General features: G+C 71.5%; 39 protein-coding genes. 10 read left to right on the forward strand and 29 right to left on the reverse strand.

The window, feature by feature from the left end; all coding sequences use genetic code 11:
- Positions 1–119: 119 nt before the first annotated feature.
- From dapD to ABZ318_RS21985, 3 genes are read right to left on the reverse strand one after another with little or no spacing between them, the layout of a single operon-like run.
- Positions 120–1,103 (reverse strand): 2,3,4,5-tetrahydropyridine-2,6-dicarboxylate N-succinyltransferase, encoded by a 984-nt coding sequence (gene dapD / locus ABZ318_RS21975; protein ID WP_356904173.1) that lies wholly within the window; start codon positions 1,101–1,103, stop codon positions 120–122.
- A gap of 44 nt (positions 1,104–1,147) precedes the next feature.
- Positions 1,148–1,744, reverse strand: coding sequence for a TetR family transcriptional regulator (locus tag ABZ318_RS21980; protein ID WP_356904174.1), 597 nt, complete (start codon positions 1,742–1,744; stop codon positions 1,148–1,150).
- The gene (locus ABZ318_RS21985) at positions 1,744–2,064 is read right to left on the reverse strand and encodes a multidrug efflux SMR transporter (RefSeq protein ID WP_356904175.1); all 321 of its coding nucleotides are present in this window, start codon (positions 2,062–2,064) and stop codon (positions 1,744–1,746) included. The genes ABZ318_RS21980 and ABZ318_RS21985 overlap by 1 nt, the downstream gene beginning before the upstream one ends.
- A gap of 64 nt (positions 2,065–2,128) precedes the next feature.
- On the opposite strand from ABZ318_RS21985, the gene ABZ318_RS21990 reads away from it, so the two are divergent.
- A complete protein-coding gene (locus tag ABZ318_RS21990) occupies positions 2,129–3,178 on the forward strand; it encodes an oxidoreductase (protein ID WP_356904176.1) in 1,050 nt (349 codons plus the stop codon).
- A gap of 55 nt (positions 3,179–3,233) precedes the next feature.
- On the opposite strand, the gene ABZ318_RS21995 is transcribed toward ABZ318_RS21990, so the two are convergent.
- The 9 genes from ABZ318_RS21995 to ABZ318_RS22035 all read right to left on the reverse strand — a co-directional run bounded on the left by ABZ318_RS21995 (position 3,234) and on the right by ABZ318_RS22035 (position 10,691).
- Positions 3,234–3,572: a metal-sulfur cluster assembly factor gene (locus tag ABZ318_RS21995; protein ID WP_030205917.1), complete on the reverse strand. Its 339-nt coding sequence runs from the start codon at positions 3,570–3,572 to the stop codon at positions 3,234–3,236.
- Positions 3,569–4,030: a Fe-S cluster assembly sulfur transfer protein SufU gene (gene sufU / locus ABZ318_RS22000; RefSeq protein WP_356904177.1), complete on the reverse strand. Its 462-nt coding sequence runs from the start codon at positions 4,028–4,030 to the stop codon at positions 3,569–3,571. The genes ABZ318_RS21995 and sufU overlap by 4 nt, the downstream gene beginning before the upstream one ends.
- A gap of 10 nt (positions 4,031–4,040) precedes the next feature.
- A complete protein-coding gene (locus tag ABZ318_RS22005; RefSeq protein ID WP_190156987.1) occupies positions 4,041–5,309 on the reverse strand; it encodes a cysteine desulfurase in 1,269 nt (422 codons plus the stop codon).
- On the reverse strand, positions 5,306–6,070 hold the full coding sequence (gene sufC / locus ABZ318_RS22010; RefSeq protein ID WP_030692513.1) for a Fe-S cluster assembly ATPase SufC: 765 nt from the start codon (positions 6,068–6,070) through the stop codon (positions 5,306–5,308). Before sufC ends, ABZ318_RS22005 begins: the two co-directional genes overlap by 4 nt.
- A 7-nt stretch (positions 6,071–6,077) precedes the next feature.
- Positions 6,078–6,395 carry a bifunctional 3-phenylpropionate/cinnamic acid dioxygenase ferredoxin subunit gene (locus ABZ318_RS22015; RefSeq protein WP_030692512.1) on the reverse strand — a complete coding sequence of 106 codons (318 nt, stop codon included), beginning with the start codon at positions 6,393–6,395 and terminating at the stop codon, positions 6,078–6,080.
- On the reverse strand, positions 6,395–7,576 hold the full coding sequence (gene sufD / locus ABZ318_RS22020) for a Fe-S cluster assembly protein SufD (RefSeq protein WP_356904178.1): 1,182 nt from the start codon (positions 7,574–7,576) through the stop codon (positions 6,395–6,397). The genes ABZ318_RS22015 and sufD overlap by 1 nt, the downstream gene beginning before the upstream one ends.
- A gap of 67 nt (positions 7,577–7,643) precedes the next feature.
- Positions 7,644–9,059, reverse strand: coding sequence for a Fe-S cluster assembly protein SufB (sufB, locus tag ABZ318_RS22025; protein ID WP_352025133.1), 1,416 nt, complete (start codon positions 9,057–9,059; stop codon positions 7,644–7,646).
- On the reverse strand, positions 9,056–9,781 hold the full coding sequence (locus ABZ318_RS22030; RefSeq protein WP_356904179.1) for a metalloregulator ArsR/SmtB family transcription factor: 726 nt from the start codon (positions 9,779–9,781) through the stop codon (positions 9,056–9,058). The genes sufB and ABZ318_RS22030 overlap by 4 nt, the downstream gene beginning before the upstream one ends.
- Positions 9,782–9,884: 103 nt before the next feature.
- Positions 9,885–10,691, reverse strand: coding sequence for a DUF72 domain-containing protein (locus ABZ318_RS22035; protein WP_356904180.1), 807 nt, complete (start codon positions 10,689–10,691; stop codon positions 9,885–9,887).
- Positions 10,692–10,814: 123 nt separating this feature from the next.
- Between ABZ318_RS22035 and ABZ318_RS22040 the strand changes: the two genes are divergently transcribed.
- The 3 genes from ABZ318_RS22040 to ABZ318_RS22050 all read left to right on the forward strand — a co-directional run bounded on the left by ABZ318_RS22040 (position 10,815) and on the right by ABZ318_RS22050 (position 13,538).
- A complete protein-coding gene (locus tag ABZ318_RS22040; RefSeq protein WP_356904181.1) occupies positions 10,815–11,741 on the forward strand; it encodes an ABC transporter ATP-binding protein in 927 nt (308 codons plus the stop codon).
- Positions 11,738–12,502, forward strand: a complete 765-nt coding sequence (locus ABZ318_RS22045) for an ABC transporter permease (RefSeq protein WP_356904182.1) — start codon at positions 11,738–11,740, stop codon at positions 12,500–12,502. The genes ABZ318_RS22040 and ABZ318_RS22045 overlap by 4 nt, the downstream gene beginning before the upstream one ends.
- 73 nt (positions 12,503–12,575) lie before the next feature.
- Positions 12,576–13,538 carry a COX15/CtaA family protein gene (locus tag ABZ318_RS22050; protein ID WP_356904183.1) on the forward strand — a complete coding sequence of 321 codons (963 nt, stop codon included), beginning with the start codon at positions 12,576–12,578 and terminating at the stop codon, positions 13,536–13,538.
- Between the two features lie 4 nt (positions 13,539–13,542).
- Here ABZ318_RS22050 and ABZ318_RS22055 read toward each other — a convergent pair whose 3' ends face one another.
- From ABZ318_RS22055 to ABZ318_RS22065, 3 genes are all read right to left on the reverse strand, one after another.
- The gene (locus ABZ318_RS22055) at positions 13,543–14,628 is read right to left on the reverse strand and encodes an amidohydrolase (protein WP_356904184.1); all 1,086 of its coding nucleotides are present in this window, start codon (positions 14,626–14,628) and stop codon (positions 13,543–13,545) included.
- Positions 14,629–14,698: 70 nt separating this feature from the next.
- Positions 14,699–15,019, reverse strand: a complete 321-nt coding sequence (locus tag ABZ318_RS22060; protein ID WP_225800733.1) for a hypothetical protein — start codon at positions 15,017–15,019, stop codon at positions 14,699–14,701.
- Positions 15,020–15,125: 106 nt separating this feature from the next.
- On the reverse strand, positions 15,126–16,079 hold the full coding sequence (locus ABZ318_RS22065) for a heme o synthase (RefSeq protein WP_356904185.1): 954 nt from the start codon (positions 16,077–16,079) through the stop codon (positions 15,126–15,128).
- Between the two features lie 341 nt (positions 16,080–16,420).
- On the opposite strand from ABZ318_RS22065, the gene tkt reads away from it, so the two are divergent.
- From tkt to pgl, 5 genes are read left to right on the forward strand one after another with little or no spacing between them, the layout of a single operon-like run.
- Positions 16,421–18,508: a transketolase gene (gene tkt / locus ABZ318_RS22070; protein ID WP_356904186.1), complete on the forward strand. Its 2,088-nt coding sequence runs from the start codon at positions 16,421–16,423 to the stop codon at positions 18,506–18,508.
- Between the two features lie 37 nt (positions 18,509–18,545).
- On the forward strand, positions 18,546–19,664 hold the full coding sequence (gene tal, locus ABZ318_RS22075; protein ID WP_356904187.1) for a transaldolase: 1,119 nt from the start codon (positions 18,546–18,548) through the stop codon (positions 19,662–19,664).
- A gap of 5 nt (positions 19,665–19,669) precedes the next feature.
- The gene (zwf, locus tag ABZ318_RS22080; protein WP_356904188.1) at positions 19,670–21,202 is read left to right on the forward strand and encodes a glucose-6-phosphate dehydrogenase; all 1,533 of its coding nucleotides are present in this window, start codon (positions 19,670–19,672) and stop codon (positions 21,200–21,202) included.
- The gene (gene opcA, locus ABZ318_RS22085) at positions 21,199–22,269 is read left to right on the forward strand and encodes a glucose-6-phosphate dehydrogenase assembly protein OpcA (protein ID WP_356904189.1); all 1,071 of its coding nucleotides are present in this window, start codon (positions 21,199–21,201) and stop codon (positions 22,267–22,269) included. The genes zwf and opcA overlap by 4 nt, the downstream gene beginning before the upstream one ends.
- Complete coding sequence (gene pgl / locus ABZ318_RS22090) at positions 22,266–23,048, forward strand: 6-phosphogluconolactonase (RefSeq protein WP_356904190.1); 783 nt, start codon at positions 22,266–22,268, stop codon at positions 23,046–23,048. Before opcA ends, pgl begins: the two co-directional genes overlap by 4 nt.
- A 22-nt stretch (positions 23,049–23,070) precedes the next feature.
- Here pgl and ABZ318_RS22095 read toward each other — a convergent pair whose 3' ends face one another.
- The 14 genes from ABZ318_RS22095 to uvrC all read right to left on the reverse strand — a co-directional run bounded on the left by ABZ318_RS22095 (position 23,071) and on the right by uvrC (position 40,373).
- The gene (locus tag ABZ318_RS22095) at positions 23,071–24,582 is read right to left on the reverse strand and encodes a PH domain-containing protein (RefSeq protein ID WP_356904191.1); all 1,512 of its coding nucleotides are present in this window, start codon (positions 24,580–24,582) and stop codon (positions 23,071–23,073) included.
- Positions 24,579–25,079, reverse strand: coding sequence for a PH domain-containing protein (locus ABZ318_RS22100; RefSeq protein WP_356904192.1), 501 nt, complete (start codon positions 25,077–25,079; stop codon positions 24,579–24,581). Before ABZ318_RS22100 ends, ABZ318_RS22095 begins: the two co-directional genes overlap by 4 nt.
- Before the next feature lie 4 nt (positions 25,080–25,083).
- Positions 25,084–26,736 carry a glucose-6-phosphate isomerase gene (gene pgi, locus ABZ318_RS22105; protein ID WP_356904202.1) on the reverse strand — a complete coding sequence of 551 codons (1,653 nt, stop codon included), beginning with the start codon at positions 26,734–26,736 and terminating at the stop codon, positions 25,084–25,086.
- Between the two features lie 57 nt (positions 26,737–26,793).
- Positions 26,794–28,020, reverse strand: coding sequence for an MFS transporter (locus ABZ318_RS22110; RefSeq protein WP_356904193.1), 1,227 nt, complete (start codon positions 28,018–28,020; stop codon positions 26,794–26,796).
- 151 nt (positions 28,021–28,171) lie between these two features.
- The gene (locus ABZ318_RS22115; protein ID WP_078908267.1) at positions 28,172–28,507 is read right to left on the reverse strand and encodes an RNA polymerase-binding protein RbpA; all 336 of its coding nucleotides are present in this window, start codon (positions 28,505–28,507) and stop codon (positions 28,172–28,174) included.
- 77 nt (positions 28,508–28,584) lie between these two features.
- A complete protein-coding gene (gene secG / locus ABZ318_RS22120) occupies positions 28,585–28,815 on the reverse strand; it encodes a preprotein translocase subunit SecG (RefSeq protein ID WP_030692491.1) in 231 nt (76 codons plus the stop codon).
- Positions 28,816–28,912: 97 nt separating this feature from the next.
- Entirely contained in the window at positions 28,913–29,689 is a 777-nt protein-coding gene (tpiA, locus tag ABZ318_RS22125; RefSeq protein WP_356904194.1) for a triose-phosphate isomerase, read from the reverse strand.
- A 6-nt stretch (positions 29,690–29,695) separates the two neighbouring features.
- Positions 29,696–30,907 (reverse strand): phosphoglycerate kinase, encoded by a 1,212-nt coding sequence (locus ABZ318_RS22130; RefSeq protein WP_356904195.1) that lies wholly within the window; start codon positions 30,905–30,907, stop codon positions 29,696–29,698.
- 112 nt (positions 30,908–31,019) lie between these two features.
- Positions 31,020–32,030, reverse strand: a complete 1,011-nt coding sequence (gene gap / locus ABZ318_RS22135; RefSeq protein ID WP_356904196.1) for a type I glyceraldehyde-3-phosphate dehydrogenase — start codon at positions 32,028–32,030, stop codon at positions 31,020–31,022.
- Positions 32,031–32,248: 218 nt separating this feature from the next.
- A complete protein-coding gene (locus ABZ318_RS22140; protein WP_356904197.1) occupies positions 32,249–35,200 on the reverse strand; it encodes a M14 family zinc carboxypeptidase in 2,952 nt (983 codons plus the stop codon).
- A gap of 217 nt (positions 35,201–35,417) precedes the next feature.
- Positions 35,418–36,407, reverse strand: coding sequence for a DNA-binding protein WhiA (gene whiA, locus ABZ318_RS22145; RefSeq protein WP_030205188.1), 990 nt, complete (start codon positions 36,405–36,407; stop codon positions 35,418–35,420).
- Entirely contained in the window at positions 36,398–37,432 is a 1,035-nt protein-coding gene (gene yvcK / locus ABZ318_RS22150; protein ID WP_356904198.1) for a uridine diphosphate-N-acetylglucosamine-binding protein YvcK, read from the reverse strand. Before yvcK ends, whiA begins: the two co-directional genes overlap by 10 nt.
- Positions 37,429–38,391, reverse strand: a complete 963-nt coding sequence (rapZ, locus tag ABZ318_RS22155; protein WP_356904199.1) for an RNase adapter RapZ — start codon at positions 38,389–38,391, stop codon at positions 37,429–37,431. Before rapZ ends, yvcK begins: the two co-directional genes overlap by 4 nt.
- A complete protein-coding gene (gene uvrC / locus ABZ318_RS22160) occupies positions 38,388–40,373 on the reverse strand; it encodes an excinuclease ABC subunit UvrC (protein ID WP_356904200.1) in 1,986 nt (661 codons plus the stop codon). The genes rapZ and uvrC overlap by 4 nt, the downstream gene beginning before the upstream one ends.
- A 58-nt stretch (positions 40,374–40,431) precedes the next feature.
- Here uvrC and ABZ318_RS22165 point away from each other — a divergent pair, with 58 nt between their 5' ends.
- Positions 40,432–41,184 (forward strand): SDR family NAD(P)-dependent oxidoreductase, encoded by a 753-nt coding sequence (locus ABZ318_RS22165; protein WP_356904201.1) that lies wholly within the window; start codon positions 40,432–40,434, stop codon positions 41,182–41,184.
- The last annotated feature ends 203 nt before the right edge of the window (positions 41,185–41,387 follow it).

A 41,387-nucleotide genomic window follows, 5' to 3' on the forward strand; every position in this document is an offset into this window, starting at 1 on the left:
CCTTGATCGAACGATGTCCGAGCCAGCGAGACACCTCGTGAATGGACACTCCGTTGGTCAGGGCCACGGTGGCGGCCGTGTGAGGCCGGGGCGGGCGGTCGGCCCGTCCTGCCGGTGCCTCAGTTGTGGCTGTGCAGGATGTCGTTCAGTCCGCCCCAGACCGCGTTGTTCGGGCGGGCCTCGACGGCGCCGGTGACCGAGTTGCGGCGGAAGAGGATGTTGGAGGCGCCGGAGAGCTCGCGGGCCTTCACGATCTGGCCGTCGGGCATGGTGACCCGGGTGCCGGCGGTGACGTACAGACCGGCCTCGACGACGACCTCGTCGCCCAGCGCGATGCCGACGCCCGCCTCGGCGCCGATGAGGCAGCGCTCGCCGATCGAGATGACGACGTTGCCGCCGCCGGAGAGGGTGCCCATGGTGGAGGCGCCGCCGCCGATGTCGGAGCCGTTGCCGACGACGACGCCGGCGGAGATGCGGCCCTCGACCATGGAGGTGCCGAGGGTGCCGGCGTTGAAGTTGACGAAGCCCTCGTGCATGACGGTGGTGCCGGCGGCGAGGTGGGCGCCGAGGCGGACGCGGTCGGCGTCGGCGATGCGGACGCCGGCGGGCACGACGTAGTCGGTCATGCGCGGGAACTTGTCGATCGAGGTGACCGAAAGCTGCAGGCCCTCGGCGCGGGCGTTGAGCCGCACCTTCTCGATGTCGTCGACGGCGACCGGGCCGAGCGAGGTCCAGGCGACGTTGGCGAGCAGGCCGAAGACGCCGTCCAGGCTCTGGCCGTGCGGCTTGACCAGCCGGTGGCTGAGCAGGTGGAGGCGCAGGTAGGCGTCGTGGGCGTCGAGCGGCTTCTCGTCGAGCGAGGCGATGACAGTACGGACGGCGACCACCTCGACGCCCCGGCGGGCGTCCGGGCCGAGGGCCTTGGCGGCGCCCTCGCCGAGGGCGTCGACGGCCTCCTCGGGGGTGAGGCGCTCGGTGCCGGCCGGGCCGGCGGCCTCGGTCAGCTCGGGGGCGGGGAACCAGGTGTCGAGAACGGTGCCGTCGCCGGCGATGGTGGCGAGGCCGGCGGCGACGGCGCCGGTGGTGCGAGGAGCAGTGGTCATGACGGAAAACCTAACGGGCGGCCCCCTGCCCGGGCCAACCGGTCTCAGGTGTCGGTCGGGTCCGTGGGCGGTTCCGACGAGGTCCCGGCCTGCCGTTTCGGGTCTTCGTTCAGGATGCGGGCCAGCACCTCCCGGGCGTGCCCCTCGTCGTACGGGACGCCGGTGAGCAGCACCTGGAGGCTGATGCCGTCCATGAGGGCGACCAGGGCGCGGGCGGTGACGGGCCCGGTGCGCGGGGCGAGGGCGGCGACGGCCTCGCCGGCCCATTCGGCGGCGACGGGCCGCAGGGCGGGGCGGCGCAGGGCGGCGAGGTAGAGCTCGTACTCCAGCTCCACGCCGGTGGGTTCGGCGCCCAGCCACTCCCCCATGAGCGCGGCGAGGCCGGCGGCGAGGTCGGGCGCGTCGATCTCGGGGCCCCGCCGCAGCCGTGCCCCGAAGGTGCCGTCGACCCGGCGGAGCGCCGCGACGAGGAGTTCGTCGAGGGAGGCGAAGTGGTACGTGGTGGAGCCGAGCGGCACGTCGGCCTCGACGGCCACCGTGCGGTGGCTGAGGCCGCCGATCCCGGCGCGGCCGACGACGGCGAGGGCGGCGTCGACGATCCGCTCGCGGCGCTCGGGGTCGAACCGCCGGGCCCGGGCCATCAGTGCGCCCCGCCGAGGTTGAGCACGGCGACCCCGGCGACGATGAGGACGATGCCGGCGATCTTGGCGAGGCTCAGGGTCTCGCCGAGGAAGAGGATCCCTATGCCGGCGACGGCCGCGGTGCCCACCCCGGACCAGATCGCGTAGGCGGTGCCGACCTGGAGGGTCTTGAGGGCCTGGGCGAGCAGGGCGAAGGCGATGAGGTACCCGGCGCCGGTGATGACCGAGGGCCAGAGCTTGCTGAAACCCTCGCTGTACTTCATGGAGGTGGTGGCGATGATCTCGGCCGCGATGGCCCCGGCGAGCAGTCCGTAACCCATGCGTACGAGCGTACACAAGGGCTGCGTACGGGCGTACGCAACGGCTCCCGATACGGTGTGCCGCATGACCTATCCCCCAGGCCCGCCGGGTCCGCCCTACGGCTATGGCTATCCGCCGCCGCCTCCGCCTCCGAAGCCGGGTGTGATACCCCTGGCGCCGCTCGGCTTCGGCACGGTCCTGAGCGGCGCCTTCGCCACGTTCGGCCGCCACTGGAAGACGCTGCTCGGGGTGGCCGGAAGCGTCTACGGCGCCGCGCTGCTCGTCGTCGGCGTGGCGCTCGGCATCGCGTACGCGGCCGTCGGCGACCTCTTCCTCGCCGCGTTCGACCGGCCGGAGGGCCAGGATCCCCGGTGGGACGAGATCCAGCCGCTGATCGTCGCCTTCGTCTGCGTCTGGCTCGCCGCCATGCTCGCGATCGTCTGCGGCAACGCCGTGGTGGCGGCCGCCTGCCCGGCCGTGGTCCAGGAGGCGGTCCTCGGCCGGCCCACGACCTTCCGCACGATCTGGCGCCGGGCCTGGTCGCGGATGCCGGCCGTGCTCGGCACCGTGCTGCTGACCTCGGTGGCGCTGCTGCTCCCGGCCCTCCTCTTCGTCGTGGGCTTCGTGGCCCTGCTGGTGGGGCTGCTCGCGATCCGGACCGGCCCGCTGATCGCACCCTTCCTGGCTTTCGCCGGCGCGCTGCTCGTCTTCCCGCTGGCCCTGTGGATCTGGGTGAAGTTCAGCCTGGCACCGGCGGCGGCCGTGATGGAGGGCCAGGGCGCCCTCGCCTCGATGCGCCGTTCCTCGTCCCTGGTCCGGGGCTCCTGGTGGCGCTTGTTCGGCTGCCTGCTCGTCGCCGGCGTGATGGCCTCCGTGGCGAGCTGGCTGATCCAGCAGGTCTTCTCCCTGCTGGCCTCGGCCCCGCTGGCGGGCGTCGACTTCGGGAGCGAGGACGCCGGCGTCCTGATCGCCTCCTTCGCGCTCCTCTTCGTCTTCCTCGCCGTCGGAAGCCTGATCAGCCAGGCGGTCGTCTCGGTCTTCCCGCCCCTGGTCACCGCCCTGCTCTACGTGGACCAGCGCATCCGCAAGGAGAACCTGGCCCCGGAGCTCGCCCGGGCCGCCGGACTGCTCTAGACACGCGGAACGGCCGCGCCCCGAAGGGCGCGGCCGTTCTCCCGTACACCTGCGATCAGACGTTGAAGCCGAGCGCGCGCAGCTGCTCGCGGCCGTCGTCCGTGATCTTGTCCGGACCCCACGGGGGCATCCAGACCCAGTTGATCTTCAGCTCGCTGACGATGCCGTCCGTCGCGGACTTCGCCTGGTCCTCGATCACATCGGTCAGCGGACAGGCCGCCGACGTCAGGGTCATGTCCAGCGTCGCGACGTTCGAGTCGTCGATGTGGATGCCGTAGATCAGGCCCAGGTTGACGACGTCGATGCCCAGCTCGGGGTCGACGACGTCGTACAGGGCCTCACGGACCTCTTCCTCGGAGGCCGGCTTCATCGTGGCCTCGGCGTTCTCGGTCATGCCGACTTCCTCTCCGCGTCGCCCAGCGCCTGGGCGGTCGCGTCCTTCCACGCCATCCAGCTGAGCAGCGCGCACTTCACACGGGCCGGGTACTTGGAGACCCCGGCGAACGCGACCGCGTCCTCCAGGACCTCCTCCATCGCCTCGTCCGGCTCGATCTGGCCCTTGGACTGCATCAGCTCCAGGAAGGTGCCCTGGATCTTCTGCGCCTCGGCCAGCTCCTTGCCGACGAGCAGCTCGTTGAGGACGGAGGCCGAGGCCTGGCTGATGGAGCAGCCCTGGCCCTCGTACGACACGTCCTTGATGAGCGAGCCGTCGTACTTCACGCGGAGCGTGATCTCGTCGCCGCACGTCGGGTTGACGTGGTGCACCTCGGCGTCGCCGTCCCGAAGACCGCGCCCGTGGGGGTGCTTGTAGTGGTCCAGGATGACGTCCTGGTACATCGAATCCAGCTTCACGAGCCGTCCCCTAGCCGAAGAAGTTCCGTACGTGCTCCAGACCCGCGACCAGGGCGTCGACCTCGGCCGGGGTGGAGTACAGATAGAACGACGCTCGCGTGGTCGCAGGAATTCCGTACCGCAGGCAGACCGGCCGCGCGCAGTGGTGGCCGACCCGGACAGCGATGCCCTCTTCGTCGAGGACCTGGCCCACGTCGTGCGGGTGGATGTCGCCCAGCGTGAAGGAGATCGCCGCGCCGCGGTCCTCGGCCGTGGTGGGGCCGATGATCCGCAGGTCGGGAACCTCCTGGAGGCGCCGGACGGCGTATTCGGTGATCGCGTGCTCGTGGCGCGCGATGTTCTCCATGCCGATCGCCGACAGGTAGTCCACGGCCGCGCCGAGGCCGACGGCCTGGGCGATCGGGGGCGTACCCGCCTCGAACTTGTGCGGGGCCGGCGCGTACGTCGAGGAGTGCATCGAGACGGTCTCGATCATCTCGCCGCCGCCGAGGAAGGGCGGGAGGTCCTCCAGGAGCTCCTGCCGTCCCCACAGCACGCCGATGCCGGTCGGGCCGCACATCTTGTGGCCGGTGAAGGCCACGAAGTCGGCCTGGAGCGCCTGCACGTCCAGGACCATGTGCGGGGCCGCCTGGGAGGCGTCGATGCAGACGAGCGCACCGACCTCCTGGGCGCGGCGGATGATCGTCTCCACCGGGTTGACCGTGCCGAGCAGGTTCGAGACCAGCGTGAACGAGACGATCTTGGTCTTCTCGGTGATGACCTCCTCGATGTTCGAGAGGTCGAGACGGCCGTCGTCGGTGAGGCCGAACCACTTCAGCTTCGCGCCCGTGCGCTGCGAGAGCAGCTGCCACGGCACGATGTTGGAGTGGTGCTCCATCTCCGTGATGGCGATCTCGGTCTCGTGGTCCACGCGGTAGGGCTCGTCGGCCCAGCCCAGCATGTTGGCCACGAGGTTGAGCGACTCGGAGGCGTTCTTGGTGAAGATCACCTCGTCGCGGCTCGGCGCGTTGATGAAGGCCGCGACCTTGTCACGGGCGCCTTCGTACAGCGCCGTCGCCTCCTCGGCGACCGTGTAGACGCCACGGTGGACGTTGGCGTTGTGACGCTCGTAGTACTGGTTGAGCGCGTCGAGGACCTGCCGCGGCTTCTGCGAGGTCGCCGCGGAGTCGAGGTACACGATCTTCTTGCCGTCGTGGACCACGCGATCCAGGAGCGGGAAGTCCTTGCGGATCGCCTCGGTGTCGAGGAGGCCGGTCAGCCCCTGATGGGCGGAAGTCACGCGGATGCGCCACCCTTCACGTACTTGTCGTAGCCCTCGTTCTCCAGGACGTCGGCGAGCTCGGCGCCACCGGACTCGGCGATGCGGCCGTTCGCGAAGACGTGCACGAAGTCGGGCTTGATGTAGCGCAGGATGCGCGTGTAGTGGGTGATCAGCAGGGTGCCGACCTCACCGGTCTCGCGGACGCGGTTGACGCCCTCGGAGACGATGCGCAGGGCGTCGACGTCGAGGCCGGAGTCGGTCTCGTCGAGGATCGCGATCTTCGGCTTGAGGAGCTCCAGCTGGAGGATCTCGTGGCGCTTCTTCTCACCGCCGGAGAAGCCCTCGTTGACGTTGCGCTCGGCGAAGGCCGGGTCCATCTGGAGCTGCTCCATCGCGGACTTGACCTCCTTCACCCAGGTGCGCAGCTTGGGGGCCTCGCCGCGGACGGCGGTGGCGGAGGTGCGCAGGAAGTTGGAGACCGAGACGCCGGGGACCTCGACCGGGTACTGCATGGCGAGGAAGACGCCGGCGCGGGCGCGCTCGTCGACCGACATCTCCAGGACGTCCTCGCCGTCGAGGGTGACGGTGCCGCCGGTGACCGTGTACTTCGGGTGACCCGCGAGGGAGTACGCCAGGGTCGACTTGCCGGAGCCGTTGGGGCCCATGACGGCGTGGGTCTCGCCCTGCTTGATGGTCAGGTCGACGCCCTTGAGGATCTCGCGGGGGCCGTTCTCCGCCTCGACGGAGACGTGCAGGTCGTGGATTTCAAGCGTAGCCATGGGTGACTCAGGACTCCTGGGTGACGGAGACGAGCACATCGTCCCCTTCGATCTTTACGGGGTATACGGGGACGGGGCGCGTCGCGGGAAGGCCGGAGGGCTTGCCCGTGCGCAGGTCGAAGCTGGAGCCGTGCAGCCAGCACTCGATCGCGCAGTCCTCGACCTCGCCCTCCGAGAGGGAGACGTTCGCGTGCGAGCAGATGTCGTTGATCGCGTACACCTCGCCCTCGGTGTGCACGACCGACACCGGCGTGCCGTCGACCTCGACCCGCTTCGGGGTGTCGGCCTCCAGCTCGCTCAGCGCGCAGACTCGGACGAAGGCCATCAGACGGAGGCCTCCAGCTCGGCCTCGATCTTGGCGAGGAGTCGCTCCTGGACGTCCGGCAGACCGATCTGCTGGACGAGCTCCGCGAAGAAGCCGCGGACGACGAGGCGGCGGGCCTCGGCCTCCGGGATGCCGCGGGCCATCAGGTAGAAGAGCTGCTCGTCGTCGAAGCGGCCGGTGGCCGAGGCGTGACCGGCGCCGGCGATCTCGCCGGTCTCGATCTCCAGGTTCGGCACGGAGTCGACCCGGGCGCCGTCCGTGAGGACCAGGTTCCGGTTCAGCTCGTACGTGTCGGTGCCCTCGGCGGCGGCCTGGATGAGCACGTCGCCGATCCAGACGGCGTGCGCGTCCTGGCCCTGCAGCGCGCCCTTGTAGGCCACGTTGGACTTGCAGTGCGGGGTGTTGTGGTCGACCAGGAGGCGGTGCTCCTGGTGCTGGCCGGCGTCGGTGAAGTACAGGCCGAAGAGCTCGGCCTCGCCGCCGGGGGCCGCGTACGCCACGCGCGGGTGGATGCGGACGACGTCGCCGCCGAAGGTGACGACGACCGACTTGAAGGAGGCGTCGCGGCCGACCAGCGCGTTGTGCTGGGCGACGTGGACGGCCTTCTCGTCCCAGTCCTGGACGGAGACGACGGTCAGCTTGGCGCCGTCGCCGAGGACGTAGTCCACGTTGGCGGCGAGCACGGCGTCACCGGTGTGGTCGAGGACCACGACGGCCTCGGCGAAGGCGCCGAGCTCGATCACCTGGTGGCCGAAGGCGACGCCGCCCTGGCCGTGCACGGAGATGCGGATCGGCTCGGTGAGCACCGTCTCCTTGGCGACGGTGACGACCGAGGCCTTCTCGAAGGAGGAGTACGCCTGGGCGGCGACGCGGTCGACGGGCGTGCCGGCCTTGCCGAGGCGCTCGTCGTCGCGGCCGACGGTCTCCACGGTGACGCCCTCGGGGGCCTCGACCTCGACGCGGACGCCCTCGCCGGTGGCGACGGCGGTGCCGTCGTGGAGGCCGCGCAGTCGCGCCAGCGGGGTGAACCGCCACTCCTCCTCGCGGCCGTGCGGGACGGGGAAGTCCGCGACGTCGAAGGACGGGGGCGCGCTCATGCGCGTGGCGACGGTGGACTCGGCGGCCACCGCGATCGAGCCGGCGGTGGTGGAGCCCGCCGGGATGTTCTGAGCCTCAGCCATGGCTGTCGTGTTGCTCTCTTCCTACGTAACTACGCAAAGACCAGGGGGTACGGACGGCGGGGCGGCGTCAGCCGACCGCACCCTCCATCTGCAGCTCGATCAGCCGGTTGAGCTCCAGGGCGTACTCCATCGGGAGTTCCTTGGCGATGGGCTCGACGAAGCCGCGGACGATCATCGCCATGGCCTCGAACTCGGTGAGGCCGCGGCTCATCAGGTAGAAGAGCTGGTCCTCGGAGACCTTGGAGACGGTGGCCTCGTGGCCCATGGAGACGTCGTCCTCGCGCACGTCCACGTAGGGGTACGTGTCGGAGCGGGAGATCGTGTCGACGAGCAGCGCGTCGCACAGGACGTTGGACTTGGCGCCCGGGGCACCCTCGCCGATCTCGATGAGACCGCGGTAGGAGGTGCGGCCGCCGCCTCGCGCCACCGACTTGGAGACGATGTTGGAGGAGGTGTTCGGGGCCATGTGGACCATCTTGGCGCCGGCGTCCTGGTGCTGGCCCTCGCCCGCGAAGGCGATGGAGAGGGTCTCGCCCTTGGCGTGCTCGCCCATCAGGTAGACGGCCGGGTACTTCATGGTGACCTTGGAGCCGATGTTGCCGTCGACCCACTCCATGGTGGCGCCCTCGTAGGCGACGGCGCGCTTGGTCACCAGGTTGTAGACGTTGTTCGACCAGTTCTGGATGGTCGTGTAGCGGCAGCGGCCGCCCTTCTTCACGATGATCTCGACGACGGCGCTGTGCAGCGAGTCGGAGGAGTAGATCGGGGCGGTGCAGCCCTCGACGTAGTGGACGTAGGCGTCCTCGTCGACGATGATCAGCGTCCGCTCGAACTGGCCCATGTTCTCCGTGTTGATGCGGAAGTAGGCCTGGAGCGGGATCTCGACGTGCACGCCCTTCGGCACGTAGATGAACGAGCCGCCGGACCACACGGCCGTGTTCAGGGAGGCGAACTTGTTGTCGCCGACCGGGATGACGGTGCCGAAGTACTCCTTGAAGAGCTCCTCGTGCTCCTTCAGCGCGGTGTCGGTGTCGACGAAGATGACGCCCTGCTCCTCCAGGTCCTCGCGGATCTGGTGGTAGACGACCTCGGACTCGTACTGGGCGGCGACGCCGGCGACGAGGCGCTGCTTCTCCGCCTCCGGGATGCCGAGCTTGTCGTACGTGTTCTTGATGTCCTCCGGCAGGTCCTCCCAGGACTCGGCCTGCTTCTCGGTGGACCGCACGAAGTACTTGATGTTGTCGAAGTCGATGCCGGAGAGGTCGGAGCCCCAGGTCGGCATGGGCTTCTTGTCGAAGAGCCGCAGACCCTTGAGACGCAGCTTGAGCATCCACTCGGGCTCGTTCTTCTTCGAGGAGATGTCGCGGACGACGTCCTCGTTGAGACCGCGCTTGGCGGCGGCGCCGGCCGCGTCGGAGTCGGCCCAGCCGTACTCGTACCGACCCAGGCCCTCGAGCTCGGGGTGGCTGATCTCGGTGGTCATGCGGGGTTCCTCCCGGCCGTGCTTGCGGATGCTGATTCGGTGGTCTGTGGGGTGCCGTGCGGGATGAACGTGGTGCAGACGCCGTCACCATGCGCGATGGTGGCCAGACGCTGGACGTGCGTTCCCAGGAGGCGGGAGAAGAATTCCGTCTCCGCCTCACACAGCTGGGGGTACTGCTCGGCGACGTGGGCGACCGGGCAGTGGTGCTGGCAGAGCTGCTCGCCGACCGGCGCGTTCCGCGCAGTGGCAGCGTACCCGTCCGCCGTGAGGGCCTTGGCCAGTGCCTCGGTCCGCTGCGCGGGCTCGGCCGCCTCGACGGCCTCGCGGTACGCCCCGGCCTGGGCCTCGATCCGGTCGCGGGCGAAGGCGGCGACGGCCGCCTCTCCGCCGGCGTTGCGCTCGATCCAGCGGAGCGCCTCGACGGCGAGGGAGTCGTACGACTGGTCGAAGGCGTCCCGGCCGCAGTCGGTGAGCGCGAAGACCTTCGCGGGGCGGCCACGGGCCCTGGTCCCGTAGACGCGCTTCTCGCGGGCTTCGACGACGTTCTCGGCGACCAGCGAGTCGAGGTGGCGGCGGACGGCGGCCTGGGTGAGGCGGAGCCGTGCGGCCAGGTCGGCGACGGTCGAGGGCCCGTGGTCCAGGATCGACCGCGCGACCCGGTTGCGCGTGGAACGCTCTCGGGTCGCGAGTTCCTCCACCGGAGCCGCGCCAACGTTTTTCACAACGCCATTGTTGCGTAATTAATCGAGGAGTGACAAGCGGCGTCCGGGCCGGTGGTGGTGCGGTACGTCACTCAGGTAAGGCTTACCTGACCTGCGGAAACGATCATTGGTGGGATGAATCACCGGCCGCCCGACCAGGGCCTTCGGGCCCGCCCCGGGCCCCCGGCCGCGCCGCCGTCAGGCCACGCGGAGGCATCAGGCGCGCGAAGAACTCCGCGTCGCGGACGGCTGCGCCGCCGGGGTCGTTGTTGAAGAACGCGAACACGTCCGCGCCCTCCGGCCAGGCCGCCGCAATCCGGTCCGCCCAGGTCCCCAGCGCCCGGCGGCCGTAGCGGGGCCAGGGCCGGGCCCCGCCCTCGTGGAAGCGCACGTACCCCCAGTCCGCCGTCCGCCACAGCGGCGTCACCGGCCGCGAGCCCCGGTCCGCCCAGCACAGGGCGGCCCCGCGGTCCCTCAGAACCCCGGCGATCGACTCCGTCCACCACGAGTCGTGCCGCGGCTCGACCGCCACCCGCACCCCGGCCGGGAAACACGCGACCGCCTCGTCCAGCAGCCCCGCGTCCGCGCGCAGCGTCGGCGGCAGCTGGAGCAGGACGGGACCGAGCCGGTCCCCCAGTGCGTCCGCCCGCCCCATCAGCCGCTCCACGGGCTCCTCGGGGTCCTTCAGACGCTTGACGTGGGTGAGGAAGCGGCTCGCCTTCACCGCCATGACGAAGCCGGCGGGCGTCCGCTCCCGCCACGCGGCGAAGGTGTGGCGCTCGGGCAGCCGGTAGAAGGCGTTGTTGTTCTCCACGGCCGCGAACGAGCGCGCGTACTCCTCCAGCCAGAGCCGCTGCGGCAGGCCCTCGGGATAGAGCACGCCCCGCCAGTCCCGGTACTGCCAGCCGGACGTGCCGATGTACACGGGCATGTGCCGCCCCTTCCCCGTACGGGACGGCTCACCCGGGCCGGGAGGGCGCGTCCGGGTTCCGGCCGCGGCCGGAACCCGGGGGCGCGGCCCGCGCGCATCCGCCGGGTCCTTAGACTTCCGGACATGTCATACGAGTCCGTCGTCCAGGTCCGCGGCCTGGTCAAGCGGTACGGAAGCAAGACCGCCGTCGACGGCCTCGACCTCGACGTGCGGACCGGCACCGTCACCGCCGTCCTCGGCCCCAACGGGGCCGGCAAGACCACCACGATCGAGACCTGCGAGGGATACCGCCGCCCCGACGCCGGCACCGTCCGCGTCCTGGGCCTCGACCCGGTCGCCGACGCCGCCGCCCTGCGCCCCAGGATCGGCGTGATGCTCCAGTCCGGCGGCGTCTACTCCGGCGCCCGCGCCGACGAGATGCTCCGCCACATGGCGAAGCTCCACGCCCACCCGCTGGACGTCGACGCCCTGATCGAGCGCCTCGGCCTCGGCTCCTGCGGCCGTACGACCTACCGGCGGCTCTCCGGCGGCCAGCAGCAGCGCCTCGCGCTCGCCATGGCCGTCGTCGGCCGCCCCGAGCTCGTCTTCCTCGACGAGCCCACCGCCGGACTCGACCCGCAGGCCCGCCGCGCCACCTGGGAGCTGGTCCGCGAGCTGCGCGCCGACGGCGTGACCGTGGTCCTCACCACCCACTTCATGCAGGAGGCCGAGGAGCTCGCCGACGACGTCGCCATCGTCGACGCCGGCCGGGTCGCCGCCCAGGGCAGCCCCGAGGAGCTGTGCCGCGGCGGCGCCGAGAACACCCTGCGCTTCTCCGGTCGCCCCGGCCTCGACCTCGGCTCCCTGCTCAAGGCGCTCCCGGACGGCACGGCCGCCGCGGAAACGCTGCCCGGCACGTACCGGATCACCGGCGCCGTCGACCCCCAGCTGCTCGCCACCGTCACCACCTGGTGCGCCCAGCACGGGGTCATGCCCGACCGCATCTCGGTCGAGCGCCACACCCTCGAAGACGTCTTCCTGGAGCTGACCGGCAAGGAGCTGAGGTCGTGAGCACTGGTGCGTACACGCCGAAGCCGGGGGCCGCCCCCGTCGGGCGGATGATCGCCGCGCAGACCGCCCTGGAGACCAGGATGCTGCTGCGCAACGGCGAGCAGCTGCTCCTCACGGTGATCATCCCCTCGCTGCTCCTGGTGCTCTTCTCGACGGTCGACGTCGTCGACACGGGCTCCGGCAAGGCCGTCGACTTCCTCGCCCCCGGCGTCCTCGCGCTCGCCGTGATGTCCACCGCCTTCACCGGCCAGGCCATCGCCACCGGCTTCGAGCGGCGGTACGGGGTGCTCAAGCGGCTCGGCGCCTCACCGCTCCCCCGCTGGGCGCTCATGGCCGCCAAGACGCTCTCCGTCCTCGTGACCGAGGTCCTCCAGGTCGTCCTCCTGACCGCGATCGCCCTCGCGCTGGGCTGGTCGCCGCGGGGGAACCCCCTGTCCGTCCTGCTGCTCCTGGCCCTCGGCACGGCCGCCTTCTCCGGGCTCGGCCTGCTGATGGCCGGCACCCTGAAGGCCGAGGCCACGCTGGCCGCCGCCAACCTGGTCTTCCTGCTGCTCCTGGTGGGCGGCGGGGTCGTCGTCCCGCTGGAGAAGTTCGGCGCGGCGGGCGACGTGCTCGCGCTGCTCCCGATCTCCGCGCTCTCGGACGGGCTGCGCGACGTCCTCCAGAACGGGGCGTCGATGCCGTGGGGCGACGCGCTGATCCTGGCCGTCTGGGCGGTCCTGGGGCTCGGGGCGGCGGCGCGGTTCTTCCGCTGGGAGTAACCGTAAGGTTCCGTTCCGCCATATACGCCCCCCTCGTGAAAGCGCGCACAAGCGCCGCCCTACGATAGGGCCCGTGCAGACCCCCCTCGCCTACATCGCCCAGCGCTGGACCCCGTCCCCCCGGACGCTCCGGCGCGCCGCGCTCGCCGCCGTCGTGATGAGCGTGCTCATCATCGTCACGGGCGGCGCGGTCCGGCTGACCGGTTCCGGTCTCGGCTGCGACACCTGGCCGAAGTGCACGGACGACAGCCTCATCGTCACGCCCGAGCAGGGCTACCGGGGCGCGATCGAGTTCGGCAACCGGATGCTGACGTACGTCCTGTCGGCGGCGGTCGGCTGGGCGATCATCGCCGCCCGGTCCACCAAGCCGTGGCGGCGCGGGCTCACCCGGCTCGGCTGGGCCCAGTTCTGGATCGTGATGAGCAACGCCGTCATCGGCGGCATCACGGTGTGGATGGGCCTCAACCCGTGGACGGTGGCCGGCCACTTCCTCGCCGCGAACTCCCTGCTCACGGTCGCCGTCATCACCTGGCACCGCACCGGCGAGGGCGACACCGCCCCCCGGCCGCGCGTGCCGCGCCCGGTCCGGAAGCTGTCCTGGGCGATCACGATCGTCTCCGCGCTGCTGATCGTGCTCGGCACGACGGTGACCGGCGCCGGCAAGCACGCCGGCGACAGCAGCGACGTCCCGCGCATGCCGTGGGACTGGACGAACGCCGCCCACGTCCACGCGATCGCCGCCTGGGTCGTCTGCGCCCTCGCCCTCGCCATGTGGCTGGTCCTGCGCGTGGTGGACGCCCCCGACGACACCCGGGCCCGCGCCCGCGACCTGCTGATCGTGCTGCTGGGCCAGGGCGTGATCGGTTACGTCCAGTACTTCACGGGCGTCCCGGAGCTCCTGGTCGCCGCCCACATGCTCGGCTCGTCCCTGATGTGGATCGCCGTACTGCGCCTGGCCCTGAGCCTGCGCGAGCGCCCGCTCGTCCACCCCGGCATCCCCGCCCAGGCGGACCCGGAGCTGGCGACCACGGCCTGACGGTTCAGGTGAGGCGGTAGACGCGGCGGGCGTTGTCCGCCGCGATCATCTCGGCCACCCGCTGCGCGTCCGTACGGGACCAGGCACCGTCCATGACCCACTCGCCGAGCACCCGGGTGAGCGCCGAGCGGAACGCGCTCGCCGCGACCACGTGCAGCTCGGGCAGCCCCCGGGCACCGCTGGAGAACAGCAGCTTGCCGAACGGCGCCCGCTCCAGGACCTCGGCGAGGACGGCGGCCGCCCGGGCGCCCGTGTGGGCGAGTACGGGGCCGAGGTCGGCGTACACGTGCGGGTGAAGTCCGGTCAGGTACGCGGCCGCGCGGTGGTACGGGTAGCGGTGCAGCAGCACCAGGTCGGTGCCGAGCCCCGCGGTGGCGGCGGCGAAGCCCCTCAGGGCGGCCGGATCCTCCGTGTGCAGCTGGAGGGGGCGCCCGGCCGTGACCGCGATCCAGAGCAGATGGCGCAGCAGGACGGGGTCGTCGATCGGGCCGCCGGCCGCGCGGTCGGCCAGCCAGCGCCCGGCGGCCCCGCGCGCCTCTCCGGGGCCGGGGGGTTCGGGCAGGGCCGCGAGCCCGCCCCGTACCGCCGAAGCCGAACTGAACGCGACCGCGTCCGCGGCGGCCCCGTGGACGGCCTCGGCGAGGTTCGCGAGGAAGGCCTCGACGGTGTCCGAGGTGTCGGCGACCCGCTCGGCGAGGGGTTCGAGGCGGACGACCTCGTGGGCTTCGGCGGCGCCCGCGGCACTGAGCTCGGCGGGCGGCGTGAGATCGCCGGGGAGCCCGGTGTCGACCAGGTAGGCGGAGATCCCGGAGGCGCGTAGGAGCCTGCGGCCGGCCTCGGCGGCGCCGAGTTCCCGGCGGCGGGCGAGGTAGCGGGCGGGCGGGCAGTGCGGTTCCAGGCCGAGGAGCGGCGGGCACCAGCGGCGCACGGCGAAGCCGGTCTGGGTGTCGAAGAAGGTGGTGCCGGCTGCGGGCGGTACGACGGCTCCGCCCAGGTGGGCGCCGAGGTGGGCCTCGAAGGTGCCGAGGCCGAGCTCCGTGCGGAGCACCCCGTGGCAGTACTGGTCCACCAGGCGCGGCATGTCGATCATCTCGGGGGGCTCCCTGTGTGGACGTGTCTCCACACGTCCTAACGGGTGAGCCCCGCGCGAGGTTGCCGCCTCAGCTGTTGGAGGGTCCGCCGATCTGGATGCCGGCCATCCGGGTCCACTCGTACGGGCCCGTGGCGACCTTGGCGGCGAACTCGCCGTCGAACTCCTCGTGAAGGGTCAGACCGGCCTTCTCGGCGGCCTGCCGCGCGATCTCGTGCGTGCGCGCGACGAGGTCTCCCCAGCCGCCGTCGGCGCCGACCAGGACGATCCGGGTGCCCGCCTGGCCGATGTGCGCGAGGTGCCCCTCGCAGCCGCCGTGCGCCTTGGAGAAGGCCTGGATCTCCTTGGCGAGCCGGGCCGCCCTGCGCTCTTCCTGCTTCGTTTCTGCCATGACACGGATGCTACCGAGGGGTAGATCGACTGGCGACGGCCGGGCCGTGTGGGCTGTCCCACGTGACCCGGCCGTCTGCCGTACGTCCTCAGATGAGCGCGCCGTCTCAGCGCAGGAAGGGGTCCACCGCGACCGCCACGAAGAGCAGCGAGACGTAGGTGATGGACCAGTGGAAGAGGCGCATCTCCTTGAGCTTGGCGCCCGTCACCTCCGCCTTGGCGCGGTTGAGGAGCGCGTGCGCCTCCCAGAGCCACCAGCCGCCGGTGAGCAGCGCCACCGCGGTGTAGAACCAGCCCGTGTAGCCCAGCGGGGTGAGCAGCAGGGAGACGGCGACCATGACCCAGCTGTAGATCACGATCTGCTTGGCGACGACCTTGTTGGAGGCGAGGACCGGCAGCATCGGCACGCCCGCGCGCGCGTAGTCCTCCTTCACCTTCATCGACAGCGGCCAGTAGTGCGGCGGCGTCCAGAAGAAGATGACGAGGAAGAGGATGACCGCGGCCCACGACATCGAGTCGGTCACGGCCGACCAGCCGATGAGCACCGGCAGGCAGCCGGCGATGCCGCCCCAGACGATGTTCTGCGCGGTGCGCCGCTTCAGGATCATCGTGTAGACCACGACGTAGAAGAGGAGCGCGCCGAGCGAGAGCGCGGCGGACAGCCAGTTGACGAGCAGGCCGAACCAGAGCGTGGAGACCACGGCGAGGGTGAGCCCGAAGACCAGGCCCTCGCGCGGGGTGAGCACCCCGGTGACGAGCGGACGCTGGGACGTGCGGTCCATCAGTGCGTCGATGTCCCGGTCGATGTACATGTTCAGCGCGTTGGCGCCGCCCGCCGAGAGGTAGCCGCCGAAGCAGGTGGCGAGCACCAGCCAGAGGTTCGGCACACCCTGTTCGGCGAGGAACATCACCGGAACGGTCGTGATGAGCAGCAGTTCGATGATTCGCGGCTTGGTCAGCGCCACGAATGCCTTGACGCGGGCCCCGAACGGCCTATGGCCTCCCGGGCTGGGAGTCAAGACGACCCCTGCGGGTCGGGACTCGACGGCCGTCACGCACACCCCTGACAGAGAAATTCCCAGCAAGCCACCCGAGTGAAGACGGGGTAAAGCTTGCGCGTACCACGCCACTGTAGACGTTGCCCAGACGCCGATCTTCGCGGGGGTGGGGTCGTGTTGGCGGGGTACGTCCCAAGGGGTGGACACGGTTCGGGGCGGCTTCGGGCGCGCCCCGGGAGGCGAACTCGTACGACCACCGGCACTCTTGCTGTGTCCTTTCATTTCTCCGCTCATTTGAGGGGCATGGACACGAAAAGAGGGGCGTTCCGCGGGGGTAGGCTCGACAACGCCGGTACACCCTCAGTCACCGGCTCACGACATGTGGAGAGGAGCCCTGACCCAGGGTGAGCACTAAGCCGACCACCACAGACCTCGAGTGGACCGAATTGGACCAGCGGGCCGTCGACACCGCCCGCCTTCTGGCCGCGGACGCCGTACAGAAGGTCGGCAACGGCCATCCCGGTACGGCGATGAGCCTTGCACCGGCCGCGTACACCCTCTTCCAGAAGGTGATGCGGCACGACCCGGCCGACCCCGAGTGGGTCGGGCGTGACCGGTTCGTCCTCTCCGCCGGCCACTCGTCCCTGACCCTGTACACCCAGCTCTACCTGGGTGGCTTCGGTCTCGAACTGGACGACCTGAAGGCCTTCCGCACCTGGGGCTCGAAGACCCCGGGCCACCCGGAGTACGGCCACACCGCCGGCGTCGAGACGACCACGGGCCCGCTGGGCCAGGGCGTCGCCAACGCCGTGGGCATGGCGATGGCCGCCCGCTACGAGCGCGGCCTGTTCGACCCGGAGGCCGCCGACGGCACCTCGCCGTTCGACCACCGGATCTACGTGATCGCCGGTGACGGCTGCCTGCAGGAGGGCATCTCCGCGGAGGCGTCCTCGCTCGCCGGCCACCAGAAGCTCGGCAACCTGATCATGCTGTGGGACGACAACCACATCTCGATCGAGGGCGACACCGAGACCGCCGTGTCCGAGGACACGATGAAGCGGTACGAGGCGTACGGCTGGCACGTCCAGCGCGTCGAGCCCAAGGCCGACGGCGACCTGGACCCGGCCGCGCTGTACGCGGCGATCAAGGCCGCCGAGGCCGAGACCGAGCGCCCGTCGTTCATCGCGATGCGCTCGATCATCGCCTGGCCGGCGCCGAACGCGCAGAACACCGAGGCCGCGCACGGCTCGGCGCTCGGCGACGAGGAGATCGCGGCCACCAAGCGCGTCCTGGGCTTCGACCCGGAGCAGACCTTCGAGGTCTCCGACGAGGTCATCGCGCACACCCGCGCGCTCGGCGACCGCGGCCGCGAGGCCCGCGCCGCGTGGGAGAAGCAGCTCTCCGAGTGGCGTACGGCCAACCCGGAGCGTGCCGCCGAGTTCGACCGCATCCAGGCGAACGAGCTGCCGGCCGGCTGGGCCGAGAAGCTCCCGGTCTTCGAGACGGGCAAGGGTGTCGCCACCCGTGCCGCCTCGGGCCAGGTCCTCAAGGCGCTCGGCGCGGTCATCCCGGAGCTGTGGGGCGGCTCGGCCGACCTCGCCGGCTCGAACAACACGACGATCGACAAGACGTCGTCGTTCCTGCCGGAGGGCAACCCGCTGCCGGAGGCCGACAAGTACGGCCGCACGATCCACTTCGGCATCCGCGAGCACTCCATGGCCGCGGAGATGAACGGCATCGCGCTGCACGGCAACACGCGCGTCTACGGCGGCACCTTCCTGGTGTTCTCCGACTACATGCGCAACGCGGTGCGGCTTTCCGCGCTGATGCACCTGCCGGTGACGTACGTCTGGACCCACGACTCGATCGGTCTGGGCGAGGACGGCCCGACGCACCAGCCGGTGGAGCACCTGGCCTCGCTGCGCGCGATCCCGGGTCTGAACGTGGTCCGTCCGGCCGACGCCAACGAGACGGCGCTCGCCTGGCGCGAGATCATGCAGCGGCACACCAAGGTCTTCGGCAAGGGCGCCCCGCACGGTCTGGCGCTCACCCGCCAGGGCGTGCCGACGTACGCCCCGAACGAGGACACCGTCAAGGGCGGCTACGTGCTCTTCGACGCCGAAGGCGGCGAGGCGCAGGTCGTGCTGATCGGCACGGGCTCCGAGGTGCACCTGGCCGTCGAGGCCCGGGAGCAGCTCCAGGCCGCCGGCGTCCCGACCCGGGTGGTCTCGATGCCGTCCGTGGAGTGGTTCGAGGAGCAGGACCAGGCGTACAGGGACTCGGTCCTGCCGCCGTCGGTCAAGGCCCGGGTCGCGGTCGAGGCCGGCATCGGCCTCACGTGGCACAAGTACGTCGGTGACGCCGGCCGGATCGTCTCCCTGGAGCACTTCGGTGCCTCGGCGGACGCGAAGGTCCTCTTCCGCGAGTTCGGGTTCACGCCGGAGGCGATCGTCGCCGCCGCGCGGGAATCCCTGGCCGCCGCCGCGCGCTGACGTCCATACGTACGACTTAATTGGAGATGCAACTCCCATGACAGACGCTCTCAAGCGCCTCTCCGACGAAGGCGTCGCGATCTGGCTGGACGACCTCTCGCGCCAGCGGATCACGTCCGGCAACCTGGCCGAGCTGATCGACCAGAGCCACGTGGTCGGTGTCACCACGAACCCGTCCATCTTCCAGAAGGCCATCTCGGAGGGGCACGGCTACGACCAGCAGCTCGCCGACCTGGCCGCCCGCAAGGTGACCGTCGACGAGGCCATCCGCATGATCACGACGGCGGACGTCCGTGACGCCGCCGACATCCTGCGGCCGGTCTTCGACGCGACCGACGGCCAGGACGGCCGGGTCTCCATCGAGGTCGACCCCCGTCTCGCCCACGACACGGCCGCCACCATCGCCGAGGCCAAGCAGCTGGCCTGGCTGGTGGACCGTCCCAACACCCTGATCAAGATCCCGGCCACCAAGGCGGGTCTGCCGGCGATCACCGAGGTCATCGGCCTCGGCATCAGTGTCAACGTCACGCTGATCTTCTCGCTGGAGCGCTACCGCGAGGTCATGGACGCCTACCTGGCGGGCCTGGAGAAGGCCAAGGAGCGCGGCCTGGACCTCTCCAAGATCCACTCGGTGGCCTCCTTCTTCGTCTCCCGCGTGGACACGGAGATCGACAAGCGCCTGACCGCCCTCGGCACCGACGAGGCGAAGGCGCTCAAGGGCAAGGCCGCCCTGGCCAATGCCCGTCTGGCCTACGAGGCGTACGAGGAGGTCTTCTCCTCGGACCGCTGGGCCGCCCTCGACAAGGCGCAGGGCAACAAGCAGCGTCCGCTGTGGGCCTCGACCGGCGTCAAGGACCCGGCGTACAAGGACACCCTGTACGTCGTGGACCTGGTCGCCCCCGGCACGGTGAACACCATGCCGGAGGCCACCCTGGAGGCCACCGCCGACCACGGCGAGGTCACCGGTGACACCGTCCGCGGCACCTACGCGCAGTCCCGCGCCGAGCTGGAGGCCGTCGAGAAGCTGGGCATCAGCTACGACGACGTCGTCCAGCTCCTGGAGGACGAGGGCGTCGACAAGTTCGAGGCCGCCTGGAACGACCTGCTCAAGTCCACCGAGGCGGAGCTCCAGCGCCTCGCACCTTCGGAGGCGTAAGCACTTTGAGCGCAGTCCACGGAGCCAACCCGCTCCGTGACGCCGCAGACCGACGGCTCCCGCGCATCGCGGGGCCGTCGGGCCTGGTGATCTTCGGCGTCACGGGCGATTTGTCCCGTAAGAAGCTGATGCCCGCCGTCTACGACCTGGCCAACCGCGGCCTGCTGCCGCCGGGCTTCTCGCTCATCGGCTTCGCCCGCCGCGAGTGGGCGGACGAGGACTTCGCGCAGGAGGTCTACGAAGCCGTCAAGCAGCACGCGCGCACCCCCTTCCGCGAGGAGGTGTGGCAGCAGCTGATCCAGGGCATGCGGTTCGTCCAGGGCGACTTCGACGACGACACGGCCTTCGAGCAGCTCAAGTCGACGATCGAGGAGCTCGACAAGGCACAGGGCACGGGCGGCAACTTCGCCTTCTACCTGTCCGTGCCGCCGAAGTTCTTCCCGCTCGTCGTCCAGCAGCTCAAGAAGCACGGCCTGGCCGACCAGAAGGACGGCTCCTGGCGCCGCGCGGTCATCGAGAAGCCCTTCGGCCACGACCTGGTCTCCGCCAAGGAGCTCAACGAGGTCGTCCACGAGGTCTTCCCGCCCGAGGCGGTCTTCCGGATCGACCACTACCTCGGCAAGGAGACCGTCCAGAACATCCTGGCGCTCCGCTTCGCCAACACGCTCTTCGAGCCGATCTGGAACCGGTCGTACGTCGACCACGTGCAGATCACCATGGCCGAGGACATCGGCATCGGCGGCCGCGCCGGCTACTACGACGGCATCGGCGCCGCCCGTGACGTCATCCAGAACCACCTGCTCCAGCTGCTCGCGCTGACCGCGATGGAGGAGCCCGCCTCCTTCGACGCCGACGCGCTGGCCGCCGAGAAGACCAAGGTCCTCGGCGCGGTGAAGCTGCCCAGGGACCTGGGCGAGTCCACGGTCCGCGGCCAGTACGCGGCCGGGTGGCAGGGCGGCGCGAAGGCCGTCGGCTACCTCCAGGAAGACGGCATCGACCCCCAGTCGAAGACCGACACCTACGCGGCCATCAAGCTGGAGATCGACAACCGCCGCTGGGCGGGCGTCCCGTTCTACCTGCGGACCGGCAAGCGCCTGGGCCGCCGCGTCACCGAGATCGCGGTCGTCTTCCAGCGCGCCCCGCACTCCCCCTTCGACCACACCGCGACCGAGGAGCTCGGCCGCAACGCCATCGTGATCCGGGTCCAGCCGGACGAGGGCGTGACGGTGCGGTTCGGCTCCAAGGTGCCCGGCACCCAGATGGAGATCCGGGACGTGTCGATGGACTTCGCGTACGGCGAGTCCTTCACGGAGTCCAGCCCCGAGGCGTACGAGCGGCTCATCCTCGACGTCCTGCTCGGCGACTCCAACCTCTTCCCGCGGGTCGAGGAGGTCGAGCTGTCCTGGAAGATCCTCGACCCGATCGAGCAGTTCTGGGACACGCACGGCAAGCCCGCGCAGTACCAGTCCGGGACCTGGGGTCCGGTCGAGGCGGACGAGATGCTCGCACGAGACGGCAGGAGCTGGCGCCGGCCATGAAGACCGACCTGACGGACACCACGTCCTCCAAGATCAACAAGGCGCTGGTGCTCGGGCGGCGGGCGATCGGCACGCCGGCCGTCGGCATGGTGCTCACCCTCGTGATCGTCACCGACGAGGAGAACGCCTACGACGCGCTCAAGGCGGCCAACGAGGCGTCCCGCGAGCACCCCTCGCGGACCCTCGTCGTCATCAAGCGGGTCTCGCGCTCCCCGCGGGACCGCGCGCAGGCGCGGCTCGACGCCGAGGTCCGCCTCGGCGCCGACGCCAGCACCGGCGAGACGGTGGTGCTCCGGCTGTACGGCGAGGTCGTCGACCACGCCCAGTCGGTGGTGCTGCCGCTGCTCCTCCCCGACGCCCCCGTCGTCGTCTGGTGGCCGGTGAACGCGCCGTCCGACCCGGCGAACGACCCGCTGGGCGCGCTCGCCCAGCGCCGGGTGACCGACACGTACGCCGCCGAGCAGCCCATCCAGGAGCTGACCGCGCGCGCGGACGCGTACACCCCTGGCGACACGGACCTCTCGTGGACCCGGATCACGCCGTGGCGCTCGATGCTGGCCGCCGCGCTCGACCAGGTCGTGTGCGAGGTCACCTCGGCCGAGGTGGAGGGCGAGGAGTTCAACCCGAGCGTCGAGCTGCTCGCGATGTGGCTCGCGGACCGGCTGAAGGTGCCGGTCCGGCGCGCGAAGTCGGCCGGCCCCGGTCTCACCTCCGTACGGATGGAGACCAACGCCGGCCCGATCGTGCTCGACCGGCCGGACGGCTCGCTCGCCACGCTCTCCATAGAGGGGCAGCCGGACCGTGCGGTGGCGCTCAAGCGCCGCGAGACGGCCGAGCTGATCGCGGAGGAGCTGCGCCGGCTCGACCCGGACGACACCTACGCGACGGCGCTCAGGTTCGGTGTGGAGCGGCTCGACGAGGAGGCGGCGACCATCGCCCCCGAGACCGTCGTGGACACGGTCGTCGAGACGGTCGTGGAGCCCGCCGCGGAGACGGCCGCGGAAGCGGCTCCGGCCGCCAAGCCCGCCCCGAAGAAGGCCCCGGCCAAGAAGGCGGCGGCCAAGTGAGCACCCCCCAGCTGGTCGTCCACCGCGACAAGGAGCTGATGGCCGAGGCCGCCGCGGCCCGGCTGATCACGAAGATCGTGGACGCCCAGGCCTCCCGCGGCTCCGCCTCGATCGTGCTCACCGGCGGCCGCAACGGCAACGGCCTGCTCGCGGCGCTCGGTTCGGCGCCCGCGCGGGACGCGGTCGACTGGTCGCGGCTCGACCTGTGGTGGGGCGACGAGCGGTACCTGCCCGAGGGCGACCCCGAGCGGAACGTCACCCAGGCCCGGGCCGCGCTGCTCGACCGGGTGCCGCTCGACCCGGCACGGGTGCACGCCATGCCGGCCTCGGACGGACCGTACGGCGACGACGTCGACGCCGCCGCGGCGGCGTACGCGGAGGAGCTGGCCGCCGCCGCGGGTCCCGGTGACCACGGCGGGGTGCCGACCTTCGACGTGCTGATGCTGGGTGTCGGCCCGGACACGCACGTGGCCTCGCTCTTCCCGGAGCTGCCGGCGGTCCGCGAGACCGAGCGGACGGTTGTCGGGGTGCACGGCGCGCCGAAGCCGCCGCCGGTCCGGATCTCGCTGACCCTCCCGGCCATCCGGGCGGCGCACGAGGTCTGGCTGCTCGCGGCCGGAGAGGACAAGGCGAAGGCCGCAGCGATCGCGCTGTCGGGCGCGGGCGAGGTGCAGGCCCCGGCGGCCGGGGCCTACGGGCTCTCGCGCACGCTGTGGCTGCTCGACGCGGCGGCCGCGTCGGAGCTGCCGCGGAGCCTGTATCCGCCGGCCTCGGCCTGACTCCCCTGTACGGAGGCCCGGTTCACCTCTCGGTGGGCCGGGCCTCCGGCGTATCCAGGAACGGCGCGAGGAGCCCCGGTACGGCCTCGGCGGCGAAGGCGAGGCCCTGACCCTCGCCCGCGTCGCGCACCGCGTAGGCGCCCGCTCCGGCCGCCGTGGTGGCGGTGAGGGTCAGGAGTCCGGCCCGGCGCTGGAAGTACGACTGCCTGACGGTCCAGCCGATGACGCCGGAGCGCTGCAGGGCGACCGTGGTCCGCCGGACGGTGCCCGAACGGGCCACCAGGAAGCCGCCGCTGACGCCGTGTCCGAGGGCGCGGTACGCGTCGAGGGCGAGCAGCACGGCGACCGGCCCGAGGACGAGGGCCCAGCCGGCCGCCACGTACAGCAGGACCGGCGTGAGGAGCGGGCCGAGGGCGGCGAGGACCGCGACGGGGCCGAGGACGCTCCACGCGGCCCGGCGCAGCCGCCTGGCGCGGGCGGCCCGGGGGTGGGCGGCGAGGGGCGCCCCGGTCGGCGGCTCCGGCTCGCGCAGCACCAGGGCGGCGACCCGCTCGGCGCGCTCCCGGGGAGCGGCGGGCAGCAGGTTCTTCAGGTCGGCGTGCTTGTCCTCGTCGTCCTCGGCGAGGCCGGTGGCGACGGCGTCGACGCGGGCGGCGCCGAACAGCCGTACGCCGAGCGGCTCGACGAGCTCGATCCCGCGCAGCCGGCGCTCCTCCAGCGTGACGGACCGGGCGGTGAACAGTCCCCGGCGGACGCGGAGGGTGCCGCCGGGCTCGCGCTCCAGGCGGTAGTTCCACCACATCTCGATCCAGAGGCCGAGGGCGCCGACGGTCCCGGCGGCGGTGGCGAGCAGGACCAGGTCGACGATCGTCCAGGTCAGGGAGGTGCCCCGGAAGCGGTCCCCTATCCAGTCGATGACCTCCGTCCGGGCGCCGAACCAGTCGCTGACCTGGAGGACGGCGCCGGCCGCGGCGCCGCCGAGGGCGGGGGCGAGGAAGGAGACGGGGGCGTAGCGGATCCAGCGCGGGTCGAGGGCGGCCAGGACGCCGTCGTGGTCCGGCTCCCCGGCGACGGCGGTGCGGCCGAGGAGCTCCCGGCGGAGCCGCTCGCCCTCGGCGCGGGTGACCAGGTCGAGTTCGAGGGTGGACTCGCCGCCGACGGTGTTCTCGCCGGTGCCGATGCGGACCTTGACGAGGCCGAGGACGCGCTGGAGGGGGTTGGCGGTGAGGTCGACGCTGCGGATCCGCTCCCGGGCCAGGGAACGGCGCTTGAGCAGCAGGAGCCCGGTGTGGAGGTCGACCCTCTCGGGGCCGACGCGGTAGCGGGTGCGGCGCAGCCGGACCCGGTCGCCGACCGTCCCGACCAGGACGAGCAGGACGACGCCCGAGAGGACCCAGGCGAAGGCCTGCCCCAGGGACCCGCCGCTCGAGAGGCCCGCCACGGCCGGGAGGGCCGCGCCGCCGGCCACCCCGCAGAAGACGACGGCGTCGGCGAACAGGGTCCGCGGGTCGAGCCGCCGCCACTCCTCGGTCATGTGGCGTCCCCGGGGGTGGCCCGGGTGAGGGCGGTGAGCCGTTCGGCGAGCTCGGCGGCGAGCTCGTGGTCGAGGCCCCCGATGCGGATCGCCCCCTTGGAGGAGGCGGTGGTGACGGTGACGGTGGCGAGCCGGAAGGCCTGCTCCAGCGGGCCGCGCACGGTGTCGACCGTCTGGATCCGGGACATCGGGGCGATCCGCCACTCCTGCCACAGGGCGCCGGTGCGCACGTAGACGGCCTCGTCGGTGACCTCCCAGCGGTGCACCCGGAACCACCAGGCGGGGAGGAACGCGGTGCAGACCAGGCCCAGGGCCGCCGCGGCCCCGGCCGCGAGCAGCAGCCAGGACCGGGCGGGCCCGAGGAACGCCCCGAGGACGGCGAGCACCGCCACCGGCACGGCGGTGGCCGCCAGGAGCCGGCTGCGCCACCAGGCGACGGCCCGCTCGTCGACGGCGTTCCTGGGCGGCCGCAGCCGCACCGCGTCCTCCCCCTTCACCCGGTTACCGTCCGCGCAGCGAGCGGTAGACCGAGACGAGTCCGGCGGTGGAGCTGTCGAGCTGCTCGGCTCCCTCTCCCTTCGTCAGGACCGGCTCGATCTTCTTGGCGAGGACCTTGCCGAGCTCGACGCCCCACTGGTCGAAGGAGTCGATGTTCCAGATCGCGCCCTGGACGAAGACCTTGTGCTCGTAGAGCGCGATCAGCTGGCCGAGGACGGACGGGGTGAGCGCGTCGGCGAGGATCGTGGTGGTCGGGTGGTTGCCCCGGAAGGTCTTGTGCGGGACGAGTTCCTCGGCGACGCCCTCGGCCCGTACCTCCTCGGGCGTCTTGCCGAAGGCGAGCGCCTGGGTCTGGGCGAAGAAGTTGGCCATGAGCAGGTCGTGCTGGGCGACGAGCCCGGGCAGCAGGTCCTCGACGGGGCGGGCGAAGCCGATGAAGTCGGCGGGGATGACCTTGGTGCCCTGGTGGATCAACTGGTAGTAGGCATGCTGGCCGTTGGTCCCGGGGGTGCCCCAGACGACGGGGCCGGTCTGCCAGTCGACCCGGTTGCCCTCGCGGTCCACCGACTTGCCGTTGGACTCCATGTCGAGCTGCTGGAGGTAGGCGGTGAACTTGGACAGGTAGTGGGAGTACGGCAGGACGGCGTGCGACTGGGCGTCGAAGAAGGCGCCGTACCAGACGCCGAGGAGGCCGAGGAGCAGCGGTGCGTTCTCCTCGGGCGGGGCGGTGCGGAAGTGCTCGTCGACGAGGTGGAAGCCGTCGAGCATCTCGCGGAAGCGCTCCGGGCCGATGGCGATCATCAGGGAGAGGCCGATGGCGGAGTCGTAGGAGTAGCGGCCGCCGACCCAGTCCCAGAACTCGAACATGTTCGCGGTGTCGATGCCGAACTCCTCGACCTTCTCGGCGTTGGTCGAGAGGGCCACGAAGTGCTTGGCGACGGCCTCCTGGCCGGCGCGCAGCCCGGTGAGGAGCCAGTTCCGCGCGGAGGTGGCGTTGGTGATCGTCTCGATGGTGGTGAAGGTCTTCGAGGCGACGATGAACAGCGTCTCGGCGGGGTCGAGGTCGCGGACGGCCTCGTGGAGGTCGGCGCCGTCGACGTTGGAGACGAAACGGAACGTCAGGTCCCGCTGGGTGTAGGAGCGCAGGACCTCGTAGGCCATGGCGGGGCCGAGGTCGGAGCCGCCGATGCCGATGTTGACGATGTTCTTGACGGGCCGTCCGGTGTGGCCGGTCCACTCGCCCGCGCGGACCTTGTCGGCGAACGCGGCCATCTTGTCGAGGACGGCGTGGACGCCGGGGACGACGTTCTCCCCGTCGACCTCGATGACGGCCCCGCGGGGGGCGCGCAGCGCGGTGTGGAGCACCGCCCGGTCCTCGGTGGTGTTGATCTTCTCGCCGCGGAACATGGCGTCGCGGAGCTCGGCGACGCCGGTGACGGCGGCCAGTTCCCTCAGCAGGGCCAGCGTCTCGCCGGTGACGAGGTGCTTGGAGTAGTCCAGGTGGAGGTCGCCGACGCGCAGGGTGTAGTCGGTGCCCCGCGCCGGGTCGGCGGCGAACAGTTCGCGCAGATGGGTGTCGCCCAGCTGCTCACGGTGCTTGCCGAGGGCCGCCCACTCGGGCAGCCGGTTGAGCCTGTTGCGGCCTTCGCTTGTCATCTCGGACATCGCCCACTTCTTCTCGTACTGCTTGTCTGCCCCGCTGCAACCCCAAACCTAATTGATCAGGGGGCCCAGCGACGCGACGGCGAGCGCGAACAGCGCCGCCGCGAGGAGGGCCGGTGTGTGCGGCCCCAGGCCGGCGGCCGCGGCTCCGCCGAGGAGCGCGCCGAGCGGCGCGCCCGCGACGGCGAGGGTGCGGAAGGCCGCGGCGATGCGGCCGAGCATCCCCTCGGGGGCGCGCTCCTGCATGAGGGTCGTCTGCTGGACGTTCCACACCGTCCCCATCAGGCCGAACACCGCCATGGCCCCGATCGACACCCCGAGGACGGGCACCGCGCCCATCAGGACCAGACAGGCGGTCTGGACGGTCCCGGCGAGGAACACGGCGCGTATGCGTCCGGTCCGCTCGGCGATCCGCCGGGCCAGGAAGCCGCCGGTGACGGCGCCCAGGGCGTAGGCCGTGATCGTGGCGGCGTACGCCGTGTTCCCCGCGGTTCCTGTCGGGCGGCCGTCCGTCACGTGGACGACGAGGGTGGCGATGAGGGCGCCCATGCCGATGTTGCAGAGGGTGGTCGCGGTGCAGAGCCATCGCAGGGGCCGGTCCGCGCGCAGGACGGCGAGGCCTTCGGCCATCTCGGCGCGGAGCGTGGACCCGGCCGGGCGGGGCGGCCGCTCGGGCGCGCCGGTCCGCAGGGAGGCGACGAGGAGCGCTGCCAGGACGTAGGTGAGCGCGTCGGCCGCGTACGGGACGGCGGGCCCGGCGAGGAGCAGGACGGGCACGGCCGGTCCGGCGAGGAGACCGCCGGCGAGCTGCTGGCCGGTCATCAGGCGCGCGTTGGCCCCGGCCAGGGTCTCGGCGGGGACGAGCGCGGGCAGCAGGGCGGTGGCCGCGTTGTCGAAGAGGGTCTGGAGGGTGGTGAGGGCGAAGGCGAGGGCGAGCAGCAGGGCGACGGAGGCGTGTCCGAGGGCGACGGCGGCGGCGAAGGCGGCGACGAGTCCGGCGCGGACGAGGTCGACGGCCCACATGGCCCGCCGCTGGTCGACGCGGTCGGCGACGGCACCGCCGAGGAGTCCGAAGAGCAGCCAGGGCAGGAAGCCGCAGGCGGTGACGGAGGCGATGAGGAGGGGGTCGTCGGTGAGCGTGGCGGCGAGCAGCGGCAGCGCGGCGGTGCGCAGCGAGTCGCCGAACCGGGAGACGACCGCGGCCGTCCACAGCCGTCCGAAGCCGCCCCGCCAGGCGGGCGCGGCCCTGCTGCCGCTCACTGCCTCCGTCGCCGCCACGGCGCCTCCTCGGTCTGGTGGTCTCCCCGTCGTACCGACCGTAGAGGACGCCACTGACAACGCCCCGATTCCGCCCCGGACGCACGAACGGGCCTTGCCCGCGAACCGAGTTCGCGGGCAAGGCCCGTTCGTCACACCGTCACACCGTGCTTCAGATCTCGCCGCGCAGCTTGGCCAGCGCCTCGGCGAGGATCGCCTCGCCGTCCGCGTCGCTGCGCCGCTCACGCACATAGGCGAGGTGGGTCTTGTACGGCTCCGTGCGCGGCGGGTCCGGCGGGTTGTCCCGGTCCTGGCCCGCCGGGAAGCCGCAGCGCGGGCAGTCCCAGGTGTCCGGGACCGCCGCGTCGCTGGCGAAGCTCGGCTGCGTCTCGTGCCCGTTCGAGCACCAGAAGGAGATGCGGAGGCGCGGTGCCGACTCGCCCCGCTCGGCCTCCCCCATCGGCCCCGCTCCGACCCGGCTTCCCCGGATCGCGTTGCCACTTGCCACGGTCGTAACTCCCTGCGTGATGGTGCTCGAAGATGCCCCAGTCTACGTAAGGCCCAACGCGCGTCCAGTGTTCGGAGTTACCCGTCCAACTTCATCAGCAGACCGAGTACCACAATGCAGGCGAACCAGCACAGACCCACCACGACCGTGATCCGGTCCAGGTTCCGCTCGGCGACCGAGGAGCCGCCGACGGAGGACTGCATGCCGCCTCCGAACATGTCGGAGAGGCCGCCGCCCTTTCCCTTGTGCATCAGCACGAGCAGCATCAGCAGCGCGCTGAAGACGATCAGGGCGATCGAGAACCCCATAACCACGGCTGGACCAACTTCCTCGGACTTATACGGACGGGGGCCGGGCACCTGCCCGACCCCCGCAAGGGTACGACGTAACTCCGCTACCGCATACTCACTGGTCGCGGAAGCGCACGATCTTGACGAACTCGTCGGCGTCCAGCGCCGCGCCGCCCACCAGGGCGCCGTCGACGTCCGGCTGCGCCATGATCGCGGCGACGTTCCCGGCCTTGACCGAGCCGCCGTACTGGATGCGGACCTTGTCGGCCAGCTCCTGCGAGTACAGCTCCGCGAGGCGTCCGCGGATCGCCCCGCAGACCTCCTGGGCGTCCTCGGGGGTGGCGACCTCGCCGGTGCCGATGGCCCACACCGGCTCGTACGCGATCACGATCGTCTCGGCCTGCTCGGCCGGCACGTCCTTCAGACCGCCGTCGATCTGGGCCAGGGTGTACTCGACCTGGTTGCCCGCCTTGCGGACGTCCAGGCCCTCGCCGACGCAGAGGATCGGGGTCACGCCGTGCTTGAAGGCGGCCTTCACCTTGGCGTTGCAGACCTCGTCGTTCTCGGCGTGGTACTGACGGCGCTCGGAGTGGCCGACGGCGACGTAGGCGCACTTCAGCTTGGACAGCATCAGGCCCGAGATCTCGCCGGTGTAGGCACCGGAGTCGTGCTCCGAGATGTCCTGGGCGCCGTACTTGATCTTGAGCTTGTCGCCGTCGACCAGGGTCTGGACGGACCGCAGGTCGGTGAAGGGGACCAGGACCGCGACCTCACAGGCGTCGTAGTCCTTGTCGGTCAGGGCGAAGGCGAGCTTCTGGACGTGGGCGATGGCCTCGAGGTGGTTGAGGTTCATCTTCCAGTTGCCCGCCATCAGCGGGGTGCGGGTGCTCACAGGTGTTCAGTCCTCCAGTGCGGCGAGGCCGGGAAGCGTCTTGCCCTCGAGGTATTCGAGGGAGGCGCCGCCGCCGGTCGAAATGTGGCCGAATGCCTTCTCGTCGAAGCCCAGGGTGCGGACGGCCGCGGCGGAGTCGCCACCGCCGACCACCGTGAAGGCCGGGGAGTCGACGAGCGCCTGGGCGACGGCCTTGGTGCCCTCGGCGTAGTCGGGGTGCTCGAAGACGCCCATCGGGCCGTTCCAGAAGACGGTGGCCGCGTCGGCGAGCTTCGAGGCGTAGAGCTTACGGGTCTCCGGACCGATGTCCAGGCCCTCCTGGTCCGCCGGGATGGCGTCCGCGGCGACCGTGGTCGGGTTGGCCGGAGCCTTGGTCTTCAGGTCCGGGAACTCGGCCGAGACCAGGACGTCGACGGGGAGCACGAACTCCACGCCGCGCTCCTTGGCGCGCTCCAGGTAGCCCTGGACCGCCGGGATCTGGTCCTCCTGGAGCAGCGAGATGCCGACCTCGTGGCCCTGGGCCTTGAGGAAGGTGTACGCCATGCCGCCGCCGATGAGGATGCGGTCGGCCTTCTCCAGCAGGTGCTTGATCACGCCGAGCTTGTCGGAGACCTTGGCGCCGCCGAGCACGACCGCGTACGGCCGCTGGACGTCCTCGGTGAGCTTCTTCAGGACGCCGACCTCGGTGGCGATGAGGTAGCCCGCGGCGTGCGGGAGGCGCGCCGGGAGGTCGAAGACCGAGGCGTGCTTGCGGTGCACGGCGCCGAAGCCGTCGCCGACGTACAGGTCGGCGAGGGCGGCCAGCTGGTCCGCGAAGGCGCCGCGCTCGGCGTCGTCCTTCGAGGTCTCGCCGGCGTTGAAGCGGAGGTTCTCGATGACGGCCACCTGGCCGTCGGCGAGGCCCGCGACGGTCTCCCGGGCGGAGTCGCCGACGGTGTCGGTCGCGAAGGCCACCTCGGCGCCGAGCAGTTCGCCGAGGCGCGCGGCGGCCGGGGCGAGCGAGAACGCCGGGTCCGGGGCGCCCTTGGGGCGGCCCAGGTGCGAGGCGACCACGACGCGGGCGCCGGCGCCGGCGAGCGCCTTGACCGTGGGGACGACGGCGCGGATGCGGCCGTCGTCGGTGATGGTGGTGCCGTCGAGCGGCACGTTGAGGTCGGCGCGGACGAACACGCGCTTTCCTTCGACGCCCTCGTGGAGAAGCTCGTCGATCGTCTTCATCTGTTAACAGACTCCTTGGTACGCGGTGGAGCACACAAACAGGGCTCGCACAGCGCGGCATTGCGCTGCCCGAGCCCTGCTCACATCGAAAACCTGCCCTGAACCCTAGAGCCTAGAGCCGGTCGCCGACGAAGACGGTGAGGTCGACGAGACGGTTGGAGTAGCCCCACTCGTTGTCGTACCAGCCGAGGATCTTGACCGTGCTGCCCTCCTGGACCATCGTCAGGGAGGCGTCGAAGGTGCAGGACGCCGGGTCGCTGACGATGTCCGAGGAGACGATCGGGTCCTCGGTGTAGAAGAGGATTCCCTTGAGGTCGCCGTCGTCGGCGGCCTTCTTGAACGCGGCGTTGACCTCGTCCTTGGTGACCTCGCGGTCGAGGGTGACGACCAGGTCGGTGGCGGAGCCGGTCGGGACCGGGACGCGCATGGCGATGCCGTCGAGCTTGCCCTTGAGCTGCGGGAGGACCAGGGCGGTGGCCTTGGCGGCACCCGTCGTGGTCGGGATGATGTTCTCCGCGGCGGCGCGGGCGCGGCGCAGGTCCTTGTGCGGGAAGTCCAGGATGCGCTGGTCGTTGGTGTACGCGTGGACCGTGGTCATCAGGCCCTTGACGATGCCGAAGTTCTCGTCGAGGACCTTGGCCATCGGCGCGACGCAGTTGGTGGTGCAGGACGCGTTGGAGATGACGTCGTGCTGCGCCGGGTCGTACTTGTCCTGGTTGACGCCCATGACGATGGTGATGTCCTCGTCGGTGGCCGGAGCCGAGATGAGGACCTTCTTGGCGCCGCCGGCGAGGTGCTTCGCGGCGTCCGCCTTCTTCGTGAAGATGCCGGTCGACTCGATGACGATGTCGACGCCCAGTTCGCCCCAGGGGATGTCGGCCGGGTCGCGCTCGGACAGCACCTTGATGGTGTGGCCGTCGACGGTGATGGTGTCGGCGGTGTGGGTCACCTCGGCCTTGAGGCGGCCCAGGATGGTGTCGTACTTCAGCAGGTGTGCGGTGGTCGCGGTGTCACCCAGGTCGTTGACTGCCACGACCTCGATGTCGGCACCCTGCTCAAGGAGCGCGCGGAAATAGTTCCGACCGATGCGGCCAAAGCCGTTGATGCCTACGCGGATCGTCACGAACCGATCTCCTCGTTAGGTACGCCGGTGTGTTCGACGCCGGCGAGATTTTTGTTTTTTGGGATGTCCCCGACCGCTTACGACCCTACCTCCCCCGCCGCCGGCGAGTGACATCCTGCGCATCCGGATGAGCCCGGAAAGTAAGGAAAAACGGCCGACGGCCCGCCCCTACCACCGGGTACGGGCCGCCTTGGAACCTTTGTCCCCACTACTCTCCGTCAGCGGCGGAGCGCCTCCAGGGCGCGGCCGACGACCCGTGCGCGCTCCGCCGCGCCGGGCACGTGCTCCAGGCCGTAGCCGAGGAGGACGGTGTCACGCGTGGTGACCGCCGCCTGGGAGTGGAAGAGCGCCGCGGAGCGCGTCCAGTCGGAGGCGTTGCCGGGGCTGCCGGCCGGAGCCCCCGGTGCGGACCAGGCGCCGAGGGAGGCCTCGAAGCCCTCCGTCTCGGTGGTGGCGCCGGTGACGAGCCGGGTGTCGTCGACGAAGGCGCCCGTCTCGCCCGTACCGGGGTCGGAGACGTACGAGATCGAGAGCTCGACCTTCTTGCCCGCCCAGGCGCTCAGGTCGACGGAGGCCTGCCGCCAGCCGTTGGAGGGGCCGGTGAAGGCGTTCCAGGAGCCGGTGGTGCCGGTGGGCGCGCAGCCGTCCTCGCCGACGGTGAGGTAGTGGGCGAGGAAGGGGTGGCCGCGGACGTAGTAGCCCTCGCCGCAGTCGGCCGGGGGCTGGGCGGAGGTGCCGCCGCCCAGGTCGGGCAGCGTCGTCCAGTCGTCCTGGCCGACGGTGTGGGCCTCGACGACGAGGTTGTCGTAGCCGGGCTCGGTGTCGTAGCTGACCTGGAAGTCCAGGCGCGGCTTCGATCCGGCGGCGACGCCGGTGAGGTCGACGGTCCTGGCGAGCCGGGCCCAGGTGTCGTCGGCGTGCTTGACGGCCGCGAAGCTCGATCCCTCGGCGGGCTCGAAGGGGGTGCGGATGCCCGGGTAGTCGCCGGCGGAGGCGCTGCTCGCGAACTGCGGGAAGTCCTCCGGCTTCAGGGTGTCCGAAGTGACGGTGTACGCGCCCGCGTTGTCCAGCGGGTTGTCGGCGGCGGCGCCGAGCGTCGCGCCGACGCCCGCGAAGGCGCCCGTGCCGGCGAAGGCGGGCGGGTTCTTGAGGCCCGCGCGGTGGTAGGCGCCGAGGTAGTACTGGGCGAAGTCGTTGGTCTCGGCCAGGCCGACCTCGGTGAGCCCGCCGGACTTCTCACCGGCGTTGATCAGCTTGCCGCCCTCGTTGAGGTAGGCGCGGACGGCGAGCTGGGCGGCCCCGGAGGGACGCTCGGCGCCGGTGTACCAGACGACGGTGCGGAAGTGGGAGAGCACGCCGAGGGCGTCCGGGGTGCCCTGGGTGGCGACGTCCCAGACGGCGGCCCTGCGGCCGTTGTCGGCGAGCGCCCGCACATACGCGGCGGTGTGCCGGGCGGCGGCGGTGCCGCCCTCGTCGGCGAGGATGAGCACGTCGCCGCGGGGGCGCTCGGCCACCTTGTAGGTGAAGGGGGCGGAGGAGGTGGCGCGGCCCTCGCGGGTGCGGGCGGTGAACCGGACCTCGACGGAGTCGCCGGGACGGGCCCCCTCGATTTCGGCGCGGTACTCGTCGAAGTAGAGGTTGTCGTCCCCTCCGAAGGTCTCGCCGCCCTTCCAGGCCTCGAGCTTCTCGCTGTGGGGGCGGCCGCCGTTGATCCGGTACGTGAGGGTCTTGCCGCGCAGCGACTTGCGCGCGGTGACGGCGACCTGCTGCCCCTGGCCCCGGGCGTAGGAGGTGGTGAAGGTCTTCGGGGTGAGGTCGGGGGCGTCGATGCCGACCGGGGAGACGGGCCGGTCCGGGTGGGCGGCGGTCTCGGCGACGGCGAGCGCGAAGGGGATGTTCTTGGCGAACTCGGCCTGGATCAGCTTCTCGTCGTCCGGGAAGGTGAAGACGGAGGCGCAGTCGGCCGGGTTCCAGGCGTCGTTCGGGTCGACGCGGGAGGCGGTGGCGCAGGTCGACATCTCCGGGGTGAACATCTGCATCCCGTTGACGTTGGCGGCGTGTCCGTCCGCCTCGCCGTTGGTGATGTACAGCTCCGAGGAGACCTGCGGGCGGTAGCCGGGCACGGCGGACTTCTGCGGGGTGCCGGCGAGGGCCTTGAGGGCCACGTCGTCGGGGGTGTCGGTGGCGACCTGCCAGCCGACGCCGTACAGCAGGAGCTGGGCGGCCGAGTGGTAGTTGACGCCGTACGCGAAGCCGATGCGCTTCTGGAAGGCGTCGAGGGCCCTCGTCTCGGGCTCCGACATGGGGCCCTTGCCGCGGAAGGTCTCGTCGGTCGGGTCGGGGGACGAGCCCTCGTTGTCGTAGCCCCACTTGTAGGCGAAGTTGCGGTTGAGGTCGACGCCGTCGCCTGGGCCGATCCTCCCGTCTCCGTCGTTGTCGCGGAGGTTCTTCCGCCACTGGCGGTTGGCGGGGTCGGCGTGCGTGTGGTCGTAGCCGTCCGGGTTGGCGGAGAGCACGAACCACAGCTCGGTGGAGTCGACGATCCGGGTGATCCGCTCGTCCTTGCCGTAGCCGTCGAGGTAGTGGTGCATCAGCCGCCGGGTCATCTCGGGGGTGATCCACTCGCGCGCGTGCTGGTTGGACATGTACAGCGTGGCGGGCTTCGAGCCGTCCTTGGTGTGCCGGGCGCCCTTGGTCAGCTTGAGGGCGAGGATGTCCTGGCCCTTGAGGGTCTTGCCGATGGAGACGACCTTGGTCAGGCCGGGGTTGGCCCGCGCGGTGTCCAGGATCTCCTGCTTGAGGCCGTTCGGTCCGCCGTACGGGCGGAAGACGCCGTCCCCGGCGGCGGCGACCCGCTTCTCGGCCTGGGCGGTGAGATGGTGCTCGGCGATCTCGACGCCCTGGCCGCGCAGCTGCCCGGCCTGCCGGCCGGTGAGGAAGAGCTCGACCGTCGCGGAGCCCTTCGCCGGGACCTGCTCGGTGAGTTCATGGGCGTCGGCACCGGCCTCCAGGAGCAGCGGGACCTGCTCCTGGGTGACCTCGGCCCGCCACACGGAGAGGGCGTCGCCGCCGTCCCGGTCGTTCGGCTGTGCTCCGGCGACGGGTGCCGCCGCCACTCCCGCGATCAGCAGTGAAGCCGCGGCGAGGATCGATCTCGCTCTGCGTCTCATGTGCCCCCCTTGCTGTTGTCTGCCTCGAAGGTGAACAGACGCCAGGCTCTTGGGCGCCCATGGGACTGTCAAGGGCGCCTCGCGGGGTGCACGAAAAAGCTGCCGGTACCTCAGAAAGGCACCGGCAGCGCGGAGTTCGGGGTTCCGTACGAGCTTCTCGTACCAGCTCGCCGTACGGACTCGCCGTACGAGGGCTTTGTACGGTCGGCGGATCCGGTCAGCCGACGAGGCTGTCGTCGAGCTCCTCCGTCAGATTGGACTCGGTCCCGGGGATGCCCAGGTCCTGCGCCCGCTTGTCGGCCATCGCGAGCAGCCGGCGGATCCGGCCGGCCACCGCGTCCTTGGTCAGCGGCGGGTCGGCGAGCGCGCCCAGCTCCTCCAGGGAGGCCTGCTTGTGCTCCATGCGGAGCCGGCCCGCGGCCGCGAGGTGCTCGGGCACCTCCTCGCCGAGGATCTCCAGGGCGCGCTGCACCCGGGCGCCGGCGGCGACGGCGGCGCGGGCCGAGCGGCGCAGGTTGGCGTCGTCGAAGTTGGCCAGGCGGTTGGCGGTGGCGCGGACCTCGCGCCGCATCCGCCGCTCCTCCCAGGCGAGCACCGACTCGTGCGCGCCGAGCCGGGTGAGCAGGGCGCCGATCGCGTCGCCGTCGCGGACGACGACCCGGTCCACGCCCCGGACCTCGCGGGCCTTCGCCGCGATGGAGAGCCGGCGGGCCGCGCCGACCAGGGCGAGGGCGGCCTCCGGACCCGGGCAGGTCACCTCCAGGGAGGAGGAGCGGCCGGGCTCGGTCAGCGAGCCGTGCGCGAGGAACGCGCCGCGCCAGGCGGCCTCGGCGTCACAGGTGGCCCCGGAGACCACCTGCGGGGGGAGGCCCCGGATGGGGCGGCCGCGGCCGTCCACGAGACCCGTCTGCCGGGCCAGCTGGTCGCCTCCGGCCACCACCCGCACCACGAAGCGCGAGCCGCGCCGCAACCCGCCGGGGGCCATCACGATCAGCTCGGAGCTGTGCCCGAAGATCTCCAGGATGTCCCGCTTGAGGCGGCGGGCCGCCATCGCGGTGTCGAGCTCCGCCTCGATCACGATGCGTCCGCTCACCAGGTGCAGCCCGCCCGCGAACCGCAGGATCGACGAGACCTCTGCCTTCCTGCAGCAGGTCCGGGTGACGGGGAGCCGGGAGATCTCGTCCTTCACCGCTGCCGTCATCGCCATGGGCCGATCCTTCCATGCATCCGAAAAATACGGTCGTACGCGGCGGCCAACAGCTCCGGGTCATGCTTCGCGGAGCCGTCGGGCCGGGCCACCGGCGCCAGCTCGACCGCTGCGCCGAGCCGCTTGGCGGCATCGACGAGGGGTTCCCTCGCTGACACGTCGGGCACGGCGGCCTCGTCGGCCAGCACCACGTCCAGGGCGAGTTTAGGGGCGTGTCGTCCCAAAACCTCCAAATGACGCTGCGGAGAGAAGCCCTCGGTTTCTCCGGGCTGCGGCGCGAGGTTCAGTGAGAGCACCTTCCGGGCCTTCGTCTCGACCAGGGCGTCGAGGAGCTCGGGGACCAGGAGGTGCGGGATCACCGAGGAGAACCAGGAGCCGGGACCGAGGACCACCCAGTCCGCGTCCAGCACCGCCGCGACCGCCTCGGGCACGGCCGGCGGGTCGTTCGGCACGAGGTGCACGGACTGCACCTCGCCGGGGGTGAGCGCCACGGTCGCCTGGCCGCGCACGGTGTCCACGTCGTCCGGCCGCTCCGGGTCGTGGCCCCTGACCAGGGCCTGGAGCTCCAGGGGCACGGCGGACATGGGCAGCACCCGGCCCTGGGCGCCGAGCAGCCGGCCGACCAGGTCGAGGGCCTGCACGGGGTCGCCGAGCTGCTCCCAGAGGGCGACGATCAGCAGGTTGCCCACGGCGTGGCCGTTGATCTCGCCCTTGGACTGGAAGCGGTGCTGGATCACCCGGGCCCAGGTCTGGCCCCAGTCGTCGTCGCCGCAGAGGGCGGCGAGCGCCTTGCGCAGGTCGCCCGGGGGCAGCACGCCGAGCTCCTCCCGGAGCCGTCCGCTGGAGCCTCCGTCGTCGGCGACGGTGACGACGGCGGTGAGATCGCCGGTGATGCGGCGGAGCGCGGCGAGGGACGCCGACAGGCCCATGCCGCCACCGAGCGCGACCACCTTGGGCTGGGTGCCGCGCCTGCGGAGCGTACGCCGCACCGCGAGGGCGGAGGCACGCCGACGGTACGGCTTCACTCGCGCCCCATGTCCCGGTGGACGACGACGGTCTCGACCCCTTCGGCGGCGAGGCGGGCGGCGAGACGCTCGGCGGTGGCCACGGAGCGGTGCTTGCCGCCCGTGCAGCCCACGGCGATGGTCACGTACCGCTTGCCCTCGCGGCGGTAGCCCGCGGCGATCAGCTGGAGCAGCTCCGTGTAGCGGTCGAGGAACTCCTTGGCGCCCGGCTGGTTGTAGACGTAGTTCGACACCTCCTCGTTGAGGCCGGTGAAGGGGCGCAGCTCGGGGACCCAGTGCGGGTTCGGCAGGAAGCGCATGTCGACCACGAGGTCGGCGTCGACCGGCAGGCCGTACTTGAAGCCGAAGGACATCACCGTGGCCCGCAGCTCGGGCTCCTCGTCGCCGGCGAACTGGGCGTCCATCTTGGCGCGCAGCTCGTGGACGTTGAGGCTGGAGGTGTCGATCACCAGGTCGGCGTCGCCGCGCAGCTCGCGCAGCAGGTCGCGCTCGGCGGCGATGCCGTCGGTGATGCGGCCGTCGCCCTGGAGGGGGTGCGGCCTGCGGACCGACTCGAAGCGCCGGACCAGGGCCTCGTCGGAGGACTCCAGGAAGACGATCCGGCGGGTGACCTGCTTGGCGTCCAGGTCGGCGAGGGACTCCCTGAGGTTGTCGAAGAACTGCCGGCCGCGGACGTCCACGACGACGGCGATCCGGGCGACGTTGCCCTGGGAGCGGGCGCCGAGCTCCACCATGGTGGGGATCAGCGCGGGCGGCAGGTTGTCCACGACGAACCAGCCGAGGTCCTCCAGACACTTCGCCGCGGTGGACCGGCCCGCTCCGGACATGCCGGAGATGATCACCAGCTCGGGAATGGCCGCCTCGGCGCCGTTGTCGCCGGGGGTCTCCTTCGTGCCCGTACTCACGTGTCCTGCTCCGTCTTCTCGGTCGTGCTCGTCGTGCGTGTGGCGCTCGGTCATGCGGTGGTGCCCCCGTCGTCTTCCATGATCTCTCCTGTGGCCGTGTTCACGGCGGGTGCGGCGGGGGCCGCCTGGGCCAGAGCCACGGCGACCGCCTCCGCGGTCTTCCGGCCGAAGCCGGGGACCTCACAGATCTGCTCGATTGTCGCCTGCCTCAGCCGCTTCACCGAGCCGAAATGCTTGATCAAGGCCTGTTTGCGCGACTCACCGAGGCCGGGGACGGCGTCGAGCGGGCTGGTCCGGAGACGTTTGGTCCGCTTGGACCGCTGGTAGCGGATGGCGAAGTCGTGAGCCGTGTCACGCACCCGCTGGAGCAGATAGAGGCCCTCGCTGGAGCGAGGCAGCACCACCGGGTCGTCGTCGCCGGGCAGCCAGACCTCCTCCAGGCGCTTGGCGAGGCCGCAGACCGCGACGTCGTCGATGCCCAGCTCGTCGAGGGCGCGGCGGGCCGCGGCGACCTGCGGCTGCCCGCCGTCGACGACGACGAGCTGCGGCGGGTACGCGAAGCGCTTGGGCCGCCCGTCGTCCTCGGCCGTCTCCGCCGGGACCTCGCCGTCGGCGGGTCCCCACTCCCCCGTGCGGTCCTTCTCCGCGAGGTAGCGCCTGAAGCGGCGCGTGATCACCTCGTGCATGGACCGGACGTCGTCCTGGCCCTCGAAGCCCTTGATCTGGAAGCGGCGGTACTCGCCCTTGCGGGGCAGCCCGTCCTCGAAGACGACCATCGAGGCGACGACGTCCTCGCCCTGGAGGTGCGAGATGTCGAAGCACTCGATCCGCAGCGGCGCCGAGTCCAGGTCCAGGGCCTCGGCGATCTCCTCCAGGGCCCGGGAGCGGGTGGTCAGGTCGCTGGCCCGCTTGGTCTTGTGCAGCACGAGCGCCTGCTGGGCGTTGCGCGCGACCGTCTCCATCAGGGCCTTCTTGTCGCCGCGCTGCGGGACGCGCAGCGAGACGAGGGATCCGCGGCGGCCGGAGAGCCAGGCGGAGACGGCCTCCGTGTCCTCGGGGAGCGCCGGGACCAGGACCTCCTTGGGGACCGCGTCGCCGCTCTCCTCTCCGTACAGCTGCTGGAGGGCGTGCTCCACGAGCCCCGCCGTGTCGACGGCCTCGACCTTGTCCGTGACCCAGCCGCGCTGGCCCCGGACGCGGCCGCCGCGCACGTGGAAGATCTGCACCGCCGCCTCCAGCTCGTCCTCGGCGAGGGCGATCAGATCGGCGTCGGTGGCGTCGGCGAGGACGACCGCGTTCTTCTCCATGGCCTTGCGCAGGGCCTCTATGTCGTCGCGGAGCCGGGCGGCCTTCTCGTACTCCATGTCCTCGGCCGCGATCGTCATCTGCTTCTCGAGCCGGCGGATGTACGTGCCGGTGCGGCCGGCCATGAAGTCGCAGAAGTCCTCGGCCAGTTCGCGGTGCTCCTCGGGCGCGACCCGGCCGACGCAGGGCGCCGAGCACTTGCCGATGTAGCCGAGGAGGCAGGGGCGTCCGGCGGAGGCGGCGTTGCGGAACACACCCGCCGAGCACGTCCGCACGGGGAACACCCGCAGCATCAGGTCGACGGTCTCGCGGATCGCCCACGCGTGCGCGTACGGCCCGAAGTAGCGCACGCCCTTCTTCTTGTGGCCGCGCATGACCTGGACGCGGGGGAACTCCTCGTTCATCGTCACCGCGAGATACGGATAACTCTTGTCGTCCCGGTACTTCACGTTGAACCGGGGGTCGAACTCCTTGATCCAGGAGTACTCCAGCTGCAGCGCCTCGACCTCGGTGGACACCACCGTCCACTCCACGGAGGCGGCCGTCGTCACCATGGTGGCCGTGCGCGGGTGCAGGCTCGTGAGCGGCTGGAAGTAGTTCGCCAGCCGCTGACGCAGGGACTTCGCCTTCCCCACGTAGATCACCCGGCGGTGCTCGTCGCGGAACTTGTAGACCCCCGGGGAGTCGGGGATCTGACCCGGCTTGGGGCGGTAGCTGGAGGGGTCTGCCATGCTCACCACCCTACTGGCGGGGACCGACACTCAGAGCGCGCGCGCTCGTTGCCCGGACATGGCTCAGGACACTTCAGGACGGCTGGCGGACCGGGTGTGCGTGATCACGGGCGCGGCGAGCGGAATCGGGCGGGCGACGGCGGAACGCTTCCTCCGCGAGGGGGCGCACGTGATCGCCGCCGACCTCGACGAGAAGCGGCTCGCGACCCTCGACGGCGTGATCCCGGTGGTCGGCGACGTCTCCCGGGAGGAGGACGCCCGGCGGATGATCGGCACGGCGGTGGAGCGCTTCGGACGGCTGGACGTCCTGGTGGCGAACGCGGGCGTGATCCCGCTGCTCTCCGTCACCGAGGCGGAGGCCGCGGACTTCGACCGGGTGATGGCTGTCGACGGCCGGGGCATGTTCCTGACCTGCAAGTACGCGATCGAGGCCATGCTCGTCTCGGGCGGCGGGGCCATCGTGTGCACCTCGTCGATCTCGGGCGTGGCCGGCCAGGCGAGGCAGGCGGTGTACGGCCCGGCGAAGTTCGTCGCGACCGGCCTGACCAAGCACCTGGCGGTGGAGTGGGCGGAGCACGGGATCCGGGTGAACGCGGTGGCCCCGGGCACGATCGAGACCGAACGCGTCGCCGCCGCGCGCGTGGAGCCGGGCGGGCCCGAGTACCTCAGGGAGATCGTCCGGGCCCACCCGATGGGCCGCTTCGGCGCGCCGGAGGAGGTGGCGGCGGCGATCCTCTTCCTGGCGTCGGACGAGGCGTCGTTCGTGACGGGCGCGATCCTCCCGGTGGACGGCGGCTACCTGGCCCACTGACGCCCGTCCCGCCCGTCTGGGCGGCGCCCCGCCGTGTGGGCGGCGCCCTGCTGGGCGGCGCCCCCGCCCACCGCCGTGTGGGCAATCGTCCCGCTGGGGCGGGACGGGTGGGCACACGGGACGGCGCCCTTCAGCGGCGCCTCCGCGTTCCGCGCCCTGACCCGCACCACCCGTGCGGCGCACAACGGGGTGCGGGTCCAGGC

Origin of the sequence: Streptomyces sp. NPDC006197, from assembly GCF_040613865.1 — a bacterium.
Taxonomy (GTDB): Bacteria; Actinomycetota; Actinomycetes; order Streptomycetales; family Streptomycetaceae; genus Streptomyces.

What these genes read in the sequence shown, in the direction of transcription:
- dapD (WP_356904173.1), bottom strand. Translation starts at nt 1,103, where the DNA reads ATGACCACTGCTCCTCGCACCACCGGCGCCGTCGCCGCCGGCCTCGCC.
- ABZ318_RS21980 (WP_356904174.1), bottom strand. Translation starts at nt 1,744, where the DNA reads ATGGCCCGGGCCCGGCGGTTCGACCCCGAGCGCCGCGAGCGGATCGTC.
- ABZ318_RS21985 (WP_356904175.1), bottom strand. Translation starts at nt 2,064, where the DNA reads ATGGGTTACGGACTGCTCGCCGGGGCCATCGCGGCCGAGATCATCGCC.
- ABZ318_RS21990 (WP_356904176.1), top strand. Translation starts at nt 2,129, where the DNA reads ATGACCTATCCCCCAGGCCCGCCGGGTCCGCCCTACGGCTATGGCTAT.
- ABZ318_RS21995 (WP_030205917.1), bottom strand. Translation starts at nt 3,572, where the DNA reads ATGACCGAGAACGCCGAGGCCACGATGAAGCCGGCCTCCGAGGAAGAG.
- sufC (WP_030692513.1), bottom strand. Translation starts at nt 6,070, where the DNA reads ATGGCTACGCTTGAAATCCACGACCTGCACGTCTCCGTCGAGGCGGAG.
- ABZ318_RS22015 (WP_030692512.1), bottom strand. Translation starts at nt 6,395, where the DNA reads ATGGCCTTCGTCCGAGTCTGCGCGCTGAGCGAGCTGGAGGCCGACACC.
- sufD (WP_356904178.1), bottom strand. Translation starts at nt 7,576, where the DNA reads ATGGCTGAGGCTCAGAACATCCCGGCGGGCTCCACCACCGCCGGCTCG.
- sufB (WP_352025133.1), bottom strand. Translation starts at nt 9,059, where the DNA reads ATGACCACCGAGATCAGCCACCCCGAGCTCGAGGGCCTGGGTCGGTAC.
- ABZ318_RS22035 (WP_356904180.1), bottom strand. Translation starts at nt 10,691, where the DNA reads ATGCCCGTGTACATCGGCACGTCCGGCTGGCAGTACCGGGACTGGCGG.
- ABZ318_RS22040 (WP_356904181.1), top strand. Translation starts at nt 10,815, where the DNA reads ATGTCATACGAGTCCGTCGTCCAGGTCCGCGGCCTGGTCAAGCGGTAC.
- ABZ318_RS22055 (WP_356904184.1), bottom strand. Translation starts at nt 14,628, where the DNA reads ATGATCGACATGCCGCGCCTGGTGGACCAGTACTGCCACGGGGTGCTC.
- ABZ318_RS22060 (WP_225800733.1), bottom strand. Translation starts at nt 15,019, where the DNA reads ATGGCAGAAACGAAGCAGGAAGAGCGCAGGGCGGCCCGGCTCGCCAAG.
- tal (WP_356904187.1), top strand. Translation starts at nt 18,546, where the DNA reads ATGACAGACGCTCTCAAGCGCCTCTCCGACGAAGGCGTCGCGATCTGG.
- opcA (WP_356904189.1), top strand. Translation starts at nt 21,199, where the DNA reads ATGAAGACCGACCTGACGGACACCACGTCCTCCAAGATCAACAAGGCG.
- ABZ318_RS22095 (WP_356904191.1), bottom strand. Translation starts at nt 24,582, where the DNA reads ATGACCGAGGAGTGGCGGCGGCTCGACCCGCGGACCCTGTTCGCCGAC.
- pgi (WP_356904202.1), bottom strand. Translation starts at nt 26,736, where the DNA reads ATGACAAGCGAAGGCCGCAACAGGCTCAACCGGCTGCCCGAGTGGGCG.
- secG (WP_030692491.1), bottom strand. Translation starts at nt 28,815, where the DNA reads ATGGGGTTCTCGATCGCCCTGATCGTCTTCAGCGCGCTGCTGATGCTG.
- ABZ318_RS22130 (WP_356904195.1), bottom strand. Translation starts at nt 30,907, where the DNA reads ATGAAGACGATCGACGAGCTTCTCCACGAGGGCGTCGAAGGAAAGCGC.
- ABZ318_RS22140 (WP_356904197.1), bottom strand. Translation starts at nt 35,200, where the DNA reads ATGAGACGCAGAGCGAGATCGATCCTCGCCGCGGCTTCACTGCTGATC.
- whiA (WP_030205188.1), bottom strand. Translation starts at nt 36,407, where the DNA reads ATGGCGATGACGGCAGCGGTGAAGGACGAGATCTCCCGGCTCCCCGTC.
- rapZ (WP_356904199.1), bottom strand. Translation starts at nt 38,391, where the DNA reads ATGACCGAGCGCCACACGCACGACGAGCACGACCGAGAAGACGGAGCA.
- uvrC (WP_356904200.1), bottom strand. Translation starts at nt 40,373, where the DNA reads ATGGCAGACCCCTCCAGCTACCGCCCCAAGCCGGGTCAGATCCCCGAC.
- ABZ318_RS22165 (WP_356904201.1), top strand. Translation starts at nt 40,432, where the DNA reads ATGGCTCAGGACACTTCAGGACGGCTGGCGGACCGGGTGTGCGTGATC.